Source organism: Streptomyces sp. NPDC002884 (assembly GCF_040295245.1).
Taxonomy (GTDB): Bacteria; Actinomycetota; Actinomycetes; order Streptomycetales; family Streptomycetaceae; genus Streptomyces.
Genome location: NZ_JBEOVB010000046.1, coordinates 1 through 45123, shown reverse-complemented (window position 1 = coordinate 45123; position 45123 = coordinate 1). Strand labels below are relative to the sequence as shown.

Annotated in this window: 34 protein-coding genes and 6 pseudogenes; 27 read left to right on the top strand and 13 right to left on the bottom strand. The window is 69.4% G+C overall.

Translation table 11 applies throughout. The annotated features are described in order from the left end of the window. Nucleotides 1–122: 122 nt before the first annotated feature. Nucleotides 123–245 (top strand): type B 50S ribosomal protein L36, encoded by a 123-nt coding sequence (ykgO, locus tag ABT070_RS42170; RefSeq protein ID WP_310437034.1) that lies wholly within the window; start codon nucleotides 123–125, stop codon nucleotides 243–245. Between the two features lie 380 nt (nucleotides 246–625). Here the strand turns inward: ykgO and ABT070_RS42165 are convergent, their stop codons facing one another. From ABT070_RS42165 to ABT070_RS42155, 3 genes and pseudogenes are all read right to left on the bottom strand, one after another. Then, nucleotides 626–1168, bottom strand: coding sequence for a DUF1707 SHOCT-like domain-containing protein (locus ABT070_RS42165; RefSeq protein WP_351768264.1), 543 nt, complete (start codon nucleotides 1166–1168; stop codon nucleotides 626–628). Nucleotides 1169–1333: 165 nt separating this feature from the next. Then, the gene (locus ABT070_RS42160; RefSeq protein ID WP_351768263.1) at nucleotides 1334–2470 is read right to left on the bottom strand and encodes an NlpC/P60 family protein; all 1137 of its coding nucleotides are present in this window, start codon (nucleotides 2468–2470) and stop codon (nucleotides 1334–1336) included. Nucleotides 2471–2723: 253 nt separating this feature from the next. Continuing rightward, nucleotides 2724–2825, bottom strand: a pseudogene (locus ABT070_RS42155) (M15 family metallopeptidase); the annotation flags it as partial. Between the two features lie 43 nt (nucleotides 2826–2868). Here ABT070_RS42155 and ABT070_RS42150 point away from each other — a divergent pair. The 5 genes from ABT070_RS42150 to ABT070_RS42130 all read left to right on the top strand — a co-directional run bounded on the left by ABT070_RS42150 (nucleotide 2869) and on the right by ABT070_RS42130 (nucleotide 10293). Next, nucleotides 2869–4410 (top strand): site-specific integrase, encoded by a 1542-nt coding sequence (locus tag ABT070_RS42150; protein WP_351768262.1) that lies wholly within the window; start codon nucleotides 2869–2871, stop codon nucleotides 4408–4410. 74 nt (nucleotides 4411–4484) lie between these two features. Next, the gene (locus tag ABT070_RS42145) at nucleotides 4485–6140 is read left to right on the top strand and encodes a hypothetical protein (protein ID WP_351768261.1); all 1656 of its coding nucleotides are present in this window, start codon (nucleotides 4485–4487) and stop codon (nucleotides 6138–6140) included. Further along, nucleotides 6137–8260 (top strand): site-specific integrase, encoded by a 2124-nt coding sequence (locus ABT070_RS42140; RefSeq protein ID WP_351768260.1) that lies wholly within the window; start codon nucleotides 6137–6139, stop codon nucleotides 8258–8260. The genes ABT070_RS42145 and ABT070_RS42140 overlap by 4 nt, the downstream gene beginning before the upstream one ends. Beyond that, entirely contained in the window at nucleotides 8257–8670 is a 414-nt protein-coding gene (locus ABT070_RS42135; RefSeq protein WP_351768259.1) for a hypothetical protein, read from the top strand. The genes ABT070_RS42140 and ABT070_RS42135 overlap by 4 nt, the downstream gene beginning before the upstream one ends. A 105-nt stretch (nucleotides 8671–8775) precedes the next feature. Beyond that, nucleotides 8776–10293 (top strand): hypothetical protein, encoded by a 1518-nt coding sequence (locus ABT070_RS42130; protein ID WP_351768258.1) that lies wholly within the window; start codon nucleotides 8776–8778, stop codon nucleotides 10291–10293. A gap of 65 nt (nucleotides 10294–10358) precedes the next feature. Here ABT070_RS42130 and ABT070_RS42125 read toward each other — a convergent pair whose 3' ends face one another. Then, nucleotides 10359–10964, bottom strand: a complete 606-nt coding sequence (locus tag ABT070_RS42125) for a M15 family metallopeptidase (protein WP_351768257.1) — start codon at nucleotides 10962–10964, stop codon at nucleotides 10359–10361. A 396-nt stretch (nucleotides 10965–11360) separates the two neighbouring features. After that, the gene (locus tag ABT070_RS42120) at nucleotides 11361–14495 is read right to left on the bottom strand and encodes an AfsR/SARP family transcriptional regulator (RefSeq protein ID WP_351768256.1); all 3135 of its coding nucleotides are present in this window, start codon (nucleotides 14493–14495) and stop codon (nucleotides 11361–11363) included. Between the two features lie 843 nt (nucleotides 14496–15338). Between ABT070_RS42120 and ABT070_RS42115 the strand changes: the two genes are divergently transcribed. From ABT070_RS42115 to ABT070_RS42100, 4 genes are all read left to right on the top strand, one after another. Next, entirely contained in the window at nucleotides 15339–16175 is an 837-nt protein-coding gene (locus tag ABT070_RS42115; RefSeq protein WP_351768254.1) for a maleylpyruvate isomerase family mycothiol-dependent enzyme, read from the top strand. Between the two features lie 390 nt (nucleotides 16176–16565). Next, entirely contained in the window at nucleotides 16566–17144 is a 579-nt protein-coding gene (locus tag ABT070_RS42110) for a hypothetical protein (RefSeq protein ID WP_351768253.1), read from the top strand. 451 nt (nucleotides 17145–17595) lie between these two features. Continuing rightward, nucleotides 17596–17826 (top strand): hypothetical protein, encoded by a 231-nt coding sequence (locus ABT070_RS42105; RefSeq protein ID WP_351768251.1) that lies wholly within the window; start codon nucleotides 17596–17598, stop codon nucleotides 17824–17826. 477 nt (nucleotides 17827–18303) lie between these two features. Continuing rightward, a complete protein-coding gene (locus ABT070_RS42100) occupies nucleotides 18304–19692 on the top strand; it encodes a DUF4241 domain-containing protein (protein ID WP_351768249.1) in 1389 nt (462 codons plus the stop codon). Nucleotides 19693–19756: 64 nt separating this feature from the next. Here the strand turns inward: ABT070_RS42100 and ABT070_RS42095 are convergent, their stop codons facing one another. Continuing rightward, on the bottom strand, nucleotides 19757–20401 hold the full coding sequence (locus ABT070_RS42095; RefSeq protein WP_351768248.1) for a GAP family protein: 645 nt from the start codon (nucleotides 20399–20401) through the stop codon (nucleotides 19757–19759). Between the two features lie 763 nt (nucleotides 20402–21164). Then, nucleotides 21165–21530, bottom strand: a complete 366-nt coding sequence (locus ABT070_RS42090) for an STAS domain-containing protein (protein ID WP_351768247.1) — start codon at nucleotides 21528–21530, stop codon at nucleotides 21165–21167. A gap of 1375 nt (nucleotides 21531–22905) precedes the next feature. Here ABT070_RS42090 and ABT070_RS42085 point away from each other — a divergent pair. Both ABT070_RS42085 and ABT070_RS42080 read left to right on the top strand, forming a co-directional pair. Next, a complete protein-coding gene (locus ABT070_RS42085; protein ID WP_451102874.1) occupies nucleotides 22906–23385 on the top strand; it encodes an ATP-binding protein in 480 nt (159 codons plus the stop codon). Nucleotides 23386–23418: 33 nt separating this feature from the next. Continuing rightward, a pseudogene (locus tag ABT070_RS42080) lies at nucleotides 23419–23941 on the top strand (hypothetical protein). A 10-nt stretch (nucleotides 23942–23951) separates the two neighbouring features. On the opposite strand, the gene ABT070_RS42075 reads toward ABT070_RS42080, so the two are convergent. Together ABT070_RS42075 and ABT070_RS42070 are read right to left on the bottom strand one after the other, a co-directional pair. Further along, nucleotides 23952–24827 (bottom strand): IS5 family transposase, encoded by an 876-nt coding sequence (locus tag ABT070_RS42075; protein WP_351768245.1) that lies wholly within the window; start codon nucleotides 24825–24827, stop codon nucleotides 23952–23954. Nucleotides 24828–25011: 184 nt separating this feature from the next. Next, the gene (locus tag ABT070_RS42070; protein WP_351768244.1) at nucleotides 25012–25452 is read right to left on the bottom strand and encodes a hypothetical protein; all 441 of its coding nucleotides are present in this window, start codon (nucleotides 25450–25452) and stop codon (nucleotides 25012–25014) included. A 362-nt stretch (nucleotides 25453–25814) separates the two neighbouring features. Here ABT070_RS42070 and ABT070_RS42065 point away from each other — a divergent pair. From ABT070_RS42065 to tpg, 3 genes and pseudogenes are all read left to right on the top strand, one after another. Next, a pseudogene (locus ABT070_RS42065) lies at nucleotides 25815–26028 on the top strand (DUF4158 domain-containing protein); the annotation flags it as partial. Between the two features lie 90 nt (nucleotides 26029–26118). Next, nucleotides 26119–28251 (top strand): annotated as a pseudogene (gene tap, locus ABT070_RS42060) (telomere-associated protein Tap). A 3-nt stretch (nucleotides 28252–28254) separates the two neighbouring features. Next, nucleotides 28255–28812 (top strand): telomere-protecting terminal protein Tpg, encoded by a 558-nt coding sequence (tpg, locus tag ABT070_RS42055; protein WP_351768243.1) that lies wholly within the window; start codon nucleotides 28255–28257, stop codon nucleotides 28810–28812. A gap of 316 nt (nucleotides 28813–29128) precedes the next feature. Here tpg and ABT070_RS42050 read toward each other — a convergent pair whose 3' ends face one another. Beyond that, nucleotides 29129–30043 (bottom strand): NmrA/HSCARG family protein, encoded by a 915-nt coding sequence (locus ABT070_RS42050; RefSeq protein ID WP_351768242.1) that lies wholly within the window; start codon nucleotides 30041–30043, stop codon nucleotides 29129–29131. Nucleotides 30044–30144: 101 nt separating this feature from the next. Between ABT070_RS42050 and ABT070_RS42045 the strand changes: the two genes are divergently transcribed. After that, the gene (locus tag ABT070_RS42045; RefSeq protein ID WP_351768241.1) at nucleotides 30145–30777 is read left to right on the top strand and encodes a TetR/AcrR family transcriptional regulator; all 633 of its coding nucleotides are present in this window, start codon (nucleotides 30145–30147) and stop codon (nucleotides 30775–30777) included. 1177 nt (nucleotides 30778–31954) lie between these two features. On the opposite strand, the gene ABT070_RS42040 is transcribed toward ABT070_RS42045, so the two are convergent. Further along, nucleotides 31955–34375 (bottom strand): DEAD/DEAH box helicase, encoded by a 2421-nt coding sequence (locus ABT070_RS42040; protein WP_351768267.1) that lies wholly within the window; start codon nucleotides 34373–34375, stop codon nucleotides 31955–31957. 156 nt (nucleotides 34376–34531) lie between these two features. Here ABT070_RS42040 and ABT070_RS42035 point away from each other — a divergent pair, with 156 nt between their 5' ends. After that, on the top strand, nucleotides 34532–35122 hold the full coding sequence (locus ABT070_RS42035) for a DUF6417 family protein (RefSeq protein WP_351768240.1): 591 nt from the start codon (nucleotides 34532–34534) through the stop codon (nucleotides 35120–35122). Nucleotides 35123–35377: 255 nt separating this feature from the next. Beyond that, complete coding sequence (locus tag ABT070_RS42030) at nucleotides 35378–36352, top strand: endonuclease/exonuclease/phosphatase family protein (protein ID WP_351768239.1); 975 nt, start codon at nucleotides 35378–35380, stop codon at nucleotides 36350–36352. A 198-nt stretch (nucleotides 36353–36550) separates the two neighbouring features. On the opposite strand, the pseudogene ABT070_RS42025 reads toward ABT070_RS42030, so the two are convergent. Next, nucleotides 36551–37084: pseudogene (locus ABT070_RS42025) on the bottom strand (transposase); the annotation flags it as partial. A gap of 247 nt (nucleotides 37085–37331) precedes the next feature. On the opposite strand from ABT070_RS42025, the gene ABT070_RS42020 reads away from it, so the two are divergent. From ABT070_RS42020 to ABT070_RS42005, 3 genes are all read left to right on the top strand, one after another. Continuing rightward, complete coding sequence (locus ABT070_RS42020; protein ID WP_351768238.1) at nucleotides 37332–37649, top strand: hypothetical protein; 318 nt, start codon at nucleotides 37332–37334, stop codon at nucleotides 37647–37649. A 249-nt stretch (nucleotides 37650–37898) separates the two neighbouring features. Beyond that, entirely contained in the window at nucleotides 37899–38486 is a 588-nt protein-coding gene (locus ABT070_RS42015; protein ID WP_351768237.1) for a histidine phosphatase family protein, read from the top strand. 426 nt (nucleotides 38487–38912) lie between these two features. After that, nucleotides 38913–39712 (top strand): IS5 family transposase gene (locus ABT070_RS42005; RefSeq protein WP_351768265.1). Its coding sequence is split into 2 segments (ribosomal slippage): nucleotides 38913–39252 and nucleotides 39252–39712, totalling 801 coding nucleotides; the frame shifts between segments, so codons are not numbered across the junction. A gap of 16 nt (nucleotides 39713–39728) precedes the next feature. Here ABT070_RS42005 and ABT070_RS42000 read toward each other — a convergent pair. After that, nucleotides 39729–40265, bottom strand: a complete 537-nt coding sequence (locus ABT070_RS42000; protein WP_351768236.1) for an SMI1/KNR4 family protein — start codon at nucleotides 40263–40265, stop codon at nucleotides 39729–39731. 131 nt (nucleotides 40266–40396) lie between these two features. Here ABT070_RS42000 and ABT070_RS41995 point away from each other — a divergent pair, with 131 nt between their 5' ends. The 6 genes and pseudogenes from ABT070_RS41995 to ABT070_RS41970 all read left to right on the top strand — a co-directional run. Beyond that, entirely contained in the window at nucleotides 40397–41359 is a 963-nt protein-coding gene (locus ABT070_RS41995) for a transposase family protein (RefSeq protein ID WP_351768235.1), read from the top strand. 86 nt (nucleotides 41360–41445) lie between these two features. Continuing rightward, on the top strand, nucleotides 41446–42408 hold the full coding sequence (locus tag ABT070_RS41990) for a transposase family protein (RefSeq protein ID WP_351768234.1): 963 nt from the start codon (nucleotides 41446–41448) through the stop codon (nucleotides 42406–42408). A 138-nt stretch (nucleotides 42409–42546) separates the two neighbouring features. Further along, a complete protein-coding gene (locus ABT070_RS41985; protein ID WP_351768233.1) occupies nucleotides 42547–42867 on the top strand; it encodes a hypothetical protein in 321 nt (106 codons plus the stop codon). Nucleotides 42868–42879: 12 nt separating this feature from the next. Then, nucleotides 42880–43647 carry a transposase gene (locus ABT070_RS41980; protein ID WP_351768232.1) on the top strand — a complete coding sequence of 256 codons (768 nt, stop codon included), beginning with the start codon at nucleotides 42880–42882 and terminating at the stop codon, nucleotides 43645–43647. A 162-nt stretch (nucleotides 43648–43809) separates the two neighbouring features. Further along, nucleotides 43810–44601 carry a class I SAM-dependent methyltransferase gene (locus tag ABT070_RS41975; protein ID WP_351768231.1) on the top strand — a complete coding sequence of 264 codons (792 nt, stop codon included), beginning with the start codon at nucleotides 43810–43812 and terminating at the stop codon, nucleotides 44599–44601. Nucleotides 44602–44972: 371 nt separating this feature from the next. Next, nucleotides 44973–45123, top strand: a pseudogene (locus ABT070_RS41970) (alpha/beta fold hydrolase); the annotation flags it as partial.

Here is a 45123-nt window from a genome sequence, read left to right as displayed (position 1 = left end):
CTGGGCGGGTGGAACGGTTCGAGCGCCGCTACGGCCGCACAGCCACAACCCCGGCCACGGATCCGGCTCCGGCCCGGTCCTGACCCGGGCTGTCGTCCGGACGGAAGGAAGGAAGCAGATCCATGAAGGTGCGTAAGTCCCTGCGTGCGCTGAAGTCCAGGCCGGGGGCTCAGGTGGTGCGCCGCCGGGGCGTGGTCTTCGTCGTCAACAAGAAGAACCCGCGCTTCAAGGCCCGCCAGGGCTGACAACGCCCACGCGCCGAACCGGCGGCCGGGGCGGGAATGCCCGCGCGGTCGGCCGTGTTGTGCAGAACGTGGTCGTGGAGGGGACAGTGTCCCCGGGCCTCACCTATAGCCTGCGGGGAAGATCGTCCGGCTGAAGCCCCGCAGAGCCTTTCGCCGCGTAGGCGACCGCCCTTCACGACCACGCTCTTTCTTTCCCCCGCGGCCCCGGCCGGCGTCCTCGCCGGCCGGGGCCGCACACGTTTCCCCCTCGACCTGCGACCGCCGCTGACGTTGCGCCGGTCATGGACGGGGACGGCTACGGCGACCTCGACCTCGACGAGACCCTCCGAAGACCGGCTCGAGCTCCCGGCCGGCCCGGCCGCAACCCAGCCCCAGGAACCTCAACGCCGCGCGTGACGGATCTTCAGCCGTCCGAACCCCATGACCCCGGAGATCCGGATCCTCGGCCCGCCGGGACGGGAGCTGCGCGGGGCCCTGTACCGCGTGTCCTTCCACCCGGTGTGCAGATCCTCGTACTCGACGATCGCGTCGCGCGGCACCGTGATCTTCGCCCTGCCGGTGCCGAGCTGCAGCTCGATGTCGACGACCGGATGCTCGATGACCGCCCGGGACAGGTCCAGACGCACCCTTCCGAACGCGGACTCGACCTTGAGGAACCGAGGCACCCGCCATACCCCGCGCCGCTGAATCCGTCCGGCGGCGGCGCCGATCGTCGACGTGGTGCCCGCAGGCTCCTTCGGGAGCGAAGCCAGAGCCGACACGAGCTCGCTGTGCGTCTGGACGGTGAGCACCTGGTGCAGGCGCAGGTCCAGCTCTTCGTGCGAGAGGTGACCTTCGGCGTAGGCCTCGCGCAGACGCCGCACGGCTGTGTCGCGGTCGTCCTCACCGATCCGTGGCGGCCGGTCCTCCGGCAGAGCGGTCACCTTTTCACTCTACTGCCGGGCCGGCGATACAAAGCGCCAACGCCCTTAGTGGACACGGCAGATCGGGCCTGCTGCGACCGTCCGCCTCCGTTCCGCTTTCCTCGGTGCGGCAGCCCGGTGCGGTACGGCCACGGCGGCCGCGTCCGCGCCGGGGGCGGAGCCGGTTCAGCAGGCGGGGACCCCGGGCAGCCAGGCCGGGCCCTGGAGGTAGATGTTGGTCAGCCAGGCGCCGTCCGTCAGCCTGGACCAGGCGTCGTTGGTGTAGCCCTCCGCCGTCACCTCCTGGGCGTGGGCCTGGCACACCACGTTGACCGTGGTCGGCTGCGCGAAGTAGCCGACCACCGCGGCGTTGACGTTCGGCTCGCTGTGCGTGCGCACCCCGGTGCCCCACGTCTGGTGCGCCGTGCTGCCGTCGGCCGGCGGCGGGGCGCTGCTGCCGCCGCAGTCCGCGACCCCGGGCAGCCAGGCCGGACCCTTGATGTAGATGTTGGTCAGCCAGGAACCGTCGGCCAGCCTGGACCAGACGTCGTTGGTGTAGCCCTCGGCGGACACGGACTCCGCGTGCTGCTGGCACTGGACCGACACCTGGGTCGGACCGGCGAAGGTGTCCACGACCGAGGCGCCCACACTCGGCGCCGAACGGGTGCGCACCCCGGTGCCCCACGTCTCGAACGTCGCACCGCCGTTCGCGGGCGGGGGAGTCGGGGTGCCGGAGCCGTTGACCCGGATCGCTCCCGCGTAGTCGCCGCCGGTACGCACCGGGGTGACCCGGATACGGGTACCCGACTCGAACGCCTCGACCATCTGCCCGCCGCCCAGGTACATGGTGACGTGGTGGATGTGCCCGCTGCCCCAGAACATCAGATCGCCCGGCAGCAGCGGACCGGTGCCCTGCGCGGCGGAGAAGCGGGCGGAGGCCTGCGAGCTGTGGAACTGGTCGTCGGCCGTACCGTTGAGCAGGTCCTTGCCGGTCGCCCGGTAGTACGCGTAACGCACCAGGCCGGAGCAGTCGAAGCCCAGGCGCTCGCCGTCGTGCAGGCTGTCCGGGTCGGAGCCGTCGTAGTAGCCGTAGGTGGCGCCCGGCGTGGCGCCGTGGCCGCCGCCCCAGCTGTACCAGACGCCGGTCTGGGAGCAGGCCGCGGACACGGCGGCCTGCGCGGTGGCCGAGGCCCCCGGCGCGAGAACCGCGCAGGAGGCGTCCGGCGCGGCCTGGGCGGGGACGCAGCAGAACGCGGACAGGCCCAGGACACAGGCGCCCAGGAGCGCGCCGCCCGTCCGGCGGCGCGTACCGGTGATCTTCAAGGGACTCTTCCTTCGTCGACGTGAGGTCACCGGCACCCCGGTGACGGCCAATGACGGCCGATGACGGCCGATGACGGCCGGAACACACGGTCCCGTGTCGCACCCCACCCCCGTGGAGGTGCGACACGTTCAACTGCGTTCCGCGCCCTGCCCTGCCCTGCCGTGCCCTGTCCTGCCGTGCCCTGTCCTGCCGTGCCGCGCTGCCGTTCCGTTCCGTGCTGTGCCGCGCTGCGCTGTGTTGTGCCCGCGGTGGTCAGGCCGTCGAGCGGGGCGGGGCGGCGGGGCCGTAGCGGGCGGCCGGCGCCTTGCGCAGCAGGGCCCAGTACCGGTCGCCGTACGACCAGTGCCACCACTTCCCTGATACTTGGATGTGTTCAAGCGTCAGGGGAGGCGTGAGTGTGAGTGAGTGGCATGTGGTGTGGGTGCCCGACCCGGGCCGGTGGGGGACGCTTCCTGAAGCGGGAGTGTTGGGGGTCGAGGACCTTCCGACGGCGGTCGAGCGGCTCGGCTTGATGCCGGGTGATCCTGTCTTCATCGCTCCAGATTTCACCATCGACTCCGACCTGTTGGAGTTCGTTCTCTCGAAGCACTTCCGCTTCCTTGCACGGGAGACGAAGCGAAACTACGCCACGGACATTCGGATCCTCCTGACGTTCCTGTCGTCGCGCGGGATCGACTGGCGCCGCGCGTCCGAGCAGGACCTGCTGAACTACAGGACCTGGCGCTGTGACGCTCCGCAGAATCCCGAGCGAATCAGCGGGGCGAAATGGAACCGTGAGGCCGCCGCCTTCACCCGCCTGTTCAAGTGGGCGAGGGTGAGCCCTCGGCCGGTGGACGCGTCCCGGCGGGAGGACCGTGCGGCTGACTCGGTCAGTGCCCGGGTGTCGTGGCTGACACCGCGTACGTGGAGCTTGTGGTCGGACGTCGGCCTGCGCGGTCACGGCCGCGACGGGGTGCCGAGTTGGGGATGGGATGCGCGGACCGAGGCCCGTAACACCTCGTTTGTGCAGTTCATCTTGAGCTCGGGGCTTCGGCGACAGGAAGGCGGGTCGCTTTTGACGTTCGAGCTGCCCGCTCAGCGGTTGCAGCACGGGCGCTACCAGCACGGCCAACTCGCCGGGGCGGTGACCCGATCGAAGAACGGCCGTACCTTCTACACCTCGCTGGATGCCCTGCGGCAGGTCGAAACCTATGTGCAGTCGGAGCGGGCTTGGGCGGTGAAGCGCGCTCAGCAGATGGGCCGCTACGAGCGGGTTGAGCAGATGCGCCTGGTCACGAAGGTGACCCGCGGCCGGGCACCGAGAGTCTTCTGGGTGGACCGAAATGGTGTCGAGGGCCATCAGTACTTGACCCATCTGGGCTGGCGGGAACGGCAGTGGTTGTTCGTCGAGGGCCCGGAGGGGCCGGAACCTGCGTGGCTGTGGCTGACCGAGCAGGGCTTGCCAATGCTTCCCGACCGTTGGAACACGGTGTTCACCACGGCGAACCTGCGCTGCGAAGAAGTGCTGTTGTCCCCCGCCGAGCGGGAGATGAGCCGGAACCTCCGAGCCGCAGAAGTCCGGGGCCTGACTCCGTACGCGACCCCGCACTCCACGCGTCACTCCTTCGCGCTCTACATGCTCATCGTGCTGAACCAGCTGATGGAGGCCCGCTTCGGATTGACCGCGGCGGATCGCCGGGATTTCGCGATGCTGTTCGGCGATCCCTGGTGGCTGGTCAAGACCCTCCTCGGGCACGCGGACGTCGAGACGACCAAGCGCCATTACCTGGCTCCCGTCGCGCACCTGCAGCTGGAGTCGATCCTGGCGACGGCCGAGGCAGACGATCCCGACCGCGAGGTCGAGGACATCGACGGCGTGTTCGCGCGGCTCGCGAAGGAGTCGGCCGGGATCCAGGACATCGACGTCCTTGTCGACCGGCTGCCGGAGGCCGGCCGGTGAGCCGCCGCGGGCGTCGGGCGGTCCTGCCGCCGACCGACTTCACGACAGAGCCACCGCTTGCCGTAAACGGACTGGTGGTCACCATCGTCAACAAGGCTGGTCACGGGAGGGACTTCGCCTTCTCCGACCTGCCAGTCCCGGAGCCGATGCAGCGCTCCCTGGCAACGGTGTTCGCTGCCCAGCAGGTGAGGTGGACCAGCCATTACAGCGCCACAGCCGCCTGGAACAGGCTGAAGGTCTTCGCCGAGTTCATCTCCGGACTCGACACTCCTCCCGAGGATCTGACCGGCCTGGACGCAGCGACGCTCAAGCGCTGGCGGCTGCAGAACATCAGCACGAACACCGGTCGCACCACGCTGCGGGTAGTCCATCGGATACTCCGCAGCGACCCCCGGTTGAGCGAAGGGCCGGTCGCAGAGGAGCTGGCCCGTCGCGTTCCCGCACCGAAGCCCGTCAGGAAGTCCTACGACGAGGCGGAACGTGAGCACGTACTGCTGGTAGCAGGCCGTCAGTTCCGGGCTGCCTGGCTCAGGATCCGGGAGAACAGTGAACTGCTGGAGAGGTGGCGGGCGGGAGCCCTGGATGAGGGCAGCCGTGGCTGGCGGCTCGGGGAAGCACTGGACCATTTGGCTCGTGTCGGGGACGTCCCCCGTACGCAGTTGCCGAGTGGTCGACAGGCCGTAACCAACCGCGGATTGCTGGGCGGCCGCGACATCGAGCACACGTGGGGCCGACTGTTCCTGACCCCGTCGGAGCTGACAGCCCTGGCCGTACTGCTGACCGATCGCTTCGGCTGGAACCTCTCCGTCTATGACCGTATGCCGGCCCCGACCAGGGCTCCGTCGGTCGCGGAGAGCACGAACGTGACCTACCACGCCAAGGTCGAGAAGCGCCGGGCCGGGAACAGCCGCTGGTTCTCCACGGAGAACATCACCGACTCCGGGGCCGACTCGCCAGGGCGATTGATCACGCAGGCACTGCAGGCCACGCTCCACGGTCGACTCCTGGCTGCGCAACTTGCTCCAGGCACAGACCTGTTGATGACAGCCCGCGCTGTTCGACAGAAAGGCGGACGTAAGGACATGGACCGTCCCCCGACAGTGGGCCCGATCGTTTTCGGTGTCTCGGGTGTCGACGGAAAGTCCTGGGCGATCGAACACAAGCTGAACGGCTCGCCCTTCCGCCAGATCCGACGCACAACGGTGACTCGGGAGGGCAAGCCTCTCCAGCACACGCAGGGGACGCACGAGAGCGTCTACGTGCTGCCCGACCAAACAGTCCGGCAAGCCTCGCAGCAGACCTTCGAGGACGGCGCGCTCGAAGCTCTCGACCAGGCGCAGAAGATCTTCTTTGGCGGCCATCTCGCTCAAGGTCCGGACCCGGCCCACGGGCAGACCGCGACCGCGGACTGCGCGGACGAGACCACCACCCCATGGCCCGCCCCGGACGGCGGCTGCGGAGCCGACTTTTTGCTCTGCCTCGCCTGCCCTAACGCACACGTTCACCCAGGTCACCACCCCCGCCTCGCCCTCCTTCACGAACACATCCAGGGCCTGCGGTCGGTGATGCCTGAACACAGATGGCACCAGCGCTGGTACGAGCACTGGCAGCGGCTCGACGACCTGGCGGACAAGGTCGGCCGCCCGTCCTGGGCTGCCGCTCGGGTACGGGCCAGCGACACCGACCGCACCCTGGTCGATCTCCTGCTGAAGGGACAACTTGCCTCATGAACCTCCCTCTTGCCTCGGAGAGCGACCCCTATCTGCTGTCGATCCCCACCCCGGACAGCCCGGTCGTCCTTCCTCGGTGGATCAGCTCCGGAAACGCCAACCCCAACGGTCGTTACCAGGAGCCGGTCTGGCCGCTCGGGCCGTTCATCGACCGTCCCGGCGCCAGCCTGGTCAAGATCCACTGGAGGAACTGCCCCGCGCCGATGACGGGGCAGATCAAGCAGGTGACCTGGATTCTGTTGAACGGCCAGCTGCGGCCCACCTACCTCCAGAGCCGAGGGATTCGGGCCCGTTCCAGAGGCTCCGCCAATGAAATGCGGGAAACCTGCTACGAGTGGATGCGACTCGGCCGCTGGCTGGACACCGCTGGCGTCAAAGATCTGCGTGGCTGCAGCGACGACCACTGGATTGCTTACGTCACGGACCGTTTCCGTGCCAATCCGACCCGGCACTACGCTGAGGAGACTCTGAGTCGCCTCACTGATCTGTGGGCATTCGACCAGCTCTGCACTCGGCCCATCGGCGTCACGCAACCGCCTTGGGAAAGGGAAGGCGTCGACAACTATCTCCCATCCTCCACCCCGCAGGACACCAGCGAGAACACAACCGAGCCGCTGGATCCGAGCGTGGTGAGCCCGCTACTGATGTGGGCGATCCGCATGGTCGACGACCTCGCGGACGACATCCTGGCCGCCTGGGTGGAATGGCGCCGCATGCAGCAGTCGGCCATCACCAACCCGAGCTCGCCCGCGGGACTGGCCGCGCTTGATGACTACCTTTTGCCCCGACTCGCTGCGGGCACGGACCTGCCGACCACCGAGTGGCGCGGCAAGACTGTCCTGGCCGCAACATTCATCGCGGCCACCGTCGGCTGCAGCGTCAACCAGGTCAGTGGCTTTCGACAACGCCATGAGCTCAGCAGGCTGCAGCCAGGGCCCTGCCCACTCCCGGTAGCCGTGACCGGGCAGATCAACGGCAGGCCCTGGCGCGAACACTTCGACTTCAACGAGGTCTCGACCTTGATGAGGCAGTTGGCCACCGCCGCGATGATCGTCTGCCTCTATCTGACCGGCATGCGACCGCAGGAAGTACAAGGTCTGCGGTCCGGCTGCTGCCCCGACCCCGAGGACGGCAGCCGCCACCTCATCCGCAGTCACCACTACAAGAACGTCACCAACGACGATGGCCAGCACGTCTCGGCCGGCGAGGAACGGGAGGTCCCTTGGGTCGCCATCGCCCCGGTCGTCCGCGCGATCCGAGTCCTTGAGCGCATGGTCCCTGAGGGCGAACTGCTCTTCGGTTCCGCCCATCACGACTTTGCCCGCGGCCGCCAGCGCGGCGGCGCCTTGAAGAACAGCAGCATGAACCAGCGGATCGAGGACTTCATCGCCTGGATCAACCGGGAGACCGAATCCCATGGGCTGCAGAACCAGGGCGTCCCCCAAGACCCTCACGGCGCCATCGGGCTCGGACGGTTCCGCCGGACCCTTGCGTGGCACATCGCCCGCAGACCCGGTGGGCTCGTCGCGCTCGCGATCCAGTACGGCCACATGCGCACCGTCCTCGACGCCCGCACGTCAAGCGGGTACGGCAGCCGAAGCCGTCGCGGCATCCACAGTGTCCTTGATGTCGAGACCGCCCTGGCCGCGGCTGACACCGCCGCGCGGCTGCGGGACCGCCTCGCCGCCGGCGAGAAGATTTCCGGTCCCGCCGCCCGACGAGCCCTCACTGCCGTGGTCCAGGTGCCACGATTCGAGGGCCGTACCGTCACCCAGAAGTTCGCCAAACAGGCCGCCGACTACCTGGCCCGCGACGGCCTGGTCCTCTTCGACAACCCGGACGCTTCGCTGATCTGTGTCTTCAAGCGCGACAACGCGCTCTGCGAACCAGTGCCCGATGCAACCGCCCCGAACCAGTTCGACTGCCGCCCCGGCTGTGGGAACGCCGTCCGCCTAGACAGCCACGCGACCGAACTGCTGGAAGAGACCGACCGCCTCAACAAGCTCGCGGCCCTCTCCCCTCAGCCGCTGGCCAGGCGCCTCCGCGTCGCCGCCGAGCAATACCGCGCCACCGCCGACACTCACCACGCCACCGCCCAACCTGCCGAGGACCTGTCATGACCGAGCAATCCACCGACGAGCGGACACGCATCCGTGCCGCCATGGACCGGCTCCTCGCCGGCCGGCCGACAGCCTCCGACGGCGCACTGACCGTCGTCGCTCTCGCGGCCGAGGCCGGTGTTCACCGCATGGCCCTCCAAAAGCGCCATGCGGACCTGAAGCACGAGTTCTACGAACGCGTCCGCATTGAGACGAAGCAACCCCCGGAATCGGAAAAGCGGCTCCGCAAGACTGTGTCCGATCTGAAGGAAACCGTTGCCGCGCAGAAGGCCGAAATCACGGCGCTCCGGTACCAAGTCACTCAGCTCGCACTCGCCAACGCCGTCCTCACTCGCCAAGGCCACCATCTGAGCGAGAGCTCGGCGGAGGCACCAGCCAATGTCGTACCCCTCCATCCGAAGGGAGAATGACCAGACGGGCACCTCCGACCGCAAGTCTGTGCCGCCTCTCTACCGATAGCACCTGGGCATCGAAATCCAGGAGCCATTCGGTGACGTTCCAGGCAGGATGCCTCTGTGAACCATGCTCTGTGCGGGCTTGCCGCCAACGTAAGCCTGCCGTCCGAGCTGGTCGACCGGCTGATCGCGGTCGCGGACGCCGAGATCGCTGCGGACCTCGCGCATCGGGCCGACCTCAGCCACGCGCAAGCGGTGGTGCTGGCCTCTCGTGTGGAGGAAAGCGCTGTGTCGCTTGCGTACGCAGGCCTTCTGACCGCCGCAGACGTTGATCCCGCGACGCAACCGGACGCCGCGCTCGCCCTCCTGGCCGAGCGTGCCGGACGCCCGGAGTGGGCGCGCCTCCTCGCGGAAGATCCAGTCGTCGAGCGCCGGGAGAAGCTGGCCGCCTGCTCAGGCCTTCCGCTCGATGTGGTGGAGATGCTGGCCACCGACTCGGACGTACAGGTCGTCGCGGAGCTCGCGTTGTGGATGACACCGGAGACGGCCACCAGACTTGCGGCGCATCCGCATGCCAAGGTCCGTCGCGCGGTGGCGGCCAACGAGGCGACGCCACCGGCCGTACTGGCGGCGCTGCTCACCGGCGAGGGGCTGCCACCCGCACAGCGGTGCCTGGTCTGCGACCGTGAAGAGGCCCCGTTCGTGCACGATCCACAATGCTCGCGACTCGACTGTGATCTGCCTTCCGGCGCCTCCTGCCACGGCTCCCACGAGTCCACCAGGCACGAGACACAGCAGATGGCGATTCGGAATCCGGTCACACCTGCCGAAGCCGTCGTCGGCTTCGTCGACCACCCTTCGCTGCAGTTGCGCTGGGCACTCGCCGGCCGCCCCAATCTGCCATCGGAGGTCTGCGCTCGGCTCGCCGTAGATTCGAATCCCGGTGTTCGAGCCGATCTCGCTGAGAATCCGGCGATCGACGACGTCCTGATTCGCGCACTGGCCACCGACCGCGACCACGAAGTGCGGCGCAGGCTCGCCCACAACCCGCTCGTTCCGCTCGACGTGCTGACCCACCTGGCCAGCGCTACCAGGATCGGCGCCATTCTGCTGCCGCGGATCGCCTCGGCATCCCCCGACGAGATCGAGAAGCTGGCCCAATCACCGAACCCAGCCGCGCGGATGCTCATAGCCCAGCGCCGCGATTTGCCACCCGCTATACGCGACGCGCTGGCCGCCGACTCCGACGCAAAAGTGGTGAAGTCCGTCGCTCCACACCCGGGCCTCTCGGAAGGCCAACTGCGCACCATGCTCGACCGGCACGGAGTCCGGGTCGTCGCTAAGGTGGCCGCCAATCCGGACGCGACTCCGGAGCTTCTGGAGGACCTTGCCCGGCACGAACCATCCGTGCAGAAGGCGTTCCGCGAGATCGCCCGGCATCGCAATGCGTCGGCACCGGCGCTGCTCGCCTGCTTGGCAGACGCACAGGCGAGGCCTATAGCCGCCAGCCATGCGGCACTTCCGCCGCCGATCATCGAAGAGCTACTCACCGACGCCGACTGGCAGGTGGTGGAGGCGGCAGCCGCCAATCCTTCGCTGCCCCTCCCTGTCATGTCGGATCTGATACCCCGGTTGTAAGCCCTGGCCGCCGATTGAACTCTCTGCCCCGCCAGTACATCCTGGGAGTCCCTTCGAAGGACCTCCTACTCTTGAACACAAGAACTTGACTGGGAACACCACTCGGTCGGGTAGTTGACGAAACCGGCCGCCGTGAGAGCCCAGGCCATCAGCGCCCGGTTCGCCCGCGCCTCGGCGCCGATGTTGCCCGCCTCGGTACGGCAGGCACCCCTGCTCTCCTGCGGGGTCGCGTTGACCTCCGTACCCAGCGGCAGCTCGCGCCCGTCCTGGTTGCACAGCGTCAGATCGACCGCACCGCCGCTCACGTGCGGGGCGACCTCCGGCGGCGAGATGTAGGCGCTCGCCAGCTCCCGTATCCGCTCGGGCGCCGCGTCCGGATGCTGCCGCCGCATCGCCGCCGCGTACTCCTCGAAGTAGCGCCGCTGGAGGCCCGGCGGCCGGTACCCCTCCACCACCAGGAACCGCACCCCGGCCGGCAGCAGGCGCTGCGCCCGCACGAGCCGCCGCAGCGCGCCCGACCTCAGATGGGCGAAGCTGCCGTCGTCGTCGGCCTGCCGGTGATCGAGCCACAGAGAGCCGCACCCGCGCAGATCGGTCAGGGGCTCGCCGCAATCGTTCTCCGCGACCGCGGCGACCCTGGGGTCCGAGAGCGTGATGATGTCGTCTGTCACGAGAACAGCGTCGCCGGACCCTCTGCAAATGCTCTGCAGGTTGCCTGCAAGCAGCCCGCCAGAGGCTCCCGCGGCCGACCAGGACATCCACGGCAGCCCGCCAGGACCCCCAGCCGACGGCGCCCCCGCACCCCGACGGCGCCCCCGCACCCCGACGGCGCCTCCGGAGCCCGCCGGTGCCTCCGGAGCCGACCGCGACGTACGCGGCCCAAGGACTCGTGGCCCGCCGGAACCCAGAACACGCGGCCGACCAGAACGCGCAGCCCGCCGGGCCCCCTTCGGCCGGCCCCGCTTCCCGGCTCCCGCCCCCGCTTCCGGCTTCCCGGCTCCCGGCTTCCCGGCTCCCGGCTCCCGGCCTCCGCCCTCCATCTCCCCGCTTCCCCCGGCCCTCCGCTGCTATTCCCCGTCGCCGGCCCGCTCCTGTGCCTCGCGGCAGCCCAACTCCGCGAAGACCGCGGCCGCTTCCGACCGGGCCGCCCTCGCCCGGGCCCCGTCGCCGTCCGCCGCCCACACCTCGGCCAGGTCCCAGGCCGTACGCGCCCGCCACAGCGGCAGCCGCAGCGCCTCCCAGCCCGCCAGCGCCCGCTCCAGCGGCTCCCGGGCCCGGCCGGGCTCACCGGCCGCCAGATGCCATTCGCCCAGCGTGCGCAGGACCAGCGCCTCCCCGAACCGGTCCTGCCGCTCGCGGGCCACCTCCAGGCACCGGCGCAGCCGGCCGGCCGCCTCCTCCAGCCGGCCCTCCCGCAGCTCCACCTTGGCCAGCGACTGCTCGGTGTACATCACGCCGAACGTGTCCCCGAGGCCGGTGAAGATCCGCAGCGCGTCGTGCAGCAGCCGCCCGGCCTGCGCCCGCGCCCCCTCCGCCCGGTGACACAGGGCCAGCGACCGCAACGTGAGCGCCTCACCGTGCCGGTCGGCCTCCGCCCGGTACAGCTCCAGCGCCCGCCTCAGCGCCTCCCGGGCCTGCGGGCCGCGCCCCTGCTCCCGGTGCACGTACCCGATGCCGTACAGCACGCGGGCCCGGGCCCCGCGGCCGGCGTCCGCCCCCAACCGCTCCAGCGCCGCACCGAGCAGCCCGAGCGCCTCGCGGTAGCGGGCCTGCTCCCGCCGGGCCGTGCCCATCCCCGCCAGCGCCGTCGCCGCCCCCTGCGCGGGACCCCCGCACTCCTCGAACAGGCGCAGGGCGTCACCGAACCGGGCGTACGACTCCTCGAACTCGTCCTGCTCGTAGCGCAGTTGGCCCAGCCCGGTGAGCAGCCACGCCTCACCCTCGCCGTCCTCGCCGCGGCGCACCGCCGCCATGGCCGCGGCATGCGAGCGCGACCAGGCGTCGAACTGGTTGTACAGCGCGGCCGAACTCGCCATCAGCGCCCCGGCGAGATCCCGGGCGGGCCGCTCCATGCCGTGGTCGGCGCAGTACTCCACCGCCGCCAGCAGACAGGCCTGTTCGGCGGCGAACCAGGCCGCCGGACGCTCCAGCAGCGCCTCCTCGATCTGCGCCCCGAGCGGACGTACGGCCGCAGGCTCGGGGAAGTACCTCGCCGCGCCGCCCGGCCCGCGGGCGGCGGCCTTCTTGGCGAGCCCCAGCCAGCAGGCCACCAGCCGCAGCACGGCCGCCTCGCGCTGCTCGGCGCTCTCCTCCAGCAGACAGCGCTCACGGGCGTGTTCGCGGGCCAGGTCGTGGATGCGGTAGCGGTTGCGGCCGGTGTCGTCCACGCCGATCACGTCGACGAAGTGGCAGTCCACCAGACGCTCCACCGCCTCCTCGGCCTCCTCGCCGTCGATGTCCAGCAAAGGGGCGGCGATCCAGCCCGCGAAGTCCGGCAGGTCGAGCAGCGCCAGCCGGCGCAGCGCCCGGCGCTCCTGCGGGTCGAGGTCGGCGTAGCCGAGCTCGAGACTGGCGCGCAACTCCAGGTCCCCGGCGCACAGTTCGTTGAGCCGGCGGCGTTCGTCGCGCAGCCGCCGCGCGAGCTGCCCCGGCGCCCAGTGCGGGCGGGCCGCCAGCCGTGCCCCGGCGATCCGCACGGCCAGCGGCAGCCGTCCGCACAGCGAGACGATCTCGGCCGCCCGCTCCGGTTCCGCGCCCGTACGGTCCCCGCCCGCCACGCGCCGCAGAAGCTCCAGCGCCTCCTCCCCGCCCGGCACGGCCAGGTCCAGGTGGGCGGCCCCCTCCAGAGCCACCAGCCGGCGGCGGCTGGTCACGAGCACCGCCGAGCCGGGACCGGGCGGCAGCAGCGGCCGTACGTGCGCCTCCCCGGCCGCGTTGTCGAGGATCAGCAGGATGCGCCGGTGCCCGATGTGCGTGCGGTACAGCCCTGTCAGCTCCTCGACCGAGCCGGGCAGCAGTTCGGGATCGGCCCCCATCGCGCGCAGCAGCCGGGCCAGTGCGTCGGCCGGCTGGAGCGGCGCGGTGTCGGCGGCCCGCAGGTCCACGAACAGGCGGCCGTCGGGGAAGAGGCCGGCGGTGCGGTGACCGACGTGCACGGCCAGCGCCGTCTTGCCGGTCCCCGAACGCCCGGAGATCACACCGATGGGCGGCGCGGTACGGCCGGCGTCGCCGACCCCTTCCAGCAGTGCGGTGGCCCAGCCGATCTGCTCCGTGCGGCCCACGAAGTCGGCGATGTCGGGCGGGACATGGGACGGCGCGGGATCCGGCCGCACCCCCGCCCCCGCCCCCGCCCGGGCCCCGGAGGCGAAGGCGGGTGCCGCCGCGCCCGTGGCCCCCCGCGCCTCCCCGGCCCCGGCCCCGGGGCCGTCCGGCACCGCCTCCGGCGGGTCCACGCCCAGCAGCGCGGTGTCGCCGGTCAGCACCGCCCGGTGCAGCGCCCGCAGTTGCGGGCCGGCGTCGATGCCCAGTTCGTCGCGCAGGGCCGCACGCCCCTGCTGGTAGGTGCGCAGGGCGTCGGAGACCCTGCCCGTGCGGAACAGCGCGGTCATCAGCAGTCCGCGCGGCCGTTCCCTGAGCGGGTGGGCGGCGACGTGCGCGAGCAGCGGCGCGATCGTGCGGTCCGCGCGGCCGAGCGCCAGCTGGAGACCGAAGCGCTCCTCCTGGGCGACCAGGCGCAGTTCCGCCAGCCGCGCCGCCTCGATCCGGGCGAACGACTGGCCGAGCCCTTCGAGGGCCTCCTGGCCCCGCCACAGGTCCAGCGCCGTGGCCAGCAGGTCGGCGGCCTCCTCGCGGCGGCCGCGGGCGGCCGCCGTCCGGCCCGCCGCGAGCAGCTGCTCGAAGCGGCGGGCGTCGATCTGGGACGGGTCGAGTTCGGCGAGGTAGCCGGGCGGCCGGGTCCGGATCGCCTCGGCCCCGCCGACGCGGGCCAGCGCCCGGCGTACGGCGGACACATGGGTGGCGACCAGGGCGGTCGCGGGAGCCTGGTCGTCCCAGACGAAGTCCACGAGCCGTTCGGTGGAGAGCACCTGGCCGAGATGGACGACCAGCGCGGACAGCACGGCCAGGGGCCTGACCCCACCGAGCGGGGCCCGCCGGCTCCCTTCCCACACCTCGACCGGACCGAGTAGACGCACCTCGAGCATGAGTCCCCGATCGCTGTACCGTTCCCGCACCACGGAGCCCGACAACGATATCGGCGCCGCGCCGCCCGCAGGACGCCGCAGGACGGCCCGCCTGGCCGGATCTCACCGCTGCCCCCACCGGCACCCCCGCTCCGGCCCGTCCGCCACCGGGCCCCCGCCCCGGCAGCGACAGCGGCCCGCCCGGCCCCGCGGCCGACGGCACCTGGCCGGATCCGGGCGGCGGGACAGGACCGGGCCGTCCGGGGACGGCGCACCCACGGCGCCCGTACGGCCGTCCCGCCCGGAAAGGGCCCTGCGCGGCGGACGCCATTCGCACCCGCACCCCAAGTCGTCAACGGCTCGAAACCACCACCCCGTACGGCCTGCGCTCCGGGCGGGGACGCGGGGAGCGCCGCGGTGGATCGGGGGCCGCCGGTGTCCTCGCGCGTGACGGCGGGCCGCGCGCGACGCCGGGCCGGCACCGGCAGCGGCCCGTTCCCGGCGGGTGCCCCAGGATGCCGAAGCCCGGTACCGGCAGGGCCGACAGGGGACGGCCGGGGAGCAGTTCCGCCGGGGCGACGGCTCCACCGAGGCACAGGCCCCCGGCCGTGCGGCCGCGCCTCGAGGTGCCACGGGGCCGAACCCGGTGGGTGTGCGCGAGCCGGCCGGCCGGGATCAGGCCGTCCCGGACGCCGAAGACACCCCAGCCGTCAAGGCGTCACGCGCAGGTCCGCGTACCGCACCGGACCGCACCCCGAGCCGGAGCCCCCGTGGAGCGCCAGGGCTTGTCGCGCGCCGTCGAATCTGATTGGGTTCGGCGCGCCTGATGTGCGACGGACGCGGTAGGCGGGAGGGAAAGGCAGCATGCAGCCTACGGCGCAGCAGGACATTCACGGGCCGCTGCCCGCGGGGCTCGCACGAGCGATACGTGAGACTGCCGGTGACATCGCCACGCTGTTGCACAGCGCCTCCGGCACGGCCGTTCCCGTACCCGGTTCGGAGTGGACGCTCGGCGAGGCGGCCGCCCACCTGGCGCTGGCCAACGAGCTGATGGCCGACCTCGCGGCCGGGCACGAACGCCCCTACGGGGACGGCACCCCGCAGAGTCTGGCCGCCGCCAACGCACAGGCCCTCGCCACGTTCGAACAGCGCGGCGCGCAGCCGCTGGCATCGATGATCACGGAGCAGGCCGACGTGTTCCTCGACGCCGTGGACCGGGTCACGAGGGACGGGAGCGCCGCCGGCCCGGCACCGCTCACACCACTGGGTCCCATGGACCGGCACGTTCTCGCGTCGTACCTGCTGACGCACATGCTGGGCCACGGCTACGACCTCGCTCGTGCGTTGAAGCGCCCGCACATGATCGACCGCGACCGGGTCGCGCTGTGCATGCCGTTCATGCTCTCGGTCATGCCGCGCGTCGCCGACACGGACGCCGTCGCCGATCTGACTGCCCGCTACGCCATCCGCCTCCGGGGCGGCGCGGCGTTCGGCGTCAGTCTGCGCGACGGCGCCGTGAACGTGTCCCCGACGCCGCTGGAACGTCCGGACTGCACCATCCTGATCGAACCCGTGACCTTCCTCCTCATAGCGCTGGGCCGCCGCAATCCGTGGCGGGCCATCGGGCAGGGCCGGATCCTTGCCTGGGGACGCAAGCCCTGGCTCGCGCCCCGCTTCCCGGCCCTGTTCACCGCGCCTTGATCCTCTGACGGGGCCGCCGGCGAGTTCCGTACTCCGACGGCGACGCGACGGCGCCGCCGGATCGGCCACCCGGATACCCGATCTGGCGCAGACCGGCCCCGCGCACGCCCCCTGACCGCTGCCGCTGCCGTGGTCGTGCGGGAGTTCGCGGCACGGTTCCCGGCCGGAACCGCCGGACCGGCCAGGACGACGCGTTGAAGTAGCCGATGTCGTCGGGTCCGGCTTCCGGACTGCCGGCGCGGCGGCCGCCGTCCTCGAAGCAGATCTCCCCAGCGTGTCCTGACCTACGAGCTCGGGGAGCTGAGGCACAACCAGGTACGGGCCCTGCGCGAGCGCGTCATCGCCGACTACGACACCGACCGCGACCGCCAGGCCAACGCCCAGTACGCCGTGGACCGCTGGAACGGCGTCTTCGAGCGAGACCTTGCCCTGATTCCGCGACGCCTGGAGCGCTTCCACCGCACCGTCCAGCCCTCGGACCTCTGGCAGGTCCTGGCCGACCTCTACACCGTCGACGCGGCCGTGCGCGCCGACGCCGGTACATGGGCGCCGACGGCGCTTCTGACCAGACACTCGGGCGTACTGCCACCGCATCTCATCGAGCGGCGCGACGTGGGCGATGTGACGGTGTGCCGGATCACAGCGCCAGGCGTCAACCACGTCGTTTCCTTCCACGGCCTGTACGCCGCGCTCTATCCGACGGCGCGTAAGCCCGTCCGTCCCGTGATGCGTGGCAACCCCAAGACACGCAGCACCGCAGGAGAGACGTTCACGCTCCCCGGATTCGCGCAGCGGCTGGTGGTGCCACAACCGGCCATAGAAGCCGTACGTGTCGCGCTCACCGGACTGAAGACGTCCCTCCAACTGCTGCTCAGCCCATCCTTCAGTCTCGCCGTGAGCATGAACGCACTGTCAGCGTCCTCGACCGATCAGCCGCAGGCCGACGATTCCTGCGCTGCCGCCGAATAGCGCACATCGCGGTGGCGCCGCGCTGGTGGGGAGGGGCCCGGCCGGTGCGGTGGCTGGTTCCGTCAGGAGTCGGCCTTCGGTGGCGAGCCGACCGCAGGCCGCGGCAGCAACGGCCACACCTACCGCCCTGGGGACGGCCGCGGCGGCCTGCGCCGGCAGCCGTGCATCTGCGCGCCGCTGCCGGGCCGACCGGGCACGGGGGACACGGACTTCCTGGTCCTCCCCGGAAGCGGTGGCCCGGGCCGTGTTCCCGCGGGGTGGCCGAAGCCGGAGCCGGCGGCCGGTGGCGGTGGCGGGGGCGGATCTGCCCGGCCTGTGGCGGCCGGCCATCCCGCAGGACATCGCCGACGCCGGGAACCGTGCTGCTGCCGGAGCCGACCTCTTTGATGGCGCAGTGGTGTTGCCGCGCTCGGCCTCCGGCCGTTCACCCGCTCTTGGAGGGAGGCCGTTCATGGTTTCGGCGCTGCTGAGTGTCGTGGCTGGACTGCTCCTGCCCGTCGCCGTCCTCATGCTGATCATCGGCAGACGGCTGCTCTGGGGCCCCGACGCGCTGGAACTGCCCTGGCGCCTCCTCTATGTGTCGGTCCTCGCCGTGCTCTTCCTGGTGGTCGGCCTGGCACTGTGGGCCGACTCCGGCTGCGGCGCCGACTGCGAACCAGTACTGACACCCGTATACCCCTGAGACACGGCGCTTTCGGCCTGCGGACACGACCCGCACTGGTCGCGCTCACGGACGGGGCACGAGAGCAAGGCGGAGCGGACGGCGGCCCCGCGGGACCGGGTGCCCGCTGCGGTGTCCCGCGCTACGGCGGCGCCACGCCCGCGCAACTGATCCGGCCGGGACGTGGACGTCCATCGCCCCCGGCACCGCGACAGGGCAGGAAGTCCGCGAACCCCGGTACCGGGGGAAGCGGCTGGGCAGACGCACCTCCAGAATCGGGCACGGAGCCGCACGCCCGACCGGAAGCCACTGAGTCCCTGAGCGGCTGAGCGGCTGATCGGGGCGGTGACCGGTGGCACTGCCGTGCACGACGAAGAGCCGCTGCCCAACTGCCTGTGCCGGTGGGACGGGTTCCCGCGCCGCTCACTGTCGGTACCGGTCGCTACCGTGACGCCTGGAGTGATCGGGAAGACTGCACGAGGCACAGCAGGGGTGGGCGTGGCAGCTGACAGCGCAGACATCGTGGACGTGACGTACTGCGTGGGCTGGGACCCGGCCAGGCGGGCGGCCGGTCCTGCGATATCGGAAGACGAGGCCCGCCGCCGTGACGGATCGGCCGAACCGTACGCGGCCCTGCTCTCCTCCCGGGGCAGACCGAAGGCCCTGTTCCAGATCGACTGGCGCCACGGCTACCTCGGACTGTTCCTCTTCGACGCCCAGGCGCGGCGGACCCGGGAGTACGAATACCGCCAGCTGGAGGCGGGCCGGCTCCACCTTCGGCGCTACGAGCAGTGGCGCCTCGCCTCCGACACCGAACCCGAGTTCCCTGCGCGGGGCTGGCGGTTCACTTTGACGATCAGTCCGGACGGACGGGCCCGCCGGGTTCTGGACGCCGGCGGATCGCTGCACATCGGCGCGAACGTCCCGGCCGAGCACCACACGGTGGCCAAGGCCGGGTTCGGCGCATGGACGGCGTACGCCGACGCGCGGGTGCTGGGGCTGACCGGCCCGCTCGCTCTGGTGCCGGAGCCACCTCGTACGGACGACGGCCCGGCTGCCGGTGCCGATGTCTCCTGGTCCGCGCCCGCCCCGATGCGGCCGGGCCCCCTCGAAGCGCTCTTCCGCCCCGGAACACGCCTGACCTGCGGCGACGAGAGTGCCGCGGTGATCGCGGAGCCCGTCCGGGCGGGCATGCTCCGCCTTCCGACCGGCTCGGTCGTCGCCGGGGATCCCTGCACCATGGACGACGATCTGCCCTTCACTGTCACGGTTCCGCCCGGTGACTACGACGTGTTGATCTCCACCATGCGTTGGGAGGGACAGGACCGGGAGGGAGAGACCCCGGCGGCCATGCTGCGCGTCCTCGACGAGCCGGCCGTCAGCTGGGAGCTCGCGCTGCGGCCGGGACAGGACGCCCGCCTCCTGGGCGCCGGGGAGTTCTACGGGTTCGGGGTCGATACCGCCACGGCGTGTTTCGTGGACGCCTCAGCCCGCGACACGCTCGCCAAGCTGTACGAACAGCAGCAGACGGAGGGATTGGGAGGGGAGCCCGACGTGCACTCGTGCACCGTCTCCGACCCCCTGAGCGGCGCCAACCTGATCGCCTACCCCAGTGGCCGCGGGGACGGAAGCTACCCCGTGTGGATCGGCCGCGACGCCGAAGGCGCCGTCACCTGCCTCGTCGCCGACATGCTCGTTCTCCACGACGCCGACGCCCTGCCGCCGACGGCGCACCCTGCCACCTGCCTGTCCCCCTTCCCTCCTCAGGTGGACGACCGCCGGGACGCCCCCTTCACCAGCCCCGGTTCCACCAGCGAGTTCATCGACCTCCAGATCGCCGACATCGTGGAGTTCGGGGAAGAGCTCCGGCAGCGCCGCCGGAACTGACGGGCCCCATCGGTATACGTCCCACCACCGGGGCGCGTGCGAAGGTGGCGCCGGGCCGTCGCTGTCAGGCGACCAGCTCGGCGATGCTGCGGGCCGTCAGCCACAGGCCGAGGAGCAGGGAGAGCGTGACGACCAGCTGTTCCTGGTGCTGCCCGAGCCAGCTCCGCAGGGCGTTCAGTCGGGCGTTCGCGACCGAGGGCGCCCGGACGACGTACATCTCCATGACGATGAGGCTGAGCGTGGCCAGCAGGCAGTAGCCGGCCAGCGCGAGCCAGTCGGAGAGGGTGGAGAGGTCCGCGTCGACGGCGGTCGCAGCACCGGCGCCGACCAGTGCCCAGGGCTGCAGCAGCCACGCCAGGCCGGCTGCCGCGGCGGGGGAGGCGTTGTCGATCCGGGCGGCCCAGCGGGGCGGGCCGTGCGGGCGGGGCGGCCGGCGGTGCCGGTGCGCGCCGTACAGCACCAGGGCCAGGCCGATGACGAGTTTCGCGACGATCACGGCGGTCGAGGGCACGCTGTGACGGGCCGGGGGCCGACCGCCGGTCAGCAGCATCACACAGGCGATCACCGCAATTAGGTTGGCCAGCCAGGACAGCAGGAACGCCAGACCCTGGCGGACGCCGTGCCGCGAGGAGAGCAGCAGGATGAAGGCGCTGTTGTGCAAGGGCCCCAGGGTGACTGCCATACCGATCACCACGAGGTCGAGGACCATCGGATCAGCCGCTCCTGGGTGTCAGGGCCGTCTGCCGCTCGTGGACGGGCGGCTCGGCCGGCAGAGTGAGGCGGTGCCGCCGCGGTGCCGCATCCCGACTCTGCAGGCGACGACCCCGCTGGTCAAGCAGGCCACGCCCGCATGGCGGCACCGGCTGCCCGGCGCGCCGCAGTTCCGGGACGGGGCCGATGCGGAAGACGCCGGGGACCGGCCTGCCGCAGGCGCTGTGGGGGAGCAAACCGAGCGGGCTGAGGCCGGGGGAGAGGCGGACGACACGGTCGTCCACGCCGTCGGAGCACGGAGCACCGCAGCACGGGGCACTGGGCATGGAGTGACGAAGGAAAGGGCTGCCGTCAGCGTGAGATGAGCGGACGGCAGTCCCGGCCGGGGCATGACCGCAAATCAGTCGGGGAGCCGGTCCATGAGCCAGCAGCCCAGGTCCTCGGTGATGGCCGTGTGCACGGTGGTCGTGGACGAACAGAGTGAAGTCTTCGAGCTCGTCGAGCTCGCTCTCGGCGGAGTCGGCTTCGATCCTGCTCCGGCCGAGGCTGAAGCCGTCGGCCAGGATCACGGGCCGGACGGGACCGCTGCGGTTGCCCTCGCCGAGAAGGACCAGGCGAAGCTGTTCGCCGAACGGCACACGGCCGCGGAAGGCGGCCTGGGCGTAGGCGGGCCGGCCGGTGCCGGTGGGCCAGGAGCTGCAGGTGCAGCGGCGGCGGCGCTCGTTCACCAGGACGCCGCGGGCCCGGCTGAGCCGGGGCGGTCAGGCTTTCAGCGCCTGCTCGACAGTGGGATGGCACGGGATGAAGGCGTCGACGCCGACCATCTGCAGCAGACGTACGACGGACTCCTGGGCGCCGGCCATGCGCAGCCACCCCTGGGCCTGGCTCACCCGCAGGTGGGCGGCGGCGAAGACGTTGATCCCGCTGGAGTCCATGAAGGTCACGCCGCCGAGGTCCGCCACGATCCGGGGCGGCGCCATGCCGTCCTCAGAGGCCAGCGCCTGGCCGAGGACGTCTTTGACGTCGTGGTCGATCTCGCCGTGCACCGTTACGACGAGGACGCCGTCGACCACCTCGGTCTGGACGGAGAACCGGCCGGGCCGGCCCTCCTTCTGGTTGTGGGTCACTGTCTCCTCGACTGCTCCTGGGGTATGCCTGAGGCGATCGCGCGGATTCGGTCCCGACGCGTTGCCCTCCCTTGCTGTGCACGACCGTACCTCACCATTCAACCCCAGAAAATCTATGTCGGCGAGAGTAGACATTGGTCGATGACGTAGTTATGGTTTCTCTCGTAGCCAGAGAGACAGCAGGGCCCGGCAGACACGAACTGCCGGGCGGCAGTACCGCAGTCACAGTGCGCAGGACGGTGCGGTGGTGGAGTTCCGAAGCCAGAGCGGTTGCAGGACGGCGACGGGGCTGACGGCCGGACCGGGCGGCCCGCAGATCAGGGGCCGCCATGAGCAGTACCGCAGTGCACGCAGTGGCAGTACCCGTAAGTGAAGTTCGCAGTACAGGCCGGTGAGCAGGTCGCATCACCAAGCAGTACGCGGCAGAGCAGTACCGGCATTGAGGGAATGAACGGAGGAGTCGAACGCCATCAGGATCGCCCGGGCGGCTTACTGAGTCCGGGTACCGCAGGACATCGATAGTGAGGTGGTCTCCGGTCGAGCAACCGCGATCCCAGCATTCTCGGCAGCAGGTGGGTCGGGTGTGCGGTGACAGAAGGCCGGCGCAGGAACAGGGCCGGCGGATGGTGTAGCAGGTCCTTCGGGCCCTGGCGCCGCACGGCGCCAGGGCCCTCCACACGACCCCCTCTCCGCGTTCCATGGAGAGGTGCAGGTGACAGCAGGCGATTGTTTCGGCCGGCTCGAAGAAGCCCGGCGCATCGACGCCGAACACCGCCGCGCCGCCTCCCGGCACACGGCCGACACCTGAACCACCGGCCGCGGTACCGCCCCGGGCCGTACGCGTGGGCGTCGGAGAAGACACACCGCCCTCCCGAGCCCTCCACGTACGACGAGGACCTGCGCGCCGTCGCCCGGCCGGGCCGGCAGCGATGGGGCAGTACCTGGTCGCTACCGAGCAGATGGCCCGGCGGACCAGCCTCGACGACGCCCCGGGAAGCCCGGCGGCTGGTGGCCGAAGCGGCCTGCGACCGCGCCATCGATCGCGCCTGCGACCGCGCCCGCGACAGGTTCGGCCCTGACGGCATCGGCCCGGCGACCGTCCTTCGGTCCCGCCCTGCACGGTGACGACACGGACGCAGGCGAGCACCCGGCGCTCGGCAGACAGCCGCTCCGGCCGGTTCCTTGCGCGATGTCGGTCACCGTCTCCTTCGGCTGCGCTTACGCTGACCACGGGTCACGATGTGCGCGGATGGCTGTGCCCCACCACCCCGGCCGGCTGCCCTCGGGCGGCTGCGCCGAACAACATGCCTCTGCCATGTATGCCGGGAGGATGGGTACTCGCGCACTTGCGTACGGGGAATGAGGGGAAAGATCAGTGGGATCCCATGCCGACGGTGAGGGCTGTACCAAGCCGGATGAGCACCTGATGCGCGCCGGCTACGCCCTGGACGGGGCCAACGGCTGCATCGCCGACGCCCGCCGCCACGCTGTCGCCTTTCTCGACCGGGCCCACGCCGAACATCGCCTGCCCGTGCCCGCACGCGCGCGAGACCTCACACAACTGGTGGTCAGCGAGCTGGTCACCAACGCCCTCAAGTACGCCCCAGGTCCCGTCCTGATGGAGCTGCGCATCACGGTCCGCGCCGTCGACGTCGTCGTGTGGGACAGCGACCCCACCGTGCCCTCGGCCCGGTCCGTCGATCCCGGCAGGATCGGCCAGCACGGCCTGGAGATCGTCAAGGCCGTCACCGAGGACCTCTTCATCGAGCAGGAGCCGGTCGGCAAACGCATCACAGCCCGCATCCCCCTCGCCGACGCCTCCGACGGACACGTCACCGGCCGCCGCCCCCACTAGGGCGTGTGTCGGAAGTGCTCTAGGTTGGCTGACGTGACTGGGCGGGGGCGGAGTTATCGATACGTCGGACCGGTCGAGCTGAGGGCTGCGGTGCGGCCTGGTGACGGCGGGCGTTGCATTGGTTCGGCGGGTGACTTCGGTAGCTGGATCGTGGGAGCAATCGGCGGCGGAGCTGGCCGAACCGTTCACCTACGTGGTCGATATGGACGGTGTGCTTAGGCTGGCGCCGCGGCGAAGTGAGCACGTGGCCTGTGCCGGCGGAGACATGGTTCTGAGTGCCGGCGAGATCAGCTTCATGTGCGAGGCAGACCGGTGGACCGTGAGCGAGGTCAGCAACCAGTCCACCGGCTATCGCCCGGACATCACCTCCTGGGCGGAGGTGGCCCGCGCTCTGGACGCGGTCGAGCTCCGGCGGCCCTCCGGCTTTACCCACGAGGTGGTGTTCCGGCGGTGCCTCGACTGCCAGGAGCACAACATCGTTCGCGAGGACGACTTCGTCTGCGTCTTCTGCGGCAGCGATCTGCCCGCGGTATGTAACGTGGATCCCACCTCGTGACGGCCAAGGGTCACAGCCATTCGCTGATGGCAGCGACAAGGACGGTCGCCTCGTAGTGGACGGCGAGCTTGTCGTATCGCGTGGTGACAGCACAGTGTCTCTTGAGGCGGTTGATCCCACACTCGACCGCGTGGCGCTCGAGGTAGTCGACACGGTCGAAACGCGGAGGCCGACCGCCGCGGGAGCCGAGCTTTTGGCGGTTGCGTGCCTGGTCGGCCTTGTCCGGGATGGTGCAGCGGACCCCGCGGCGGCGCAGGTAAGCGCGGTTCTTCCGGGATGCGTATGCCCTGTCGGCCCGCACGCGATCAGGGCGGACGCGCGGCCGGCCCGGCCCTGTGCGGGGCACGCGGACCTTCTCCAGCACCGCTTCGAACTGCGGCGAGTCTCCACGTTGTCCTGCCGTCACCACGATCGACATGGGCTTCTGACCCTGCTCGACGGCCAGGTGCAGCTTGGTGGTGAACCCGCCGCGCGAGCGTCCCAGCCCGTGATCACGAGGCTCGGTGAACACACCGCCTGGCGGCTCTTTCTGCAACTCGCCCTCCTTGCGGGCCCCGGCCGCATGTTGATGGGCCCGACAGACCGTGGAGTCGACGCTCAGCTTCCACACGATCGCGCCTTCCGCATCGGCCAGGGACTGAAGCCGAGTGAAGATCCGGTGCCAGGTGCCGTCCTGTTGCCATCGGCGGAACAGGTCGTAGACCCGGCCCCACGGCCCGTACTCGACGGGCACGTCTTGCCATGGAACACCTGTCCGGACACGGAACCGTATGCCGTTGATCAGCTGCCGCTGAGGCCAGACGGGCGGCCGCCCTGTCTTGGCACCCTTCGCTAACCGTGGCTCCAGCACCGTCCACTGATCGTCCGTGAGATCTCCCCGACTCATGAACCGTGATCATTCACAGTCCAAGATCCACTTTCGATACACGGCCTGAGGGCCCGCCCCTGGCGCGCGTACTCCTGCGGCGACGTCGAGCCCCGCTTTACCCCCCACCGCAACGTCCTACGAAGACCACCGGTCGGACCGGCTGCCGCCACGGTGAGGGTTTACGCCTCGATCGTCACGTCGGTCACCTGGTCTTCCGTGTCGAAGCGGACCGCGGGCCAGTAGCCGCGTCCATGACGTGCCGCCCGCAGGAATCGGTGAGATGCAGGACGACGTCCATGCCGTCATCGACCACGATGGTGTCCAGCAGGAGATAGGCCTGGGCCTGGCCCAGTTCCTCCTCGGTCACAGGGGACACACTGAACTCGAGGACGACCGCCTCCACCGCTCGCCGACACAGCGCTGTGCTGCGCTCGACGGCACGGCGGAGCCGGGGAAGCAGACGCTGCGCCTCTGCGGCGCCCTCGGTGTCCAGGAGCAGGACGACGGTGCGGCCATGGCTGAGGAGCCGGGGACGCGAGCGGCGGGCCTTGCGTTGGGCCGGGACAGCCGGGAATCCTTGGCCGCCGTCGACCGGCTGGCAGCTGGCGAGGAGGCCGTGGTGCACGGCGGGGGTGGCGCTCACGCGCAGGGTGTAGCCACTGGCCGCGCCGTACGGTCACCCCTTGATCGAGCGCGGCCTGGCTCGGCGGGTTCCAGTTCGGCCGCGCGCAGGAAGTCGGCGACCGTGCCCGGCATGTCGACGGTGACGGGCAGCTCCGGGGCTGAGGTGTCCCCGTCGGCGGTGATGTGCTGGGGCATCAGGTCGGCGACTGCGGTGCGGACGGCGCCGCGGCTGACACAGTGTTCGCGGGCGAGGGCGGCGATGGACCGGTTCTCCGGCCTCGGGGATCAGTGGAAACGTGGTTATCGTGAGAACGATCATGTTCTGAGGGCCGGTATCACGGAAGGGATCTTCCGCGCAGGTGTTCGGGTGATGGCTAACTGATCCGGCGTCAGCGCGGCTATCCTTCGGCCCGTGCCGGAGCGTACGGACGGTTCGTGGGAAAGTCGACCCGCCCGGAGCTGGAGCGGTTCTTCTTCCTGGACGAGGTCGACCGGGACCTGATCGCGCTGCGGCGCCCCCCGTTACCAGCTCGGCTTCGCGGTTCAGATATGCACCGTCCTGTACGTGGGCCGGTTCCTCTCCATGGACCACCTGGGTCTCAACATCCATCATCCGTAAGGGTTACGTGAATGGGTTAAGCAGTGGGCTAAAAGTTGCTAGGTTGGGGCGAGGAGGGAGGCCATCGTGGCAACCGAGGAAGAGCTTTTCGCGAGCGTAGACGCGCTGTTGGAGGAGGAGCCGCACCTGCCGCCGCCACCGGAGCGTGCCCGGTTGCGTGAGGCCGCCGGCATCACGCAGGCCCGTCTCGCGGCCGCGATGAAGACGTCGACCCAGTCGGTGAAGAACTGGGAGAACGGACGTAGCGAGCCGAAAGAGCCGCGCCTGTCGGCGTACCGGCGGCTGCTGGACGGGTGGGCGGCGAAGTATCCCGCGCACAGCGCCCCCGCCGTCCCCCTTTCGGCGGCCCCCCATCGCCGCACCCCAGCCAGAGGTGCCGACAACGTTCACCGGTCCAGCCGCCCCCGAGGTCGCGGAGACGGAGAACGCTGCGATGCCAGCTGGCGCTGACGATCCGGCTGTCGCCGAGCGGTCGGCTGCTGGCCGACCGGCGGTATCGCGACGCCCGGCCCCGAAGAAGACCGCCGGACCCGCCCTGGACTCGCGGTCCCCGCACGGTCCGCTCGCTGTGCTGGACGGCGTCGGCTCCGCCTACGGAGTCGACGGGATTGTGCTCGACTGCCCCGCCCGCACCATCCCCGAATTGGTGGAGTGGACCCTGAAGGAGTCAGGTCTCGGTGCGCCCAAGCTGCACCGCAACGGCAAGGACTCCGACCCGCTGATCATCCTGACCGCCGCGGCCGCCGTGAAGCTCGGACTCCCTGAGCGCCTGGAGGGCCACGAGCAGCGCCGCTCCCTGCGCCTGCCCGCCGATCACCCGGTGGTCAAGCAGGTGGCGAAGGCGAGGTGGCAGCTGACCCGGCGCGGGTTCGGCCCCTGGGCGCGGATCTACCGCAAGGTCCAGGGCCGCGAGCGGCAGTGCGTACAGTTCGCGGTGCTGTCCTGGGACGCCCTCGATGAGCGGTCCTGGCCCGGTGTTGCGGACATGGAGCCGGCCGACATCGCCCGCGTCCTGGGCGTCTACGCCCAGCGGGTGATCACCCCGCGGGGCTCCACGGCCGTATCCGGGCTCGAGCTCATGACAGCGCTGCGCCCGCCCACCCGGGCCGTACAGGACCGCGCGACCGGGAACTGGGTCTCCGGCCACAACCCCGGCAGCCTCGGGACGGAGCCGATGGACCCGGCGCCGCCGGAGGCCACCGCCGAGCACCCGGTCGTCGTCAATTCCGGCTGGACGGGCGGCTTCCTTAACGAGGAGGCCTACCAGTGGGTGCGCGACGTCGACCTGCTCAGCGATGAGGAGTGCACGCTGCCGTATGCGGTCGGCCTGGACCTGAACACGGCGTTCCTCGCCGCTGCGGCCCGCCTGGTCGTCGGCCTGTCCGCCGCCGACTACTTCCACGCCCCCGCCTTCAACCCGAAGATCCCCGGCTCCTGGCAGGTCGACCTCTCCCACATCGAACTCGACCCGCGTCTGCCGAGCCCGTTCACCCCGGACGGCACCCGGCCGACGGGGCCGGCCTGGTACCAGACGCACACCGTCGCCTACGCCCAAGAGCTCGGCTACAACGTCACACCGATCGAGGCCTACCTGCGGCGCGAGAGCGGCGCGTACCTGGACCCGTGGCACGACCGCCTCAAGACCGCCTACGTCGACACCCTCGCCGACCTCGGCGTCACCAAAGACCTGGACGACCGTTCCTCGCCGCGATGGAGCGGCACAAGCAGGCCGACCCGGCGATGGCCGCCGTGCTGGCCGCGATCAAGGCGACGGTGAAGGGCGGCGTCGGGAAGCTGCGCGAGCGCCCCCAGGGCAAGTCCTACAAGCAGGGGGAGCGGTGGCCGGCGCTGGAACGCCCGACCTGGCGGCCCGACATCCGCGCCGCCGTCATCTCCAAGGCGCGGGTGAACATGCACCGCAAGCTCTCCAACATGGCGAAGATGACGGGCCTGTTCCCGCTCGCGGTGCTGTCCGACTGCGTCGTCTACCCCTCGCCGGGGGAGAGCCCGCTCGACTTCCTCCCCTACGCCGCGTCCGGCAAGCCGCAGCCCGGCGGGTTCCGCCTCGGGCCCACGCCGGGCCTGGCGAAGCTCGAGGGCGTGCAGACGATGCTGTGGGCGGTCGACCTGATGGAGCAGGGCCTCAACCCAGCCCGTCACATCAAGGGCGGCGACGCCGTCCTGGACGAAGGAGAGTAGGCCGTGGGGGAGATCGAGGACGCCATCGAGCGCGCCGACCGCGAGTCGTTCACCCAGGAGCCGCCCAGAACGCTGAAGGGCCGCATCGGCTTCCTGATCCGCCAGTTGGGAAGTGCTAAAGCCGTGGCGGCGGAGATCGGTGTCACAGCCGACTCGGTCAACCGCTACCGGCGCGGCGCCCGCAAGCACCCGCCTCCGGACATTGCGGCGAAGGTCGATGAGGCGGTGCGGCAGCGCTGGCAGCCCCGGGTCCGCAAGCGCCGCCGCTGGCAGGCCGCCACCGCCACGGGCGTCACGGTGGAGACGAGGGCCCGCTTCGGCTACACCGCACCCGTCGGCACGACCGATGACGGCCGCTTCCGCCGGCTCACCGTCCACCTCCCCCCGGCCTACGCCCAGCGCCTTTTCGACGCCCGCGACCAGGGCGCCGGCGACCAGGAGATGCGCGCGATCATCGCCGAAGGCTTCAAGGACATCTACTTCCAGGACGGCGGGGCGCGTGCCCGGGGCCTCAGTGACGTCGAGATCAACGACATCGACTACCTCGATCTGGACTACTGATGACGCCGACGGAAAGCGATCTACCCATCCCCTCCTCTACGGTTTCTCGTCGCGCGTACCTGAGCCGAAGCACGTTAGTTGTCACATAGGCGGGCTTGCTGTCACCGGAGGTTTCGACCAGGTAGCGGTTGCGGTAGACGAATCCGTGGTCGGTCGTCACCGTCTCCGGGGCGAAGGCCGGCAGGCCGGCAGGCCGGCCAACGGGTGCCCGGCGAATCCGGTAACCACCGCGGCGGGGGTGCCGGGCAGGACACTCCAACTTCTCGCCCCAGTTCGCCCCGGCGGGCGCTGCCGAAGGTCATAGCGCCGAGTACCCCTAGCCGGACACAGGTGTCAACTGCTCATCCGCCCACTCGGCGAAGGTAGTGAGCGGGATGTCCAACTCCCGGGCGAATGCGGGCCGGGCGGGCTGGAGGACCACGTTGTTCCACTCGTGTCCGGCTCCCCACCTCGGCATGCCCGCGTCGAGGGCCTCTTCCATGTTCATGGAGGGCGCGGTCATGGGCACGCCCCAGGCTGCGGACAAGGTCTGCGCGATCTGCTCCATCGTGCGCAGGTCACCGGCCAGTTCCAGTTCCACCTGGTGGAACCGGTCGGGGTCTCGGAGTGCGTGCGCCGCGGCCGTGCCGATGTCCCGCACGGCCACCAGGGCCAGTTCGGTGTCCGGCTTCAGTACCGTCAGCAGTCCGCCGCCGGGCCCCTTGGGCGCCAGCAGGGGCAGGTTCTCCATGAAGAAGGCGGGCTTGATCACCGTCCAGCGGGCAAAACCCGCACCACGCACCGCCTCCATGATCGCCTGCTTGGTGTGGAAGTAGTCCGCCATCGCCGCCCAGCGGCCCTCGGCCCAGCCGGCGACCCGGGTGTGTTCACCGACTCCACTGGTCGAGGACTGCACGAACTGCCGTACTCCTCCGGCCTTCGCCGCGTCCACCAGGTTGGTGGCCTGGGCGAGTTCGCTCGCGAAGTCCACGCTGGTCTCGGTCATGGGCGGCATCTGCACCGAGAACACCGCGCGGACCCCCTCGACCGCCGGGCCGAGGGAGGCCCGGTCGGAGAGATCCGCCCGCACCAGTTCGGCGCCCAGCGCCCCGATCGCCTGGGCAGGCTTCGACCAGGGATCGCGTACGAGCGCACGTACAGGCACCTCGGCGGCCAGAAGTGCGCGAGCCGTGGCCCCGCCTTGCTGGCCGGTGGCGCCGGTGACCAGGACGATATCGCTGTTGCTGGGCATGCTTACCGCTCCTCGCGGATCGGAGAGACAAAACGGCGGGGCCCGCCGTTTTGCATGCTGCTAAGATATGGCGGAGCCCGCCGTTTAGCAATGAGGAGATCATGACCGGTCAGCGCTCAGACGCCCGACGCAACTATCAGCGCATCCTCGCCGTCGCCGAAGCCGAGGTCGCCGCGCACGGCGCCGAGGCATCCCAGGAGCAGATCGCCCGCACCGCAGGCGTCGGTTCGGCGACCGTACGCCGTCACTTCCCCACCCGCCGTGCCCTTCTCGAAGCGGTCTTTCAGGAGCGCATCGAGGGCCTATGCGAGCGCGCCCGCCAGCTGAGTGCGACCGAGGACGGCCGCACCGCACTCCTGGAGTGGCTCCACGCCTTCGTCCTCTACGCCGTCTCAGCCCGTGGATTCGCCCATATCCTCAGCTACGAGCCCCCCACCGAAAAACCCTCCCCGAACAGCTGTGGCAGCAGAATCGAAGCGGCCGGAACTCCCCTGCTCCAGCGGGCCATTCGCGACAATGCGGTTGCACCGCACGTCACCTTTCACGACCTGCTGACCCTCTCCGTCGGCATCGCCCTGGCCACCGAGCACCACACAGACCCCGGTACCCAGGCCGGCCGCCTCTTCCGCCTCGCTGTGGAAGGGCTCAGCCCTGAGCAGGGCACAGCCGGGGTGCCCGGGGACTCCGGCCCTTCGGCACTAGTGACAGAAAGTCTGCCGGATGAGCGCGTGTGACAAGTGGGATGCCTTATCCGTGACAACCAAGCTGCCTCGGCCGCCCCTCTCCGCCAGCTCATCCGGCGTCGCCGGTGACAACCCCTGAGCTTCGGTTCACCGCCTCTACCGCTTCGCGTCGCGCGTACCGTGGCGGGAGGACCTGCCAGGAGGTGCCGATGAGTGCGCAGCCCGACCAAGCCCCCGCCCCGCCGGCCCCGGCCGCCCAACTGCACGCCGACCGCCGCGCCGACACCTGGGTGCCGGCCTTCGAACGGGACTGGCCAAGGCCCTGAAGGGCTCCCGCCACAGCTACAGCCTCACCCCGCTGCACGACATCGTGCGCACCTGGCAACTGCGCCTCCCCTCGACCCCGGCACTCGATGCCTACATGGACGCCGGCCGGGACGAGAGCGGCTTCGTTGACCTGGACGACATCCTCGGCGCGCGCTCGCGACCGATTCACGGTGGACGGTACGTCTGTCCCCGCAGAAGGCAAAAGGGCTCACCGAGATTCCCGCGCCCGCCAAGGAGATGGTCCGCGACGCCTTGGACATCGCCGTGCGATCTCCGTCGGGCTGGCCTGGAATGCCAGGGACCCGGGAGGAGAGGACATCCGCGCCGCCTCCATCGGACAGCTGTCCGTCGTCTATGTGGTCAACCGGCTGACCCGCGTCTGTCCGTCCTGGACACCGTCTGGATCGGCTGACAAGACAGCCGCTCCGGCCGGTTCCTTGCGCGATGTCGGTCACCGTCTCCTTCGGCTGCGCTTACGCTGACCACGGGTCACGATGTGCGCGGATGGCTGTGCCCCACCACCCCGGCCGGCTGCCCTCGGGCGGCTGCGCCGAACAACATGCCTCTGCCATGTATGCCGGGAGGATGGGTACTCGCGCACTTGCGTACGGGGAATGAGGGGAAAGATCAGTGGGATCCCATGCCGACGGTGAGGGCTGTACCAAGCCGGATGAGTACCTGATGCGCGCCGGCTACGCCCTGGACGGGGCCAACGGCTGCAGGCCAGCAGGTCAGCTTCGTCGGCCAGGGCCAGAGGGGCATTCAGGTCGAGAACATCATTCCCTCTAGACGCACGGCACAGTGCATCCCGCACCACGAAACTGTGGGGTGCACTGCTGATCTCCGCGCCGCGCCCGCGCCATGGGTTGAATCGGTTCCGGATTTGCGGCCGCCAGACTGGTCAACCCACCTCAGCGCTTCGCATCCTTGGATCCCCCTGCAATGCCCAGTCGAGTCCGAGGTCGGCCAGCGCTTGGAGCTTGTCCGCCGCCAGATTGGCGCGCCGGCTTTTGCTGTTGCTCAAAAACACCCCGAGCTTGACCTCCGTGCCGTCCTCCAGTCGTTCTAGGTGGGCCCTAGGGACCTTCACGGAGCCCGTGCGTGACTTGTATCGCGCGAGGGCCGCTACGCCTCGCGCGAAGGCTCCCGCGGGCATCGCGGACGGTTTGCCGGGCTCTTTCGGCGCCGGGGGCAAGGGCGTGATGCCGAGCTGATTGAGGCGCCCTTGCTGCGCATCCGTCAGAGCTTGCCAGACTCCCGGTCTCCGCTGCCTGGCCAGCCACTTCCCGATGTCCATGCCGTGGACCGTGAAGCCTGGCAGGACGTCGGCCTGGCCCTCCTCGTCGGCCACCAGTTCGCGCAGCGCAGCGTAGTGGCGTTGCCAGTCCGCCGGCCATGCCGGGTTCCAGTCCTTATCGACCTTCTTCAGCGCCGTCTCCCATTCCGGGTGGCCCTCCAGCGCGCCCGGGCGGCGCAGGTTGCTCAACCATTGTCCGATCGGCCGGTCCAGGGCGGTGGCGGTGCGGGGTGCGCACAGGGACCAGTGGTCCTTGTAATAGGCGCGGGCGGCCTCGAGGTTCTCCTGGAACCGCTCATCGGCCATGGACCACACCATGCCCAACTGCTCGAGCCGTCGGGCGCGCTGACCGGTCATCTGCCCGGCCCCGTAGGCCCGTCGTTGCTCCGCGACCCACTGGCCAAGGGGCGTCGCGCCTTCCTTGTGCCCGTAAGGCACTCGGGCGTGATGCTCACGCTCCGTGAATTTCTTGAGGGCGACCCAACCGCGGGCCCAGTCCTGCTTCTCGGTGTCGATCACGTTGAAGGACACCCACTCTGCGACCATCACCGGGTCCCTGGGGGCCGCGAAGCGCAGCAACAGACGGGATTCTTCCCCGCCTTCCTCCGGCGCTGCGCCGATATGTGCGGATGGTTGCGCTACGCCCTTCTGCGGTTCTTGCGGGATCGCGAGCAATTCGACCGCTTCTTCGTCGTGAGCGCGCAGACCTTCCAGTACCTTCACCAGAGGCCGATACGAGCCGGAGGTGAACATGTCTTCTGGCTCTTCTCCGGGCTGGAGAAATACCGGCACGATGAGAGAGGCGAGTTTTTCTTGGCCGGGCTTTTGCCGTAGTGCGCGGCCGATGGCCTGGACGATGTCGTGCGGCGCCCCCTTCGGGTCCAGCAAGGCGATGCTGTCCACAGCTCTGATATCGACCCCCTCACCCAGGACGCGACAGTTACTCAGCACGGCGCGCTGGGCCGTGGATGCGAAGCCGCCCAGGACCTCCCGCCGGCGCTCGGGGGCGTGTTCGCCGCACAGCCAGTCCGCCCACAACCTCGACGGGTACCGATCCGGCTGATCCGCGTGCAGCCTCGCCGCCACCCGCGCCAAACCCTCCGCGTACGCCTGGGCTTCTATCGTCCGGTGATGGAAGGTGATGCACGTCTGGAGGCTGTGCTGCTCCATCGTGTGCAGGAGCGCCGCCTGGAGCGCCCCGAGGCGCTGCCCGCGCACCTCCTCACCACCCCGGTCTTCGCTCATCAGTCGCTCGGGCGTGACAACGGGGTCCTTCAGCTCGAGGACGATGATCTGATACCGCGCCAGCAGGCCCCGGGAGACGGCAGATGAGAGGGACAACTTATAGAGCACCGGGCCGAACACGGCCTCGTCGTCCATGGAGGCCGCCATCTCCCGAGGCAGCGGGTCACGGACTCCCTCGGACACCTCCTGGCTGAGCCGCTCCTCCCAGATCCGCGGCGTCGCCGTCATATACAGCCGCCGGTAAGCCGGGATGATCCTCTGGTCGTGGATGTCCGCCCACGCTTTCCCCATCGACCCGGACGTCCGGTGCGCCTCATCGATCACGGCGAGGTCCACCGGGGCCAACTGCTGGCCGTAGACGCCCTCGAACGCCTCCGCGAGCACGCCCAGGGACGCGTACGTGGCGTAGATGGTCACGGGGCCCTGGCTGTGCCACAGCGCCAGCTGGATCGGATTGGTGGTGCACCGCATCCGCAGGTTCCACAACTCCGGATCATCCTGGAGCGAGCACACCGCAACCGCCAGCCCCGAATGCCCGGCCTCATGCCACGCCCTCACCGTCTGGACCAGCAGGTCCAGCGTCGGCACCAGAACCAGCACCCGCCCCTTGGGCACGAGGCGCCTTGCCGACGCGGCGGCGATGACGGTCTTGCCCGTCCCGCACGCCGCATGCACCTGCCCGCGCAGCCCACGGGGAGGAATGCCGCCCGGCGGGATGTCGAAGCCACGCACGACAGCACCGACAGCCTCGACCTGATGGGCACGCAGCTTCACCGTCATCTTCATGCTCTCCTTGAGCCTCCGCGTGGTGGGCAAGTCACACGATCGCATGAGAGCGGAGGAAGAACGTCTCGCGTTCCTCCCGTAGTGCGGCACCCTCGTGTCGGAAGTACGGCCGCCCCGGGTGGCCGGAGGCGACAGGCATGGGGTGGCGGGGTGCAGGGCGACAGAACGCTCGAGGTCCTCAGGGCAGTGCGGGCATGCCAGGAGAACGCCGAACACGGCTGGGTGCTGGATGAGGCGGCACCGTCGTTACAGCGGCGTGCGCGCGTCCTGGTGAGCCAGGGGCTCGTGGAGACAGCTAGCCGGGAGACCCGTGCGGAGCTGTCGGCATGGGAGGGCCGTCCGGTGCGCTGGGCGGTCCGCCTGTCGGCAGCCGGGCACGACCTGCTCGCCTACGCCGGTGTCCGGCCGGCTCCGGCATCCTGCGAGGCGGGGCTCGGACAGCGGTCGGTGGAGTTGGCACCGTCGCAGATGGCGGCGCTGCGCGTGTTCGTCGGCCTGGCTGGCCAGCTGAAATCACCGCCGGTGACGGGGCTTGCCGAACAGGTCCGCACGGCCACGTACAACCGCAGTGCCCGACGGTGGCAGCTCCATCTGTCCCAGGAGCAGATGGAGTCGGCGGCGTACGGGTTCTGGCTGCACCGGCTGACCGGATCCGCTGCGGAGGCCAATCGCTTCGGACGCGACTACGACGTCCTGCACCGCCCGAAGGCGGAAAGCGGCGCGCCTCCTGCAGTCCTGTAGGCGACTGGTACGCCTCGGCCGCATCGGTGCCATCTGGCGCGCAGTTCGCATTCCAACCCTCGTTGACCGCCGCTCCTCAGCCGTCGGCCATGAGCGGGGGCCTGGCCGTGGACTTGAGGAGGAACGCTGACGGTTGTGCAGTCGATCGGACGACGACACGTTCCCGACGACTCGGCTGTCACCTCAATGGGCTCTTGCCTGGCCCCGGTGTCTCTCCGACTCTCAGTGCATAGGCTCTGCGAAGGGGAGGCCCACGTGCCGACGGAACCTGATGTCCTGGCGCCGCCGCAGCGGGTTGCCGCGCGGCTCTCGCGCTGGGAGGAGACACTTGATGCGCTGGTGTCGCCGAACCGCGGGACGAGTCTGCGGATCGCGACCTGGAACCTGCGGGCGTTTTCCGGTCTGACCAAAGCCTGGACGAGCCCTGAGGGCGCGTCCCCGAAGCGGAACTTCACCGACGTGCACCTGATCGCCGCTGTGGTGCGTCGGTTCGACGTGGTCGCGGTGCAGGAGGTACGTGGGAATCTGCGGGCCCTGCGGCACCTGATGAAGGTACTGGGCGAGGACTGGGCCTTCATCCTCACCGACGTGACCGAAGGCAAGGACGGCAACGATGAACGGCTGGCGTTCCTGTTCGACACGCGACGGGTCAAGCCTTCAGGGCTGGCCTGCGAACTGGTGGTCCCCATCGAGAAGGACGCGGGCGTATCAGCGGGAGAGCTGGGCCGCCAGTTCGCCCGCACCCCCTACGCCGTCAGCTTTCTGTCCCAGGGCCAGACGTTCACTCTGGTCACGCTTCACGTCCTCTACGGCGAGGAGGCCGCCGAACGGGTCCCGGAACTGCAAGCGATCGCCAACTGGTTGGCTGGCTGGGCGGAACGCGAATTCGGCTGGGACCACAACCTCATCGCACTCGGCGACTTCAACATCGACCGCGCCGACGACCCACTGTTCAAAGCCTTCACCTCCACCGGCCTGATCCCAGCTCCACAACTGGCGGGACTTGCGCGGACCGTCTTCGACGACCCCGGAGCGGAGCACTTCTACGACCAGATCGCCTGGTTTACCAAGGGACAGAAACACCGGCCGGTCCTGACACTGGAAGCAGGGTCCGGCGGCCACGTGAACTTCGTGCCCGAACTCCAGGGCGATCACAGCCTGACCGACCTATCCTGGCACATCTCCGACCACTACCCCATGTGGGTCGAATTCGCGATCCCCACCCCGTGACTTGCTTGGCGACCGTACAGTCAAAGGCTTCAACGCAGTCCAGAGAGACATCCTGCCCAGGCCCGCGGGGAGGCGGACCGCATGAGCCGTCTGCTGGAGCAGCTGTACCGCCCGTCCGGCAATGCAGAGGTCCAGGACGTCCAGCCTGGCTTCTTCTCCCGCTCCGCCTCACGTCTGCGCCCGGGCCGCCGATGGCTGGTGCTGGCGGTGGACGCCGTCGACCAACACCTTGCGGACGCGGGGATGCTCGGCGGCTACCTGGTCGAGGAGGTGGGTGCCGACAACGGATTCCTGGACGCCGGCCGCTGTGACCAGTACCGCGAGGCGAAGGCCGATGGTATCGGTGACGATGCTCAGCTTCCTGCCTACAGTCTTCTTGCCTGCGTCGATGCCCTGGCCGGCGGCGGGGACGCTGGTGGAGGTCTTGATGCTCTGAGCGTCGATTACGCAGGCGGGCGGCTCGGCATCCCGTCCTTCCCTATGCCGCAACAGATGCCAGAGCAGGCCGCTGAGTTGGGCGAACAGGCCTTCCTGCTGCCACTTCGTGAGGTAGTCGTAGACCGTGTTCCAGCGCGGGAAGCCATGCGGGAGGTAGCGCCGCTTAACGCCGGTCCGGTCCACACATCAGATCGCGTCCATACTGTCGCGCAGGTCGTGCACGGGCGGCCGCCCGGAATTCAGGGCCCTGCCACGGCGCTCGAAGCGCCAGGCCGCCAGCACCGGCTCGATCAACTCTCAACGGGCATCGGACAGATCACTCGGATACGCACGACGTTCCGTCATGGCGTTGGCGTACCGCTGAACTGGGGAGTGCGCCCAGGCGTGCGGTCCGCCTCACGAAAGCGCAAAGCCGACTCCGATTACCGACCTTGTGCTCAGGCATCCAGGAGGGGCTTGAGCTTTTGATGTTCGATCTCGTGTACGGAGCCGGGGGCGACCGCCTGGACCGCGCTGCTCGCGTCCTGGCTAAATTGATCGCATGAACCCCTTGCTGCCTCTGCACATAGCCGACCTAATGGCTAAGACACCGAAGATCAAGGTCATCAAGGAACTGCGGTCGTTGACCGGCTTCTCCTTGGAGACTGCCAAGGGATTCTGCGACGCCGTGGAAGGTCGACGTTTCCTCCGCGAGCAGGTCCAACCCGAGTTCGGAGGTGGCAGCCTCGTCTCACGAATCCGGCTGCTGCAATCCGACGAGGGCCATCTCGAGGCCGTCAGGCTGGTGCAGGACGAGACCGGCGTGACCAGCGTGGAGGCTCGCCAATTCATCGCTTCCCTGGACACAACCGCCGACTGAGTACCTGCCGGCCTGGACCAGCAACCCAGCCACGCGGAGCAGACCTGGGCGCCTTGGGGTGCGACGGACGTAAGACGACTGCCGCCCCCGATGTCACACCATCCGCCTCGCGAAGGTCAGGGAACGACCTCTTTGAGGCCATCTCATTGGTGTGCCCACCGCAGACGATGAGGGACCGGAGGCGAAGGTGAAGGTGAATGCGAAGGAAACCGTCTCGGCGTGCCACAAGATCAGATAGCGTGCGCGGCCATGGGTGAGCTGATAGTGATCAGGCACGGCCAGACCGAGTGGAGTCTGTCGGGCCGGCACGCTGGACGGACCGACGTTGCTCTGACCGAGGCGGGCGAGGCTGCGGCCAGTGCTCTTGCTCCGAGGCTGGCCCACCGCCGCCTGGTTGCCGTGTTGAGTAGCCCGCTGCGCCGCGCCATGCGGACGGCCGAGCTCGCCGGCCTGACCGGCGCCAAGCCCGATCCCAACCTGGTGGAGTGGGACTACGGCGGCTACGAAGGCCTGACCGCCGAGCAGATCCGCGAGGCGAGGCCAGGCTGGGACCTGTGGCGCGACGGTGTCATTCCCGGTGACGCCGACCACCCAGGCGAGGAGCTCGAGCAGGTGGCCGCGCGCACGGACGCGGTGCTGGACCGCATCCGTGCGCTGCTGAGCGAGGGCGATGTCGCCGTGGTTGCACACGGCCACCTGGCGCGTGTGCTCACCGTGCGCTGGCTCGGCCTCGATGCGTGCGCGAGCCGACTGCTCGGCCACCCGCATCCGGGCACTCTTAGCTTCCTGGCCACCGAGGACGGGCAACCCATAATCGCCGCTTGGAACGTCCCGTAGGACAAGGCCGCCGCGTCACATCTGACGTGAGAGGCGTCGGAAGTTCTGAGTGCTGCGGCGATGCCGACGAAGGAGGAAGTACTCGGCCTTGCCTTCGTAGCGGCGGTGAAGTCTGCGCCATCCGGCGAGCCAGGAGACGGTGCGTTCGGCGGTCCAGCGATGGCGTCGCAGCCTCTGGGAGGCCACGGACGCGGGTGTGGGCCAAACTACACCGCGTGGTACTGGACCGGCTCGGTGCAGAAGGCCTGTACTGGTCGGGCTGCGCGGTTGACTCGGCAATCACCGCGCTCTGACGGTCGAGCTGTCGGACCTTCTCTTCGCGAGCCAGCGACGCCCTTTCCCGGTACGTCTCGCTCAGTTGGTTCAGGCACGCGCCGACTAAGACGTCATCTCATTTGGCTGATTAAGCTGCCGGTCGTGGTAGGGATCGTTGAACGGCTGGTGCCGGACGAGTTGTGGGAGCTGTTTCAGCGGGTGGTGCCGGAAGCGCCATCGCGGCCTCAGGGTGGTGGCCGGCGTCGGCACGGCGACCGCGAAGTACTGGCCGCAATCGTCTTCGTGGCGACCTCTGGCTGCACGTGGCAGCAGTTGCCGACCGCCTCGTTCGGGCCGTCCGGCGCGACTGCTCACCGCCGCTTCACCGAGTGGACCAAGGCCCGGGTGTGGGCCAAACTCCACCGCCTGGTCCTCGACGAGCTGGGATCCCGCGGCGAGTTGGACTGGTCCCGGTGCGCGATCGACTCGGTGAATATGCGGGCCCTGAAAAGGGGGAGCTGACAGGCCCGAATCCTGTGGACCGGGGCAAGTACGGGTCAAAGATCCACTTGATCACGGAGCGGACCGGCCTGCCCCTGTCCATCGGGATCTCGGGCGCCAACACGCACGACAGCCAGGCGCTGATCCCGCTGGTGAAGGGCATTCCTCCGATCCGCTCGCGGCGAGGACCCAGGCGACGACGGCCCCACAAACTCCACGCCGACAAGGGCTACGACTCTAACCACCTGCGGCGATGGTTAGCCGGCCGAGGCATCCGGCACCGCATCGCCCGCAAGGGCATCGAGACCTCGCAACGGCTCGGCCGTCACCGCTGGACCATCGAACGCACCATGGCCTGGCTCGCCGGATGCCGACGCCTGCACCGCCGCTACGAACGCAAGGCCGACCACTTCCTGGCTTTCACCAGCATCGCCTGCACCCTGATCTGCTATCGCAGGCTCGACAGATGAGGCAGACCAAGTAACTTCAGAGCCTGCGCAAGCCCGCGCCCCACAGAGCCGAATCCTTCATGCCCTCGGCCCGGCTGTCTGCGCTCAATGCCCTGCGCAGAAACTCCGTCATGCCGCAGTCAAAGCGCGTCCAGGTGTCATCGCCGTGGCTGAAGAGCACCACCGGCCAGTCCTCAGGATTGCCGTGGGTGAGCCAGCAGTACAGGTCAGCACTGCCATCCGCTCCCCAGGTCACCAGATCCTCGGCTGCTGCATCGACGCCCGTAGGTTCGGTGTCCACCCACGTAGCTCGCGTGTCCGCGGTGATGAACCCCATGCCGCCCTTCGGGGCGCCCGGTTCATCACAGGTCTCAGGAGTCACGATGGCAGGAACCAGCACGCCCAGATCCAGGTTCGGCAGGCCACCACCGTAGTGCGCGAGGAACTCCTTGAAGTCCGAGGGGAACACGAGCCCCCAAGCCCTTTGCACGGCCTCCCAGTCAACCAACACCCCCGCTTCGGCTGGCGGAGGTATCAAGCGGATCAGACCAGCGAGCCCAGCGCGGTCAATCATGTCCCTGCTCCATCCGCCTCATCTGCCGAGACGACCTGTATCGGCACCCCGTGCGTCAACTGGGGCCGACACCTTATCTCGGCCAAATGAGATGGCTTCTAACGACCTCGTGCACGGTTGGCCGTTGCCTCGTGCCCGGGCAGCTCGTTGAGCTGTGCATGATGGGGGCTGGGGCGCGCGAATTGATCGTGGCGGAGTACCGGATCACCGGGCTGTCGCCGGTTGTGATCGCTGAACTGATCGCCGAGATAGGGCCGTTATGGCACGAGCAGCATCAGGCGCGCCTGACGGCACGGCCGCGGCAACGGGCGGTAGGAGCCGGTGCGAAGCACCAGTTCGTCTTCGTCGACCGGTTGCTGGCCACGCTGGTGAGTCTGCGCCATGGCACCACTCATGACGTGCTGGCCTGCTGGATCGGCGTGGACCGCTCCACCATCACCCGCGCCGTCGGCGAGGTGCGGCCCCTGCTTGCGCTGCGGGGCTGCACCATCGCGCCGGACGTGCGGCTGCGTAGCCTCGCCGAGGTCGTCGAGTACCTGGGCGCCGACGGCCGGACCGGCATCATCGACGGCACGGAGATCCGCGTGCGACGCCCCGCTGCAGGCCGCAAGGACCGTGACAAGTTCGTCTCTGGAAAGACCAAGCAGAACGCCGTGAAGGCCATGGTCGTCACGGACGCTGAGGGGCGCATGCTGTTCTGTAGCCCGGTCCGACCAGGCAGTTGCGCTGACATCACCCAGGCCCGGCAGCTGGGCTTGGTCCAGCTCCTGGCCGACGGACCGTTCATGGAGATCCTCGCGGATGCCGGCTACCAGGGCATGGGAGCGCAGACCGGCGGGCGGGTGGTGACGCCACCACATCGCAAGTTCAAGAAGAACGCTCCCGCCTGGTACGAGGAACGGCACGAACTCCAGCGCAAAGCGCACTCCTCACGCCGGATCCGCGTCGAGCACGGCATCGCACACCTCAAGAACTGGCGTGCTCTGACCCGACACCTCGGTCGACGCGAGCACATGAGCGACATCGTCCAAGCCGTCGCCGGACTGCTCTCACACCAGCAGACCGCCACCCTCGACCACGGCCTTCGAGCCTGAACACCGACAACGCCACACACCTCGACGTGCCACGGCCTACCGTGCACGAGGTTGTAACGACCTCGTGCACGGTTGGCCGTTGCCTCGTGCCCGGGCAGCTCGTTGAGCTGTGCATGATGGGGGCTGGGGCGCGCGAATTGATCGTGGCGGAGTACCGGATCACCGGGCTGTCGCCGGTTGTGATCGCTGAACTGATCGCCGAGATAGGGCCGTTATGGCACGAGCAGCATCAGGCGCGCCTGACGGCACGGCCGCGGCAACGGGCGGTAGGAGCCGGTGCGAAGCACCAGTTCGTCTTCGTCGACCGGTTGCTGGCCACGCTGGTGAGTCTGCGCCATGGCACCACTCATGACGTGCTGGCCTGCTGGTTCGGCGTGGACCGCTCCACCATCACCCGCGCCGTCGGCGAGGTGCGGCCCCTGCTTGCGCTGCGGGGCTGCACCATCGCGCCGGACGTGCGGCTGCGTAGCCTCGCCGAGGTCGTCGAGTACCTGGGCGCCGACGGCCGGACCGGCATCATCGACGGCACGGAGATCCGCGTGCGACGCCCCGCTGCAGGCCGCAAGGACCGTGACAAGTTCGTCTCTGGAAAGACCAAGCAGAACGCCGTGAAGGCCATGGTCGTCACGGACGCTGAGGGGCGCATGCTGTTCTGTAGCCCGGTCCGACCAGGCAGTTGCGCTGACATCACCCAGGCCCGGCAGCTGGGCTTGGTCCAGCTCCTGGCCGACGGACCGTTCATGGAGATCCTCGCGGATGCCGGCTACCAGGGCATGGGAGCGCAGACCGGCGGGCGGGTGGTGACGCCACCACATCGCAAGTTCAAGAAGAACGCTCCCGCCTGGTACGAGGAACGGCACGAACTCCAGCGCAAAGCGCACTCCTCACGCCGGATCCGCGTCGAGCACGGCATCGCACACCTCAAGAACTGGCGTGCTCTGACCCGACACCTCGGTCGACGCGAGCACATGAGCGACATCGTCCAAGCCGTCGCCGGACTGCTCTCACACCAGCAGACCGCCACCCTCGACCACGGCCTTCGAGCCTGAACACCGACAACGCCACACACCTCGACGTGCCACGGCCTACCGTGCACGAGGTTGTAAGAGTTGTCCCGTAACAGGTGGTGAGGAGGTCTCCGCCAGTGCAGTCTGGTCGTCAGGCTGGATGGAGTGCATGATCGGAGCATGTCGACGCATGAGGTGCTCACCAATGCTGAGCTCGCAGCGATGGGTCAACGCGTGGCCGCCGCGTCGCCCGGCCCCTGGGTCCCAGTGCTGGAGACGCGTACGGCGACGGGCGGTGCGAGTTTCATTCAGGTCAGCCCTGAGGACGGCGAGCTGGACAACGAGCTTTACCTAGACCGGTTCGTTGGAGGCCAGCGGGTAGTCGGCCCTAACGCACAGTTGGACGCCGACATCGACTTCGTCGCGTCGGCCCGGCAGGACATACCCCGTCTGATTGACGAGGTGAGATGGCTGCGCTCCATGCTGGCCGATCAGCAATGAGATGATCTTGATGTGGCTGGTGTGATCACGGCGTCGGAGCCCTCCTGGATAGGCCCGTTCACCGGGCTCAGCCCACGCTGCTTCGGCAGGTTGGCGAACGCGGTACGACGCGAGCATTCGGCCGATGTGCACCGCGGCCGGCCGTGGAGCCTGTCGCTGGAGGATCGCATTCTTCTGGTCACGGCTTACTGGCGCACGAACTTGACGATGCGCCAGTTTGCTCTGCTGTTTGGCATCTCGAAGTCGGCGGCGGACCGGATCATCGACCACCTAGGGCCTTTGCTCGCGCTGCAGCCCAGGAAGCGGTTCCGCAAGGACACCGTGCTCATCGTCGACGGCACCCTGGTTCCCACCCGCGACCACACAGTGGCCGAGCAGTCGAAGAACTACCGCTACTCCACGGCCCACCAGGTGGTCATCGACGCAGACTCCCGCTTGGTCGTGTTGGTCGGCCGGCCTGTCCCGGGCAACCGGCACGACTCCCGCGGCTGGGCGGAGTCCGGCGCCAAGGCCGCCATCGGGAACACCGTGACCATCGCTGACGGCGGTTACCAGGGAACCGGACTGGTCATCCCACACCGGCGCCGCAAGGGCGAGGAACTCCCGGATTGGAAAGAGGAGCACAACCTCTCCCACAAACAGGTCCGCGCCCGCGTCGAGCACACATTCGCCCGTATGAAGGGCTGGAAGATTCTGCGCGACTGCCGCCTCAAGGGCGACGGCGTCCATCACGCGATGCTCGGCGTCGCCCGCCTGCACAACCTCGCCCTCGCCGGATAGACGAACAAACCACAGCTCGGCTGTCCCTACCTCACCCTGAGTCAAGATCATTACGGGACAAGCCTTAATTTCGTTGAGCCCGCACCCTGCAATCGTGTTGGCTAGCGGCACCGAACTGTCAGTACCGCAGGTGTCCGCTTAGCTGCAGCAGGGGAGTTAAAAGTGCAGGACATTGCTGTCGACCCCGTTGCCCACAATCGGGCAGCCTGGGACAAATGTGTCCAAGAGGGCAACGAGTGGTCGAGGCCGGTGAGTGCTGAGGATGTCGAGCGCGCCCGCATGGGCGACTGGTCGATTGTTCTTATCGGGCGTGAGCCAGTCGACCGCTCCTGGCTGCCGACGGACCTGACCGGCAAGGACGTGTTGTGCCTGGCTTCCGGCGGTGGCCAGCAGGGTCCGATCCTCGCCGCCGCAGGGGCGCGGGTCACCGTGTTCGACAACTCACCCCGCCAGCTCGGCCAGGACCAGATGGTGGCGGCGCGTGACGGACTCGAGCTGCGCACCGTCCTAGGCGACATGCGCGACCTCGGCGCCTTCGGCGACACAACATTCGACGTCGTATTCCATCCGGTCTCTAATCTATTCGTACCAGACTTGGCACCGGTGTGGCGTGAGTGCTTCCGCGTCCTGCGGCCGGGCGGGACTCTGCTCGTGGGCTTCCTCAATCCTGATGCGTACTTGTTCGACCACGAGGCGCTCGACGAGCGCGGCGAACTGATCGTCGTGCACAAGCTGCCGTACAGCGATGTCACGCAGTACTCCGCCGAGGAACGCGCCACGAAGTTCGGCGCGGATGCGCCTCTTGAATACAGCCACACCCTCACCGACCAGATCGGCGGGCAACTTGCCGCGGGGTTCGTCCTCACTGGCTTCGTGGAAGCGCCGCACCAATCCAACGCATCCGCTCAATACATGTCGAACTATTTTGCGACGCTGGCGGTCAAGCCGGGCTGACCCGGCCGTGGGGCCGGCCGAGACGGCCGTGTCTCCGAATGGCCAAATGGAGCGCTGTGCCAGCCCGAACCCCCACTAACATCGTGGAGCCCTGAAAGGCCGCCCCTTCATCATCCTCGCCGTGCCCGGATGAGAATGGTGGCGAGGTGGAGTGCGGCCTGCTGTCCTGTCGCGGTGTAGGTGGCATGTAGCGACTCGTTGACCTGTATCACTGCCAGGTGGTTTGAGACTGCCGATGGCTGCTGTTCTCAAACGACCTGGCTTTCGCGGAAGTCCTGCCCGCCGTGGAGACAAAAGTGCTTGGTGATCGTCATCTCCGCGACGACATTTGTACAAGACGGATAGTCGGTGGCCCCGGCATCGTCCTGTACATGGGTAACTACGACGTCAAGCACGCGCACGGGATACACGTGGTCCATGACGGCCCGCGGCAGGCGCCGCCGCTGGTGCTCATCCACGGATCGGGGTCCGCGGGCGGCTCCTGGAGCCCAGTGGTGCCGGCCCTCGCCGGGCGGCACCACG

Excerpts from the sequence above, each read along its gene's own strand:
- ABT070_RS42140 (WP_351768260.1), top strand. The coding sequence starts at position 6,137 with ATGAACCTCCCTCTTGCCTCGGAGAGCGACCCCTATCTGCTGTCGATC.
- ABT070_RS42045 (WP_351768241.1), top strand. The coding sequence starts at position 30,145 with ATGACCGGTCAGCGCTCAGACGCCCGACGCAACTATCAGCGCATCCTC.
- ABT070_RS42120 (WP_351768256.1), bottom strand. The coding sequence starts at position 14,495 with ATGCTCGAGGTGCGTCTACTCGGTCCGGTCGAGGTGTGGGAAGGGAGC.
- ABT070_RS42135 (WP_351768259.1), top strand. The coding sequence starts at position 8,257 with ATGACCGAGCAATCCACCGACGAGCGGACACGCATCCGTGCCGCCATG.
- ABT070_RS42075 (WP_351768245.1), bottom strand. The coding sequence starts at position 24,827 with ATGAGTCGGGGAGATCTCACGGACGATCAGTGGACGGTGCTGGAGCCA.
- ABT070_RS42050 (WP_351768242.1), bottom strand. The coding sequence starts at position 30,043 with ATGCCCAGCAACAGCGATATCGTCCTGGTCACCGGCGCCACCGGCCAG.
- ABT070_RS42105 (WP_351768251.1), top strand. The coding sequence starts at position 17,596 with ATGGTTTCGGCGCTGCTGAGTGTCGTGGCTGGACTGCTCCTGCCCGTC.
- ABT070_RS42115 (WP_351768254.1), top strand. The coding sequence starts at position 15,339 with ATGCAGCCTACGGCGCAGCAGGACATTCACGGGCCGCTGCCCGCGGGG.
- ABT070_RS42000 (WP_351768236.1), bottom strand. The coding sequence starts at position 40,265 with ATGATTGACCGCGCTGGGCTCGCTGGTCTGATCCGCTTGATACCTCCG.
- ABT070_RS42040 (WP_351768267.1), bottom strand. The coding sequence starts at position 34,375 with ATGACGGTGAAGCTGCGTGCCCATCAGGTCGAGGCTGTCGGTGCTGTC.
- ABT070_RS42020 (WP_351768238.1), top strand. The coding sequence starts at position 37,332 with ATGAACCCCTTGCTGCCTCTGCACATAGCCGACCTAATGGCTAAGACA.
- ABT070_RS41985 (WP_351768233.1), top strand. The coding sequence starts at position 42,547 with ATGTCGACGCATGAGGTGCTCACCAATGCTGAGCTCGCAGCGATGGGT.
- ABT070_RS42015 (WP_351768237.1), top strand. The coding sequence starts at position 37,899 with ATGGGTGAGCTGATAGTGATCAGGCACGGCCAGACCGAGTGGAGTCTG.
- ykgO (WP_310437034.1), top strand. The coding sequence starts at position 123 with ATGAAGGTGCGTAAGTCCCTGCGTGCGCTGAAGTCCAGGCCGGGGGCT.
- ABT070_RS42095 (WP_351768248.1), bottom strand. The coding sequence starts at position 20,401 with ATGGTCCTCGACCTCGTGGTGATCGGTATGGCAGTCACCCTGGGGCCC.